The following is a 56,849-nucleotide window of genomic DNA, read 5'->3' on the forward strand; positions in this document are numbered from 1 at the left end:
ACTTGCTTGATCGGCGTATCAGCGCCGTAGTACGGCACCATCACGCCTTCGAGAATGCTTGGGTGCGCCTGGCCGGTACGAATGCGACCGAAGTTGTGTGCCAGCGATTCCACGGATTTCTGCATGCGCTCTTGAGCGTCTTTCTTGATTTCGTTGATCATTGTTGTACTTCCTCGATCAGTGTTCCTTCGGCGCCGCCATGCACGATATTCAGCAGGGCGCCGGGCTTGTTCATGTTAAAGACGCGCAGCGGCATCTTGTGGTCGCGGCACAGACAGATAGCCGTCAGGTCCATGACACCCAGCTTGCGATCCAGTACTTCATCGTAGGTCAGATGATCGAACTTCTCGGCATGCGGATCTTTGAACGGGTCAGCGGTATAGACGCCATCGACCTTGGTTGCCTTGAGCACGACATCGGCATCGATCTCGATCGCTCGCAAGCAGGCGGCCGAATCCGTGGTGAAGAACGGATTGCCGGTGCCGGCGGCAAAAATCACCACTTCCTTGGCATTGAGGTGGCGCATGGCTTTGCGGCGGTCGTAGTGATCGGTCACGCCGACCATGGAAATGGCCGACATTACGATGGCCGAGATATTGGCACGCTCCAGCGCATCGCGCATAGCCAGGGCGTTCATCACAGTGGCCAGCATGCCCATGTGGTCGCCCGTAACCCGATCCATGCCGGCCGCGCTCAGCGCTGCGCCGCGGAACAGGTTGCCGCCGCCGATGACCAGGCCGACCTGAACGCCAATTCCGACCAACTGGCCGACTTCCAGCGCCATGCGATCCAGCACTTTCGGATCGATCCCGAACTCTTCCGAGCCCATCAGGGCCTCGCCGCTAAGCTTGAGTAGAATGCGTTTATAGCGAGCCTGATAACCACTGCCCTGCTGAGCCATTGCGAATCTCTCCTGCGGCGTATTTTCGAAAATTCTTTCAGGCTGTTTGCAGCCTGCGTTCACTCTAGCTTGACGCTGACACAGCGCCATCGAAACACGGCTTTGTAAGCCAGTTCCGACAGGAAACCAATAAAAATCGGCATCCCATCCAAAAAGAGGCTGCGCGCGTAAGCGGGCAGCCTCTTCAGGGCGACAGTTAAAAAAACCGTCTTATTGCTTGGAAGCAGCCGCTACCTGAGCAGCAACTTCGTCAGCGAAGTTGTCGACTGGCTTCTCGATGCCTTCACCTACCGCAAAGCGAGTGAAGGAAACGATTTCAGCGCCGCCTTTCTTGGCCAGGGCACCCACGGTGATTTCCGGGTCCTTGACGAAAGCTTGCTCAACCAGGCTGGCTTCAGCCAGGAACTTGCTGATGCGGCCGCCGATCATTTTTTCAACGATTTCAGCTGGCTTGCCTTTCATCTTGTCTTCGTTGAGGCTCATGAACACGGCTTTTTCGCGTTCGATGGCTTCAGCGGAAACTTGCGATGGCAGCAGGAACTCAGGGTTGCTGGCCGCTACGTGCATGGCGATGTCCTTGGCCAGTTCGACAGAACCGCCCTTGAGGACAACTGCAACACCGATCTTGTTACCGTGCAGGTAAGTACCGACCACGTCACCTTCAACGCGAGCCAGACGACGGATGTTGACGTTCTCGCCGGTCTTGCCGACCAGAACCAGACGATCAGCTTCACGAGCTTCGATCAGCGGAGCGACATCAGTCAGTTTGTCAGCAAAGGCTTTTTCGACGCTGGCAGCGACGAATGCCTTGAAGTCATCCTGCAGAGCCAGGAAGTCGGTCTGGGAGTTGACTTCCAGCAGAACGGCGACCTTGCCGTCGTCCTTGATGGCGATGGCGCCTTCAGCGGCGACGTTGCCGGCTTTCTTGGCAGCCTTGATGGCGCCCGAAGCACGCATGTCATCAATGGCTTTCTCGATGTCGCCGCCAGCCTTGGTCAAGGCCTTCTTGCAGTCCATCATGCCTTCGCCGGTACGCTCGCGCAGTTCTTTGACCAACGCTGCAGTAATCTCTGCCATTTCAAAATCCTCTTGGATAGGTTTTCAACCATTCCACCCGATTGAACGGGCGTGCAATTCTTCCCGAACCACCTTTGTTAGCCGCTGCACGTTACAGATGCTGTAGCTGCGCTGCTGACAAATGGTTTTCGAGGTGGCAAAAAGGGGGCCAAGCCCCCTTTTTGCTTACTGAGTCAACGCCAGGGCGTCAATTACTCAGCGGCTGCTGCCGGAGCTTCTTCAGCGAAGACTTCGGTGCCGCCATTAACATTGTTGCGACCACGGATAACAGCGTCAGCCATCGAACCCATGTACAGCTGGATGGCGCGAATGGCGTCATCGTTGCCTGGGATGATGTAGTCAACGCCTTCCGGGCTGCTGTTGGTATCGACAACGCCGATGACCGGGATACCCAGCTTGTTGGCTTCGGTGATCGCGATGCGCTCGTGGTCAACGTCGATCACGAACAGTGCGTCAGGCAGACCGCCCATGTCCTTGATACCGCCCAGGGAGCGGTCCAGCTTCTCAAGATCACGAGTGCGCATCAGCGCTTCTTTCTTGGTCAGCTTGGCGAAAGTACCGTCTTCGGACTGCACTTCAAGGTCACGCAGACGCTTGATGGAAGCGCGAATGGTCTTGAAGTTGGTCAGCATGCCGCCCAACCAGCGGTGATCGACGTACGGCGAACCGCAACGTGCTGCTTCTTCAGCAACGATCTTGCCAGCGGAACGCTTGGTGCCGACGAACAGAATCTTGTTTTTGCCCTGGGCCAGGCGCTCTACGAAGGTCAGTGCTTCGTTGAACATCGGCAGGGTTTTTTCAAGGTTGATGATGTGGATCTTGTTACGCGCGCCGAAAATGTACTTACCCATTTTCGGGTTCCAGTAACGGGTCTGGTGACCGAAGTGCACACCGGCCTTCAGCATATCGCGCATGTTGACTTGGGACATGATAGTTCCTTGATAAGTCGGGTTTGGCCTCCACGTATCCCAATGACCAACCAGCGGCCTATATAAGCCGAAGGCACCCAGGTCATCGTGTCGACACGTGTGTGGATTTAAGCTTGCGGGGTCATCCCCGGAAAGCGGCGCATTTTATACCACAGCAAGGGCGAAAACGGAACACGGATTCTGAAAACCCCTGTGGAAGGGGTTTTATCCCCTCGCCACAGAGTTCCATCCAGGCGATAGGGTTCATTGCGCTGATCGTCTGTTAGAATCGCCTCTTTCAGGGCCGCGCTGCTCATCATCCGCCGCCTATTTCGTTTTGAACAGCGCCGCCGGGCGCAGAGAGAGCCTGTATGACCGTCACCCTCAAGACCCCCGAGGACATCGCAAAAATGCGTGTCGCCGGCAAACTCGCCGCCGACGTGCTGGAAATGATTGCCGAACACGTCAAGCCGGGCGTTACCACCGAAGAACTGGACCGGATCTGCCACGACTACATCGTCAACGAGCAGAAAGCCATCCCTGCCCCGCTCAACTATAAAGGCTTCCCCAAGTCGATCTGCACCTCGATCAACCACGTGGTCTGCCACGGCATCCCCAACGAAAAGCCGTTGAAGGATGGCGACACCCTGAACATCGACGTTACCGTCATCAAGGATGGCTACCACGGTGACACCAGCCGCATGTTCCATGTCGGCAACGTGCCGGAATGGGCCCAGCGCCTGTCGAAAGTCACCCAGGAATGCATGTACATGGCCATCGAACTGGTGAAACCGGGCTGCCGCCTGGGAGACATCGGTGAAGTGATCCAGAAACACGCGCAGAAGAACGGCTTTTCGGTGGTGCGCGAATTCTGCGGCCACGGTATCGGCAAAGTGTTCCATGAAGAACCGCAGATCCTGCACTACGGCCGTGCCGGCACCGGCATGGAGCTGCAAGCGGGCATGACCTTCACCATCGAGCCAATGATCAACCAGGGTCGCGCCGACACCAAGGTACTGGGCGACGGCTGGACCGCCATCACCAAGGACCGCAAGCTGTCGGCCCAGTGGGAACATACCTTGCTGGTTACCGAGACTGGGTACGAGATCTTCACCCTGCGCAGCGATGACACCATCGCTCGCGTTTCCGCCTGATCCACAACCCAGCTATAGATAGAAAGAAAGGAAAGCCATTCGATGCCGCAGGTGGATCCCGAACTCTTCGACCGCGGCCAGTTCCAGGCTGAACTGGCCCTGAAGGCAAGCCCCATATCGGCCTTCAAGAAGGCGATCCGCCAGGCTCATGAAGTGCTCGACCAGCGCTTTCGCAGTGGCCGGGATATTCGCCGGCTGATCGAAGACCGTGCCTGGTTCGTCGATAACATCCTGCAAAAGGCCTGGGAGCAGTTCAACTGGAGCGAAGATGCCGACATTGCCCTGGTGGCGGTGGGCGGCTATGGGCGCGGTGAGCTGCACCCTTACTCCGACATCGATCTGCTGATCCTGCTGGACAGCGCCGACCATGAAGTTTTCCGCGACTCCATCGAGCGTTTCCTGACGCTGCTGTGGGACATCGGCCTGGAAGTCGGTCAGAGCGTGCGTTCGGTGCAGGAATGCGCCGAAGAGGCCCGCGCCGACCTGACGGTGATCACCAACCTGATGGAAAGCCGCACCATCGCCGGTCCCGAGCGCCTTCGCCAGCGTATGCTCGAGGTCACCAGCACCGCGCACATGTGGCCCAGCAAGGACTTTTTCCTGGCCAAGCACGCCGAACAAAAGGCCCGCCATCACAAGTACAACGACACCGAATACAACCTGGAACCCAACGTCAAAGGCTCCCCTGGCGGATTGCGGGACATCCAGACCATCCTGTGGGTTGCCCGTCGCCAGTACGGCACTCTGAACCTGCGCGCCCTGGCTGGCGAAGGCTTCCTGGTGGAAAGCGAAAATGCCCTGCTGGCCTCGTCCCAGGAATTCCTGTGGAAAGTGCGATACGCCTTGCACATGCTTGCCGGGCGCTCCGAAGACCGCTTGCTGTTCGATCACCAGCGCTCCATCGCGGGCTTGCTGGGTTTCGAGGGCCAGGATGCCAAGCAGTCCATCGAAAACTTCATGCAGCAGTACTACCGGGTGGTGATGAGCATCGCCCAGCTCAGCGAACTGATCATCCAGCACTTCGAAGAGGTCATCCTCGCCCCCGAAGACGAAGAACCGCCGCAGCCGATCAACTCACGCTTCCAGCTCCACGATGGTTACATCGAAGCGCGCAACGCCAATGTATTCCGCCGTACGCCGTTCGCCATGCTGGAGATTTTCGTGCTCATGGCCCAGCAGCCGGAAATCAAGGGGGTGCGCGCCGACACCATTCGCCTGCTGCGGGAAAACCGTCACCTGATCGATGACGACTTCCGCCACGATATCCGCAACACCAGCCTGTTCATCGAGCTGTTCAAGTGCAGGATCGGGGTGCATCGCAACCTGCGGCGGATGAACCGCTACGGCATTCTGGGGCGCTACCTGCCGGAGTTCGGTTTCATCGTCGGTCAAATGCAGCACGACCTGTTCCACATCTATACGGTCGATGCCCACACGCTGAACCTGATCAAGCACCTGCGGAAGTTGCAATACACCCAGGTATCGGAAAAATTCCCGCTGGCCAGCAAGCTCATGGGCAAGCTGCCCAAGCCCGAACTGATCTACATGGCGGGGCTTTACCACGACATCGGCAAGGGTCGCCAGGGCGACCACTCCGAGATCGGCGCGGTGGATGCCGAGGCGTTCTGCCAGCGCCATCAACTGCCGGTATGGGACAGCCGGCTGATCGTCTGGCTGGTGCAGAATCACCTGGTGATGTCGACCACCGCCCAGCGCAAGGACCTGTCCGACCCGCAGGTGATCCACGACTTCGCCCAGATCGTCGGTGATGAAACACGTCTGGATTACCTCTACGTGCTGACCGTGGCCGATATCAATGCCACCAACCCGAGCCTGTGGAATTCCTGGCGCGCCAGCCTGTTGCGCCAGCTCTACACCGAGACCAAGCGTGCCCTGCGCCGCGGCCTGGAAAACCCGGTGGACCGCGAAGAGCAGATCCGTCGCACCCAGACTGCCGCCCTGGACATCCTGGTGCGCGGCGGCACCGATCCGGACGACGTCGAACAGCTCTGGTCGCAGTTGGGCGATGACTATTTCCTGCGCCACACTGCCGGCGACGTCGCCTGGCACAGCGACGCGATTCTGCAGCAACCGGCCGATGGCGGGCCGTTGGTGCTGATCAAGGAAACCACCCAGCGCGAGTTCGAGGGCGGCACGCAGATTTTCATCTACGCCCCGGACCAGCACGACTTCTTCGCCGTGACTGTGGCGGCGATGGACCAGCTCAACCTCAACATTCACGACGCCCGGGTCATTACCTCCAGCAGCCAGTTCACCCTCGACACCTACATTGTGCTCGACACCGATGGCGATTCGATTGGCGACAACCCGACGCGGGTCAAACAGATCCGCGACGGTCTCACCGAGGCCCTGCGCAACCCGGCGGATTACCCGACCATCATCCAGCGCCGGGTCCCGCGCCAGCTCAAGCACTTCGCCTTCGCTCCCCAGGTAACGATCCACAACGACGCCCAGCGTCAGGTCACGGTGCTGGAGCTCAGCGCCCCGGACCGCCCTGGCCTGCTGGCGCGGGTCGGGCATATATTCCTGGAGTTCGACCTGTCGTTGCAGAACGCCAAGATCGCCACCTTGGGCGAACGGGTGGAAGACGTGTTCTTCATCACTGACGCGCATAACCAGCCGCTGTCCGATCCGCAGCTGTGCAGCCGCTTGCAGGACGCGATTGTCCGGCAGTTGAGCGTCAACCAGGAACCTGATGCTCACCTGACACGGATCAGCATCTGAACGAACAAATTTCCCCCTGTGGGAGCGAGCCTGCTCGCGATGACGGCAGAACATCCAGCACAGATGTTTCCTGACATACCGCTATCGCGAGCAGGCTCGCTCCCACATTGAAAGAGGCCCCCGATGAACAACGCTCTGAACCAGTTGCAGCCCTACCCGTTCGAAAAGCTCCGCGCCCTGCTGGGCAGCGTCACGCCCAACCCGGACAAACGCCCCATCGCGCTGTCCATCGGCGAGCCCAAGCACCGCTCGCCAAGCTTTGTGGCTGAAGCCCTGGCCAGCAATCTGGAAAAAATGGCCGTGTACCCGACCACCCTCGGCATCCCGGAATTGCGTGAAGCCATCACCGGCTGGTGCGAGCGCCGCTTCAACGTGCCGAACGGCTGGCTGGACCCGGCGCGCCACGTGCTGCCGGTCAATGGCACCCGTGAAGCGCTGTTTGCCTTCACCCAGACCGTGGTCAACCGTGGCGACGACGCGCTGGTGGTCAGCCCGAATCCGTTTTATCAGATCTATGAAGGTGCCGCGTTCCTGGCCGGAGCCAAGCCACACTACCTGCCGTGCCTGGACGAAAACGGCTTCAATCCGGATTTCGATGCGGTCTCGCCGGACATCTGGAAACGCTGCCAGATTCTGTTCCTGTGCTCACCGGGCAACCCGACCGGTGCGCTGATCCCGGTGGATGTGCTGAAGAGGCTCATTGCCCTGGCCGACGAGCACGACTTCGTGATTGCCGCGGACGAGTGCTACAGCGAGCTGTACTTCGACGAACAGACCCCGCCACCAGGGCTGCTCAGCGCCTGCGTCGAGCTCGGTCGCCAGGATTTCAAGCGCTGCGTGGTGTTCCACAGCCTGTCCAAACGCTCCAACCTGCCAGGCCTGCGCTCCGGTTTCGTGGCCGGCGATGCGGACATCCTCAAGGGCTTCTTGCTGTATCGCACCTACCACGGCTGCGCGATGCCGGTTCAGACCCAACTGGCGAGCATCGCCGCATGGAACGACGAAGTGCACGTACGGGCCAACCGCGCGCTGTACCGGGAAAAGTTCGACGCGGTACTGGAAATCCTCAGCCCGGTACTGGACGTGCAACGCCCCGACGGTAGCTTCTACCTGTGGCCGAACGTAGCGGGCGATGATGCGGCGTTCTGCCGTGACCTGTTCGAACAGGAACACGTGACCGTGGTACCGGGCTCGTACCTGTCCCGCGAAGTGGATGGCGTCAACCCAGGCGCCGGACGCGTGCGCATGGCCCTGGTCGCGCCATTGGCTGAATGTGTGGAAGCGGCGGAGCGGATTCGCGCGTTCATTCAGCGTCGGGGTTGATGGCTATATCCCGCCGAAGCGGACGCTGTTGTGGCGAGGGAGCTTGCTCCCGCTGGGCTGCGTAGCGGCCCCAAAGCAGTCAACTCAATCTGCCTGACATACCGATTTGTGCGGTTTCAGGGCCGCTTCGCGCCCCAGCGGGAGCAAGCTCCCTCGCCACAGGTTCAGTGCTTTACTGGGATTTTTGTGTTTGCCTTTCGATTTATCGCGAGCAAGCTTTGCTCCCACAGTGGTTTGGTGTTGTTCACAAAGTTTGTGATCGATACCGGATCCTGTGGGAGCAAAGCTTGCTCGCGATGAGGACGGCACTATTACAATCAAGCCCGAAGCTCTACCCGATCCAGGCACTTGTTCGCCAACAACATCCCCAACTCAATCATCTGGGCCACTCCCAATGCTACATGTCGTCGCGAGCCGTCCTGATCGAAGGCAAGGTCATTGAGCATTGCATTGGCCGAAGCCAGGGTTTCGCTGAGATTGGCCAGCAACACTTCGGTGTCGATACCGTCAGCCACAGTGAATAGCTGTACTGAGGGCTTGGGTTCTGACTCGCTGTCGTCAGGTTTGAGATAGTGATCCAGCACACGATCAGCGGCTTCTTGCAGTTTTTCGGGTGCGTAATCGCCGTAGGGGAAAGTGGATGCGGGCTTTGGTGCGTTTTGAGTCTCTTTGTTGTCCATCAAAATTGCTCCCTAGAGCTGAAGTATGTAAAGCCCCGCGCTTGGATAGCGCAGAAGCCCGTGCTCCTAGAGGTTTTGTTCGGATTCTCACGTCCGGTCGCTGAATTGGCAGCGACACCCAGAGGCTAGAGCCCTCGCTTCCGACGGACAACCTTAAAAACTTGTCGGAAACTTCGGTGCGTCTGACAGACCGCCATCCCTGTGGCGAGGGAGCTTGCTCCCGCTGGGCTGCGCAGCAGCCCCAAAGCAGTGAACTCAATTTACCTGATACACCGGATTGTCTGGTACCAGGGCCGCTTCGCGCCCCAGCGGGAGCAAGCTCCCTCGCCACAATTAGCTTTGCGCCATGGCTGCTATTTACCCAACCCCAAATTCGCCTCTGCCAGATCCAACTCCCCCAGCACCTCTCGCAGCACATCATCCCCAATCTGGTGATGACGGCTGAGGCGATACAACTCCAGCCGCTGCGCCCGATAGGCCTTCAAGCGCAGCCGGCGTTCCAGCAGGTCCATCTCAAACGCCAGCGCCTGGGCTTCGGCGGAGTCGTTGAACACCTCCAACTGATGGCGATATTCAGACATCAACCGCGCCTTGACCTCGGTCGCCAGCGCCGCTTGGGTCGCGTCGGGCGCGCTGGCAGCCTCGCTCGTTTCGTCCACTTCCAATGCATGGATCGCCGCTTCAGCAGTTTTGCGCCAGGCATCGCGCACTTCGTGGCGGCGCTTGTCATCGGGGCTTTTCTCGATACCTCGCAGCAGCAATGGCAGGGCGATGCAGGCGGCGATCAATGACAGCAGAATCACCCCGGCGGCAATGAAGATCAGCAAGTCTCGCTCGGGAAACGGCTCACCCGCCGCCAACAGCATCGGCACCGACAGCACGCCCGCCAGTGTCACCGCTCCGCGCACCCCGCCGAAGGTCAGCAACCAGCAGGAGCGCGCAGTCGGCACGAGCGTCAGCTCGCCCTTGCCACGCCAGCGGCGCAATAGCCCGGACAGGCGCCAGGTGCTTTGCACCCAGACAAACCGCAGCACCAGCAACACCAGGAAAATCGCCACCACGTCCAGGCAGCGGTAGAACAGCGTCGGCCACAATGTGGTTTCGTGGCTGGTCACCGCCTTGGCGATGTCCGGCAATTGCAGGCCCAGCAGCAGGAAGATCAAGCCGTTGAAGGCGAACTCCAGCAGTGACCAGACGCTGCGGTTGAGCAACCGCGTGCCGGTCTGGCGCGGCAGCAGGTCGAGCCAGCTCTGCATCATGCCCGCCGCCACCGCCGAGAGAATCCCCGAAGCGCCCAAGCGCTCAGCCAGCACATAGGCCGCGAACGGCAACAGCAACATGAATACTACGTGGGTGGCCGGGTCGTCCCAGCCGCGCCCGATCATCCAGGCCCGCATACGGCCCACCAGCCAACTCAAGCCCACGCCGACCAGCAGTCCGCCGATCGCCACCAGCACGAAGGTCAGGCTCGCGTTGGCCAGGGAAAACACCCCAGTGATGGCCGCCGCCAGGGCGAACTTGAAGGTGACTAGGCCCGAGGCGTCGTTCATCAGCGCTTCGCCCTGGAGCATGTGCATCAGGGGGGCGGGCAAGCGGTCGCGAGCAATCGCCGACACCGCCACCGCGTCGGTCGGCGACAGGACCGCCGCCAGGGCAAACGCCACCGGTAGCGGGATGCTCGGCAGCAGCCAGTGAATGAAATAACCGGCGCCCACCACCGTAAACAGCACCAGCCCCACCGCCAGCGTCAGGATCGGCCCGCGCAGGCGCCAGAATTCGCGCTTGGGCATACGCCAGCCGTCGGAGAACAGCAGCGGTGGCAGGAATAAAAACAGGAACAACTCCGGATTGAGCGTTACATGCAAACCCAGGGATGGCCAGGCCAGCAACGCCCCTGCGCCGATCTGCACCAAGGGCAACGGCAGCGGGATCAACCGTCCGATCAGCCGTGAAACACCCACCAGCGTCAACAGGATCAGCACGGTATAAGCGCTTTGCATAACGAGTTTCCATTTACAGCGACACACATCCGGCAACAGCTTGCCGTTGAAGTGCCATATTAACCGCCTAGCATTAACTTGGCCGTTACACCTATGTCGCAGTCAGCCCTGTGGAATGAGCCTGTGGGAGCAAAGCTTGCTCGCGATGAACGATGGCGCAGTCTTGCAGTTGAACCGTGTCGCCTGTATCGCGAGCAAGCTTTGCTCCCACAGACTCGCCCACAGGTTTGGGTGCATGCCGATCTGGCGTCGCGAAACCGTCCGGTCATGGCATAATCCTTGACCTTTTATTTCCAGCACCTGCAAAGGGGGCAATTCCTTGACCGATTCAAGTAAAACGTTGCACCTTTTCGGTATCAAAGCCTGTGACACGATGAAAAAGGCGCGCACCTGGCTCGATGAACACGCTGTGCACTACGACTTTCACGATTACAAGACCGCCGGCATCGACCGTGAGCACCTGACCCAATGGTGCAACGAGCATGGCTGGCAAGTGGTGTTGAACCGTGCCGGTACGACCTTTCGCAAACTCGACGACGAACGCAAAGCCGATCTCGACCAGACGAAAGCCATCGAACTGATGCTCGGCCAACCCTCGATGATCAAGCGCCCGGTGCTTGATCTCGGTGACCGAACCCTGATTGGCTTCAAGCCAGATATATATGCGGCAGAAATCAAGTAAGCCTGCCCAGTCCATTTTGTAGAGGTAATTTCATGTCCAATACTCTGTTCAGCCTGGCCTTCGGTGTCGGCACGCAAAACCGTCAAGGTAGCTGGCTGGAAGTGTTCTACGCCCAACCGTTGCTCAACCCTTCGGCCGAGATCGTCAAGGCCATCGCGCCGATTCTGGGCTATAGCGAAGGCAACCAGGCCATCACCTTCACCACCGCACAGGCTTCGCAACTGGCTGACGCGCTCAAGGGCGTCGATGCCGCGCAAGCCGCGCTGCTGACCCGTCTGGCCGAGAGCCACAAGCCGCTGGTCGCCACTCTGCTGGCTGAAGACGCCCCACTGAGCTCCACGCCCGAGGCCTACCTCAAGCTGCATCTGTTGTCGCACCGTCTGGTCAAGCCTCACGGCCTGAACCTGACCAGTATTTTCCCGCTGCTGCCGAACGTGGCCTGGACCAGCCAGGGCGCAATCGACCTGGGCGAACTGGCCGAGCACCAGCTCGAAGCCCGTCTGCGCGGCGAGCTGCTGGAAGTGTTCTCGGTGGACAAGTTCCCGAAAATGACTGACTACGTGGTCCCGGCCGGCGTGCGTATCGCCGATGCCGCACGGATCCGCCTGGGCGCCTACGTGGGCGAAGGCACCACAGTGATGCACGAAGGTTTCGTCAACTTCAACGCCGGCACCGAAGGGCCGGGCATGATCGAAGGCCGTGTATCGGCTGGCGTATTCGTTGGCAAGGGGTCTGACCTGGGCGGCGGTTGCTCGACCATGGGCACCCTGTCGGGCGGCGGCAACATCGTGATCAAGGTCGGTGAAGGCTGCCTGATCGGTGCCAACGCCGGCATCGGCATTCCGCTGGGCGACCGCAACACCGTGGAGTCGGGCCTGTACGTGACCGCCGGCACCAAGGTGGCGCTGCTGGACGAGAACAACCAACTGGTCAAGGTGGTCAAGGCCCGCGAGCTGGCCGGCCAGCCCGATCTGCTGTTCCGCCGCAACTCCGAGACCGGCGCGGTGGAATGCAAAACCCATAAATCGGCCATCGAGCTGAACGAAGCACTGCACGCCCACAACTAAGCCGCTTCACACCATCACCTGTGGGAGCAACCTTGCTCCCACAGGGTCCGGCGTAACTCCAGCAGGGCCCGAAAGCATGTTGATTCCCTCTCCCTGGCGCGCCGATTTCCCGGCCATCGCCGCCTTGCAACGGCAAGGCCAGACCTACCTGGACAACGCCGCCACCACGCAAAAACCCCAAGCCCTGCTGGACGCCCTGGCGCATTACTACGCCAATGGCGCGGCCAACGTGCACCGCGCACAGCATCTGCCGGGCGCCCATGCGACCCAGGCATTCGAAGACAGCCGACTCAAAGTGTCGCAATGGCTCAATGCCGGGGATTGCGGGCAAATCGTCTTCACCCATGGCGCCACTTCGGCGCTGAATCTTCTGGCCTATGGGCTGGAACATCTTTTCAATCCGGGCGATGAAATCGTCATCAGTGCCCTGGAACACCACGCCAACCTGCTGCCGTGGCAACAACTGGCCGAGCGTCGTGCGCTGACGCTGGTGGTGTTGCCGCTGGGTGCCGACGGGGTGATCGATATCAGCGCCGCCGCCGAACTGATCGGCCCACGTACGCGCCTGCTGGCGGTGAGCCAGCTGTCCAACGTGCTGGGCACCTGGCAGCCCTTGCCAGCGCTATTGGCCCTGGCCAAGGCCCAAGGCGCGCTGACGGTGATCGATGGCGCCCAGGGCGTGGTTCATGGCCGTCACGATGTGGAGGCACTGGGCTGCGACTTTTATGTATTTTCCAGCCACAAGCTCTATGGCCCCGAAGGACTGGGCGTGTTGTTCGGCCGCACCGAAGCGCTTCATCAACTGCGTCATTGGCAGTTCGGCGGCGAGATGGTGCAACAGGCCGACTACCACAGTGCCACGTTCCGTCCGGCGCCACTGGGCTTCGAAGCCGGCACGCCGCCGATTGCCAGTGTGATCGGCCTGGGCGCGACCCTCGACTACCTGTCCGGCCTCGACCCGCAGGCAGTCAGCGACCATGAAACTGCACTGCATGACTACCTGCTCCACGGGCTGCTGGCGCGCAATGGCGTCCGCCTGGTGGGCAATCCGAGCCTGGCCCTGGTCAGCTTCGTGGTCGAAGGCGTGCACAACGCCGACCTGGCCCACTTGCTGACCGAACAAGGCATCGCTGTACGCGCCGGGCATCACTGCGCCATGCCGCTGTTCAAACATCTGAAGCTGTCGGGGGCGATTCGCGTGTCGCTGGCGCTGTACAACGACTCCGCCGATATCGAACGCTTCTTCGAGGCTCTGGACCAGGCCCTGGAGATGCTCCGATGAGCCTGCCGGCCGACGCGGCCACAGCGCTGCAAGTGTTTCAGGACGCATCGGGTTGGGAACAACGCGCCCGGCTACTGATGCAATGGGGCGAGCGCCTGCCGCCCTTGAGCGATGCGGATAAGTGCGACGCCAATCTCGTCCATGGTTGTGAAAGTCAGGTGTGGTTGGTGGGACGGCTGCAGGACGGACATTGGCAGTTTGCCGCCAGCAGCGATGCGCGGTTGATTCGTGGGCTGGTGGCGTTGCTGCTGGCGCGGGTCAACGGCTTGTCGGCTGACGAGTTGCAGCAGGTGGATTTGCCGGGGTGGTTCAATCAGTTGGGATTGTCACGGCAGTTGTCGCCTTCGCGCAGCAATGGTTTGAATGCGGTGTTGAAGCGGATGCTTGAGTTGACTGAATGATCGCCATCGCGAGCAGGCTCGCTCCCACAGGGGATCCGTGTCGTACACAAAACTTGTGTTCCATGAGATCCAATGTGGGAGCGAGCCTGCTCGCGATGAGGCCATCAGCCCCAGTGCTCAAACCTGAGGCTTAACCCGGTCCGCCGGCCGCCGCACACCCGCCACAATCTTATCCACAGCCTTGGTCGCCGCGACCATGCCGAACGTCGCCGTGACCATCATCACCGCACCAAACCCGCCAGCACAGTCGAGCTTGACGCCATCGCCGACAAAGCTCTTCTGCAAGCAAATGCTGCCGTCCGGTTTCGGGTAGCGCAGTTGCTCGGTGGAGAACACGCAGGGCACGCTGTAATGGCGGGTCACGGTACGGGAAAAACCGTAATCGCGGCGCAGGGTGGAACGCACTTTCGAGGCCAGCGGGTCGTTGAACGTGCGGTTCAAGTCGCACACCTGGATCAACGTCGGGTCGATCTGCCCACCCGCGCCGCCGGTGGTGATGATCTGGATCTTGCGGCGTTTGCACCAGGCGATCAGCGCCGCCTTGGCGTTGACGCTGTCGATGCAGTCGATCACGCAGTCAATGTTCGGCGTGATGTATTCGGCCATGGTGTCGCGGGTGACGAAATCCGCCACGGCATGCACCGTGCAGTCGGGGTTGATGCCGCGCAGGCGCTCGGCCATCACCTCGACCTTGGGTTTGCCGACGGTGCTGTCCAGGGCGTGCAGTTGGCGGTTGGCATTGCTGACGCAGACATCATCCAGGTCGAACAGCGAAATCTCGCCCACGCCGCAACGGGCGATGGCTTCCGCCGCCCAGGAACCGACGCCGCCCACCCCGACAATCGCCACATGGGCCGCCCGCAAGCGCTCCAGGCCTTCGATGCCATACAAACGGGCGATACCGGCAAACCGTGGATCTTCTGTACTCATGACCATTACCCCAAAAACCGGCGCGCATTATAGGGCTTTGCTGCGGCAATTCGAGCCGGTCGCGAAATGAATCCGACCAATTTCCCTTGTGGGAGCGAGCTTGCTCGCGATAGCGGTGTGTCAGTCAATATTGATGCGGCTGATCCGACGCCATCGCGAGCAATCTCGCTCCCACAGGTTTCGTGGTCCAACTGACCAGCACCAGGGGCCCACCGGGGTCGTTTTGCTATAAGATAACCGCCATTTTGTAAGCCTCGACCGAATACAATCCAACGGTCGAACTCAGGACCTGTGGGAGCGGGCTTGCTCGCGAAGGCGTCATCACTGACGCTAAAAGCTTCGCGAGCAAGCCGGCTCCCACATGGACTGTGATCTCCTTTCCAGCTTTCGGAGTTTTCCATGACGGCCCACGCCGACCTCTCGCCGACCCTGCAACTCGCCTGCGACCTGATCCGCCGTCCGTCCGTGACGCCGGTGGATGCCGATTGCCAGAAACTGATGATGCAGCGCCTGGGCAGCGCGGGCTTTACGCTCGAACCGATGCGCATCGAGGATGTGGATAACTTCTGGGCCAGCCATGGCAAGCATGACGGCCCGGTGCTGTGTTTCGCCGGGCACACCGACGTGGTGCCGACCGGTCCGGTGCAAGCCTGGCAGCTCGACCCGTTCGATGCGGTCATCGATGAACACGGCATGCTCTGTGGCCGTGGCGCGGCAGACATGAAAGGCAGCCTGGCGGCTATGGTGGTGGCAGCGGAACGGTTTGTCGCCGACTACCCGGACCACAAAGGCTCGATCACCTTTTTGATCACCAGCGACGAAGAAGGCCCGGCCCACCACGGCACCAAGGCCGTGGTCGAGCGCCTCAAGGCCCGCCAGGAACGCCTGGACTGGTGCATCGTTGGCGAGCCGTCGAGCACCACCCTGGTGGGTGACGTGGTCAAGAACGGTCGTCGCGGCTCCCTCGGCGCCAAGCTGACGGTGCGCGGCAAGCAAGGCCACGTGGCCTATCCGCACCTGGCGAAGAACCCCATCCACCTGGCCGCGCCGGCCCTGGCAGAGTTGGCCGCCGAGCATTGGGACCACGGCAACGACTTCTTCCCGCCCACCAGTTTCCAGATTTCCAACCTCAACGCCGGCACTGGCGCGACCAACGTGATCCCTGGCGACCTGGTGGCGGTGTTCAACTTCCGCTTCTCTACCGAGTCCACCGTCGAAGGCTTGCAAAAACGCGTCGCCGATATCCTCGACAAGCATCAACTGGACTGGCACATCGATTGGGCGTTGTCGGGCCTGCCATTCCTCACCGAACCAGGCGCGTTGCTGGATGCCGTGTCTTCGAGCATCAAGGATGTCACCGGTCGCGAGACAAAAGCCTCCACCAGCGGTGGCACCTCCGATGGCCGCTTCATCGCCACCATGGGCACCCAAGTGGTGGAACTGGGGCCGGTCAACGCGACCATCCACCAGGTCAACGAGCGCGTGCTGGCGGCCGATCTCGACGTACTGACCGAGATCTACTACAAGACGCTGATCAAGTTGCTCGCCTGATGCTCGCCTGCCCGATCTGCAGTGAACCGCTGAACGCGGTGGACAACGGCGTGGTGTGCCCGGCCGGCCATCGCTTCGACCGCGCGCGGCAGGGTTACCTGAACCTGCTGCCGGTGCAGCACAAGAACAGCCGCGATCCCGGCGACAACCAGGCGATGGTCGAAGCCCGCCGCGACTTCCTCAACGCCGGGCATTACGCCCCTGTCGCCCGGCGCCTGGCCGAACTGGCCGCCGAGCGCGCGCCCGGTCGCTGGCTGGACATCGGCTGTGGCGAGGGCTACTACACCGCGCAGATCGCGCAAGCCTTGCCGGATGCCGATGGCTACGCCCTGGACATCTCCCGCGAGGCGGTCAAACGCGCCTGCAAACGCGATCCACGGCTGACCTGGTTGATCGCCAGCATGGCCCGCGTACCGCTGGCGGACGGCTGCTGCCAGTTTCTGGCCAGCGTGTTCAGCCCGCTGGACTGGCAGGAGGCCAAACGCCTGCTCAGCCCCGGTGGCGGCCTGATGAAGGTCGGCCCGACCAGCGGCCACCTGATGGAATTGCGCGAGCGACTGTACGACGAAGTGCGCCAGTACACGGATGACAAACACCTGGCCCTGGTGCCGTCGGGCATGGTGCTCGATCACAGCGAAACCCTCGAGTTCAAGCTCACACTCATAAGTGGCCAGGACCGCGCCAACCTGTTGGCGATGACGCCCCACGGCTGGCGCGCCAGTGCCGAACGCCGCGCCAGCGTGATCGAGCAGGCCGAGCCGTTCGAGGTCACGGTGTCGATGCGCTACGATTATTTCGTTCTTCAATAACTTTTAATTCCCGGCCTCGGGCAACCGCCAGAGGCCAGTTAAATCCGCGAATGGATTTTTCAAGACCGCAGTGAGGACATCCATGCGCCAACCCGATATCGAGATTTACCTCAAAGACGCCGACGTCGATCACAAGGCCATTGCCGCGTGGCTCGGCCAGGCCCTGGGCCCGTGCAGCGACTGGGTCCAGAAAGGCCAGACTTACAAGTGCAAGGCCGGCGATATCCCGGTGACCTGGCTACCCAAGGCTGTGGGTAAATGGAACAGCCTGTACCTGGAAAGCGACCAGACCCCGTGGGAAGACGACATCGCCTGCGCCCGTGCAGCCTTTGCCGCGCTGAACGTCGAAGTGCGCTGCGCACCTGGGTCGTGGGTGGAGGAAGAAGGTGAAGAGTCGGCGGATCGCTGGATTCGCATCAGCGCCGATGGGGAAGAAGAGATTACCTGGAAGACGGCGTGACTATCTGAGGGCCACCCTCGCGATGCCCGCCGCAGATACAAAGGTAAAAGCACAACCCATGTGGGAGCGAGCCTGCTCGCGATAGCGGTAGATCAGCCAGATTAGAAGTGACTGACACACCGCTATCGCGAGCAGGCTCGCTCCCACAAGGGGTTTTGTGTCGCCAGTGAATGCGGGTTACAACCCCACCACATCCTCAGCCTGCAAGCCCTTCTGCCCTTCCACCACCGCGTACTCGACCTGCTGGCCTTCAGTCAGAGAACGATGGCCTTCGCCACGGATCGCGCGGTAATGCACGAATACATCCGCCCCGCCTTCACGCTGGATGAAGCCGTAGCCTTTGGCGTCGTTGAACCACTTCACATTGCCGGTTTCGCGTGCTGCCATGATTGCTCACTCCCATTTTTATTTTTAAGTCGGCCTTTCGATAGAAAGCCGTACGATCTTCGCCGCCGTCCGGCCGTCCACGAGGAAGGCAGAGGCAGTCAGCCGCCCGAGTATATGACAGACGTAAAAACTCTCAACTGACTTTACTTCGGCGCTTTTTTGCCGATTTTCGACGAATCCGGCACACTAGCCGCCGCTTTATCTTATCCACTCATGCAGAAGCCGTATGACCCGTTCCCCGTTCCGCCGTCTTGTGTTTGGCACCCTGCGCCGACTGTTGTACCTCTGGGTTCGCTCCGAGACGATCAATCAGTCGTCCTTCACCCTCAACCTCGACCGCAGTCGTCCGGTGTTCTACGTCCTGCAAAACCCTTCGCTCACCGACCTGGCGGTGCTCGACACCGAGTGCACCAAGGCTGGCCTGCCCCGCCCGGTACTGCCGGTGTCCGTGGGCAACCTGTTGGAACCGGCGGCGTTTTTCTACCTGACCCCGGCACCGGACTGGCTCGGCCGGCAGGACAAACGTGGCGCACCGCCGACCCTGACGCGACTGGTCAATGCCCTGACCCACAACGCCGCCGAAGACGCACAGATCATCCCGGTCAGCGTGTTCTGGGGGCAGTCGCCCGACAGCGAATCCAGCCCGTGGAAACTGTTGTTCGCCGACAGCTGGGCCGTCACTGGCCGGCTACGGCGCTTGCTGAGCATCATGATCCTGGGGCGCAAGACCCGCGTGCAGTTTTCCGCACCGATCCATTTGCGCGAACTGATCGAGCACGACAAGGGCCACGAACGCACCGTGCGCATGGCCCAGCGGATCCTGCGGATACATTTTCGCAACTTGAAAGCGGCGGTCATTGGCCCGGACATTTCCCACCGACGCAACCTGGTCAAGGGGCTGCTGAACCAGCCGCTGGTCAAACAGGCGATTGCCGACGAGGCCGAGCGGGAAAAAATCACCCCGGAAAAAGCCAAGGCCCAGGCGCTGCGTTACGGCAACGAAATCGCCTCGGACTACACCTACACCGCGATCCGTTTCCTGGAAGTGGTGCTGAGCTGGTTCTGGAACAAGATCTACGACGGCATCAAGGTCAACCACATCGAAGGCGTGCAGAAAGTCGCCCAGGGTCACGAAGTCATCTACGTGCCGTGCCACCGCAGCCATATCGACTACCTGCTGCTGTCGTACCTGCTGTTTCGCAACGGCCTGACCCCGCCGCACATCGCCGCCGGCATCAACCTCAACATGCCGGTGATCGGCGGTCTGCTGCGTCGGGGCGGGGCGTTTTTCATGCGTCGCACCTTCAAGGGCAACCCGCTCTATACCGCGGTGTTCAACGAGTACCTGCACACACTGTTCACCAAAGGCTTTCCGGTGGAGTATTTCGTCGAGGGCGGTCGCTCGCGCACCGGACGCATGCTGCAACCCAAAACCGGCATGCTCGCCATCACCTTGCGCAGCTTCCTGCGCTCATCGCGCATGCCCATCGTGTTCGTGCCGGTCTACATCGGCTATGAGCGCGTGCTGGAAGGCCGCACCTACCTGGGTGAACTGCGTGGGGCGAGCAAGAAGAAAGAATCGATCTTCGACATTTTCAAGGTCATCGGTGCCCTCAAGCAGCGCTTCGGCCAAGTAGCGGTGAACTTCGGTGAGCCGATCAAACTGGCGGAGTTTCTCGACGGCGAACAGCCGGGTTGGCGCCAACAGGAGCTGGGCCCGCAATTCAAACCGGCCTGGCTCAACGCAACCACCCACCGCCTCGGCGAGCGGGTGGCCCGGCACCTGAACGAAGCGGCGGCCATCAACCCGGTCAACCTGGTCGCCCTGGCGCTGCTGTCCACCAGCCGCCTGGCCCTGGACGACCGTGCCATGGCCCGGGTGCTGGACCTGTACCTGGCGTTGTTGCGCAAAGTGCCGTACTCGCCTCACACCACCTTGCCCGAGGGCGATGGTCGAGCGCTGATCGAGCACGTCAAAGGCATGCACCTGCTGTCGGAACAGAGCGATGCCCTGGGCAAGATTCTGTATCTGGACGAGCAGAATGCCGTCCTGATGACCTACTACCGCAACAACGTGCTGCACATCTTTGCCCTGCCGGCGTTGCTGGCGAGTTTCTTCCAAAGCACTTCGCGCATGAGCCGCGAACAGATCCTGCGCTACACCCGCGCCTTGTACCCCTACCTGCAATCGGAGCTGTTCATTCGCTGGTCACTGGAAGAACTGGACGCCGTGGTCGACCAATGGCTCGAAGCGTTCGTCGAACAAGGGCTGCTGCGTTTCGAAAAAGACCTGTACCTGCGCCCGGCCCCAAGTTCGCGGCATTTCGTGCTGCTGACCCTGTTGTCCAAGAGCATCGCGCAGACCTTGCAGCGCTTCTACATGACCGTCTCCCTGCTGCTCAACAGCGGCCAGAACAGCATCAGCGCCGAAGAACTGGAAGACCTCTGCACGGTCATGGCCCAACGCCTGTCGATCCTGCACGGCTTGAACGCACCGGAGTTCTTCGACAAGAGCCTGTTCCGGCATTTCATCCAGACAATGCTGGACCTGGACGTACTGCGCCGGGACGAAGCGGGCAAGCTAAGCTATCACGAGCTGCTGGGTGAACTGGCCGAAGGTGCGGCCAAGCGGGTCCTGCCGGCGGAGATCCGTTTGTCGATCCGTCAGGTGGCGTTGCATCGCAGTGAAGATGCGGCAGATCAGGTCATCCCGCTGGTTGCGGACTGACCCCACAGGCGCCAGGTTCTCTCTGGCGCCCTCAATATGGAAATGCCCCCAATGAAAAAGCTTCTTCTCGTCGCCGTTGCCACGTTACTCAGTGCCTGCTCCAGCGCACCGCTGGCGAGCAAAAACAGTCTCGACGGTGAAGTGTTCTACCTGCAGCGCATCGCCCTGCCGCCTACCGCTGTCTTAAGCGTGAGCCTGCAGGATGTGTCCCTGGCCGACGCCCCCGCGGTGGTGCTTGATGAACAGAGCGGTCCGGTCAAGGGCCAGGTCCCGCTGCCGTTTCACCTCAGCTATGATCCGGCCCAGGTCAAACCCGGCCATCGCTATGCCGTGAGCGCGCGCATTGAAGTGGACGGCCAGTTGATGTTCATCACCACCGAACAACACACCGTGCAGCTCAATGGCAAAGATCCACAGCCGCTGAAGATCCGCGTCAACGCCGCCCGCTGATTTCTCTTTCTAATTTTTTCAAGGAAGCTGCCATGCTCCGCTCTACGCTCCGTTTCACCAGCCTGTGCGCCGGCCTGTTGTTCTGCGCCAACACCATGGCCCTGTCCCTGGCCGACCTCTCGCAGAAGGACGCCACCGGCGGCCTCAAGGACGCACTGACCCAGGGCGCCCAAGTAGCCGTCAAGCAGTTGGGCACACCCGGTGGCTTCAGCAACAATCCCGAGGTAAAGATCGAACTGCCGGGCAAGCTCGGTAAAGTCGCCAGCAAGATGAAAGCCTTTGGCATGGGCGATCAGGTCGAACAACTGGAAGCCAGCATGAACCAGGCCGCTGAAGCCGCTGTGGTCCAGGCCCAGCCGATCCTGGTCAATGCCGTGAAGAACATGAGTGTGAGCGATGCCAAGGGGATCCTGAGCGGCGGCAACGATTCCGCCACGCAGTACCTGAACAAGAGCAGCCGCGAGCAGATCCGCGCCAAGTTCCTGCCCATCGTCAAGCAAGCCACCGACAAGGTCGGCCTGGCGCAGAAATACAACACGTTCGCAGGCCAAGCGGCGACCTTCGGCGTGCTGGACGCCAAAAGCGCCAACATCGAAAACTACGTGACCGAACAAGCGCTGGACGGTTTGTTCGAGATGATCGGCAAACAGGAAGCCACCATCCGCCAGAACCCTGCGGCGGCGGCGAGCAGTTTGGCCAAGAAGGTGTTTGGTACGCTCTGAGATTCAGCGCAAAAACACTGTGGGAGCGAGCCTGCTCGCGATAGCGGTATCAGCCATAACATCTGTGTTGACTGATATTCCGCCATCGCGAGCAGGCTCGCTCCCACATTTGATCTTCAGTGCTATCAGGATCGTGTCAGGTCTTCTTGACCCTGAACCACGCCGCATACAACGCCGGCAGGAACAACAGCGTCAACGCCGTCGCCACGATCAGCCCGCCCATGATCGCCACCGCCATCGGGCCAAAGAACAGGCTACGTGACAGCGGAATCATCGCCAGCACCGCCGCCAGCGCGGTGAGCACAATCGGGCGGAACCGTCGCACAGTGGCTTCGATGATCGCCTGCCACGGGGCGAGCCCCGCCTTGATGTCCTGTTCGATCTGGTCCACCAGAATCACCGAGTTGCGCATGATCATCCCCGACAAGGCGATGGTGCCCAACATGGCAACGAAACCGAACGGCTGGCGGAACACCAGCAGGAACAGTGTGACACCGATCAGTCCCAGGGGCGCGGTGAGAAACACCATGGCCGTGCGGGAAAAACTGCGCAATTGCAGCATCAGCAACGTCAGCACCACGACGATGAACAGCGGCACGCCGGCGTTCACCGATTGCTGGCCACGGGCGGCATCCTCTACCGTACCGCCCACTTCCAGCAGATAACCGTCCGGCAGCTCGGCACGAATCGGGGCCAGGGTCGGGAAGATCTGCTGCACCAGGGTCGCCGGTTGTTCCTTGCCATAGATATCAGCCCGCACGGTCACACTTGGCAGGCGATTGCGGTGCCAGATAACGCCTTCTTCGAAGCCGTATTCCAGCGTCGCGATCTGTGACAGCGCAACGCTTGTGCCATTGTCGGTCGGCACCGCCAGGCTCGGCAGCAGGGACAATTCGGTGCGCTCATGCACCGTGCCGCGCAGCAGAATCTCGATCAGTTCGTTGTCTTCCCGGTATTGGCTGACGCTGGAGCCGGTGAGGGAACTGCGCAAAAAGCTCGACAGGTTAGCCGTACTCACGCCCAACGCTCGGGCGCGGTCCTGATCGACGTTCAGGTACACCACCTTGCTCGGCTCTTCCCAATCCAGATGCACATTGGCCACGTAGGGATTTTCACGAACCTTGGTCGCCACTTTCCGGGCCAGGGCCCGGACTTGTTCGATGTGCTCACCGGTCACGCGAAACTGCACCGGATAACCCACTGGCGGGCCATTTTCCAGGCGCGTGACCCGCGAGCGCAGGGCCGGGAACTGCTCGTTCAACGTGGTGATCAACCAGCTGCGCAGGGGCTCGCGGTCTTCGATGGTCTTGGCCAGCACCACGAACTGGGCGAAGCTGGGTGCCGGCAGTTGTTGATCCAGCGGCAGGTAGAAACGCGGTGAACCGGTGCCGACATAAGCCACGTAGTTGTCGATGCCCGCGTGGTCCTTGAGCAGCGCTTCAAGGCGCTTGACCTGCTCGGCGGTGTTGCTCAGGGACGCGCCTTCGGCCAGCTTCAGGTCGACCATCAGCTCAAGTCGCCCCGAGGCCGGGAAGAACTGTTGTGGCACGAAACGGAACAGTGCCACCGAGCCCACAAATAACAGCACAGTCAGCACGATGACGGTTTTGCGCCGCCGCACGCACCACTCCACCAAGCGCCGGACACGCTGGTAGAACGGCGTGCCGTAGGGGTTGAACTGGCCATCAGCGGTGCCGTGTTTGGCGGCATGAATTTTCGCCAGGTCCGGCAACAGTTTCTCACCCAGGTACGGCACGAACACCACCGCGGCCACCCAGGAGGCCAGCAGCGCCAGGGTAACGACCTGGAAAATCGAACGGGTGTACTCACCGGTGCCTGACTGCGCCGTGGCGATCGGCAGGAAACCCGCAGCGGTGATCAGCGTACCGGTGAGCATCGGGAATGCGGTGCTGGTCCAGGCATAGCTGGCGGCCTTGATCCGGTCGAAGCCCTGCTCCATTTTGATCGCCATCATCTCGACCGCGATGATCGCGTCATCCACCAGCAGACCCAACGCCAACACCAGCGCGCCAAGGGAAATCTTGTGCAGGCCGATGCCCAGGTAATACATCGCGGCGAAGGTCATCGCCAGCACCAGCGGAATCGCCAGGGCGACCACCATCCCGGTTCGCAGCCCGAGGGAGAAGAAGCTCACCAGCAACACGATCGTCAGGGCCTCCACCAGCACCTGGACGAACTCGCCAACACCGGTTTTCACCGCCGCCGGCTGGTCCGAGACCTTACGCAATTGCATGCCGGCCGGCAGGTTGTTCTGGATACGGGCAAACTCCGCCTCCAGGGCCTTGCCCAGAATCAGAATGTCGCCGCCGTCCTTCATCGCCACGGCCAGACCAATGGCATCTTCGGCCATGAAGCGCATGCGCGGGGCTGGCGGATCGTTGAAACCGCGATGCACATCCGCGACATCGCCGATACGGAACGTGCGATCAGCGACACGAATGGGAAAGTCGCGGATCTCTTCTACTGTCTGAAAATTTCCCGATACCCGTAGTTGGACTCGCTCGCTGCCGGTTTCGAAAAAGCCTGCGGTCGATATTGCGTTCTGCTCTTCCAACGCCTGCTGGACTGCCGCCAGCGGCACGCCGAGGGTCGCCAGCTTAACGTTCGACAGTTCGATCCAGATTTTCTCGTCCTGCAAACCCAGCAGTTCGACCTTGCCCACATCCTTGACTCGTTGCAGTTGGATCTGGATGCGATCGGCGTAATCCTTGAGCACGCCGTAGTCAAAACCATCGCCAGTCAGCGCATAGATATTGCCGAAGGTGGTGCCGAACTCATCGTTGAAAAACGGCCCCTGGATGCCCGGCGGCAAGGTGTGACGGATGTCACTGACCTTCTTGCGGATCTGGTACCACAACTCGGGAATCTGCGCCGAATGCAGGGAATCGCGAGCCATGAAAGTCACCTGGGATTCGCCCGGGCGGGAGAACGAGACGATTCTTTCGTAATCGCCGGTTTCCATCAGTTTCTTTTCGATGCGTTCGGTGACCTGGCGAGAAACCTCCTCGGCCGTAGCCCCCGGCCAGTTGGTGCGAATGACCATGGCCTTGAAGGTAAACGGCGGGTCTTCGCTCTGGCCGAGCTTGGTGTAGGAAAGCGCGCCGACGATTGCCAGTAGCAACATCAGGAACAGGACGATCTGGCGGTTACGCAGCGCCCATTCGGAAAGATTGAAGCCCATCGGGGATTACTCCTTGGCCGCCAGATTGACCACGCGGTTGGAGCGATCCACCGGCCGCACCTGCTGGCCGTCGAGGAGCACGTGCACACCGGCTGCGACGACCCAGTCATTGGGGCTCAGCCCTTCAAGCACCGGAACGGTTTTTTCGCCAAACGGGCCGACGCGCACCGGGACTTTTTTCAGGGTGTTATTGCCGTTGACTACCCACACGTAAGTGGCGCCGTTCTCGGCGGTGAGTGCAGACAGCGGCACCGACAGCGACACCTGGTCGCCGGTCTGGATAAACACTCGGGCACTCTGGCCCAACTCAGCCGGAACACTGCCGGCGGTGAAGGCAACGCGAGCGGCGAAGGTGCGGGATCTGGGATCGGCGGCTGGCGACAGTTCGCGGATGCGCCCGCTGAAACGCTGATCGGGCTGGCTCCATAACTCCACCGAGACCGGCTGACCAATCTTGAACCGGCCAAAGCCCTGCTCCGGCAGGCTGATCAGCACTTCACGCTCGCCGTCAGTGGCGAGGGTGAAGACCGTTTGACCGGCCGACACCACCTGCCCGACCTCCACGGAACGCCGGGCAACCACGCCATCCTGAGGCGCACGCAGCACCGAGTAACTGGCCTGGTTGCTGGCGACATCGAATTCAGCCTTGATCTGCTTGAGCCGCGCGGCACCGGAGCGGTAGAGGTTTTCTGCGTTGTCGTACTGGGAGCGGCTGACCATCTGCCGCTCCATCAAGGTTTTGTAGCGATCACGTTCAGCGCGCACCAGGTTCAGGTTGGCTTCGGCGGCGGCGACTTGGGCACGGGTAGCTTCCAGCTGCAGGCGCACGTCCTGGGGATCGAGCTCGGCCAGGGGCTGGTTGGCCTTGACTCGCTGGCCCTCTTCGACCAGTCGTCGGCTTACTTTGCCGCCGATGCGAAAGGCCAGGTCTGGCTCGAATCGCGCCCTGACTTCACCCGGATAACTTTCCATCGCCTGGCCCGAAGGCTCTGGCTGCACCACCATGGCGGGGCGCACGGCAAGGGACACGGGTTCGTCCTGACCACACGCAGACAATAAAAAAACCAGGCTCACTGGCAGGGCGAGGGGCAAGGCATAGCGGAACATGGCGAGTGACCTTTCGCTAATGGTGCTTGGAATAATTATACTGACGAGTATGTTATTAATAGCAAACTCACCAGTCCAGTATTAAAAGCGAATAATGTCGAACAATCTTTCACCTCCCAACGGCCCAGGCCGTCCGAAGGATCTGGCCAAGCGCCAGGCCATTCTCGACGCGGCAAAAAAACTCTTCGTCAGCCTGGGGTATGCCAACACCAGCATGGACGCGGTCGCCACCGAGGCCGGTGTGTCGAAGCTGACGGTCTACAGCCACTTCAACGACAAGGAAACGCTGTTTTCCGCTGCCGTGGTGGCTAAGTGTGAAGAGCAAGTGCCGCCGCTTTTCTTCGAATGGCCTGACGGCGTGCCGATCGAACATGTGTTGCTGAACATTGCCCGTGGTTTTCACCAACTGATCAACAGCGACGAATCGGTGAACCTGCATCGGTTGATCATGGCCTTGGGCAGCCAGGACCCGCAGCTGTCGACGATCTTCTTTGAAGCAGGCCCGCAACGGATGCTCTCAGGCATGGAAAGGCTGCTGAACAAGGTCAACCAGAGCGGCGCCCTGAGCATCGACAAACCGCGCAATGCGGCGGAACACTTCTTCTGCCTGATCAAGGGTGCGGCGAATTTCCGCTTGCTGTATGGCTGCGGCGCACCGTTGGAAGCCGCAGCGGCCGAGGCTCATGTCGAGGAAGTGGTGGGGTTGTTTATGCGCGCTTATCGAGCTTAGGCCAGCCACCGTTTTCCTGACTGAACTGGGCCTGTGGGAGCAAAGCTTGCTCGCGATGGCGGCGGCGCGATCTCTCAGCAGACCGTGTCATCGTTCGTCGCGAGCAAGCTTTGCTCCCACGGACATTCTCTTCCCCATAACACCTTCTCCCACAGATCAGGCCTTGAGCGCCTTCTTGGGATAGATGTCGTAGCGGCTGGATTTACCCTCGAGCCCGTGGCTGGGTTTTGGCCCTTCGATGCACGGTGCCTTGCGCGGACGCTTGACCACGACGCGGTGAGTCGCCAGGGCCAGGGCCGCGGCCAACAACGCCGGAGCGTCCAGGTCGTCGCCCACCAGCGGCCGGAACAGGCGCATTTCCTTCTTCACCAGGGCCGTTTTCTCACGATGAGGGAACATCGGGTCCAGGTAGATCACCTGGGGCGGCTCGCCTTGCCAGTTGCGCATCACCTCGATGGAATTGCCCTTGAGCAACCGCATGCGGGCGACGATCGGCGCCACGTCGAAGTCCTCCGCGCCTCGGGCCAGGCCATCCTCAAGCAATGCGCCGATCAGCGGCTGGCGCTCGATCAGGCTCATTTCACAGCCCAGGCTGGCCAGCACAAACGCATCCTTGCCCAACCCGGCCGTAGCATCCAGCACACGCGGACGTACGCCCTGGGCCACACCGACGGCTTTGGCGATCATCTGGCCGCTACCGCCGCCGTACAAGCGGCGATGGGCCGCGCCGCCTTCGACGAAGTCCACCCGCACCGGTCCCGGCGCATCCGGCCCCAGTTGCTGCAATTGCAACCCCTGCTCACCGACCTGCAAGGCAAACTCGCCATCGTCCACCTGCAACGGCAGGTCAAGGCGCTGTGCCCAGTGCTCGGCCTGCGGCTGGAAGGCCGGGGCCAGGGCCTCAACATGGATGCGGCAGGCCGCGGGTTGATCACTCATGGAAGTTGTTCATTCTTGGAAACATGCTCAAAAAATTAAGGATCGGCAAAAACGGCCGATAACAACGGTGAACGGCATTTTGCCAGAGCTGAGCGTCGACCGAGAAAAATGTCAGACATTCAATCCACATCGATAGGCGTCATCTCCCCTTACGGCGATTACAGCCTGCGCAACACCCAAGCCCTGAGCGGCGTCAGTCACCTGTGGCAGGATTTTTTTGCCCGGGCCCTGGCCGATCAACTGGGTGATAACGCACCGGCGCCTGGCAGCTACCAGCCAGTTGCCCTCGATGCGGCTGTTGAACCGACCCTCGGCGCCGAATTGCTCGAGCACATTGTCAGCCAGCGCAACTGCCAAGTGACAGAAACCCAAGTCAAACCGCCTGAGCCGCTGTTCCTGCCAATCGCTGAATTTGAACTCGACCTGCTGGACAAACCCTTCCCGCCGTTCCCGCCGGAAGAAATCGCCACCCAGCAAAAACAGCAGACCTTCGAAAGCAACTGGGTTCGCCCTCTGGTGCTTGCCGCCGGCCAACCGCTGCCAGAACCGGGACCTGCGCCTCAGCCACGTCCACTGCACCTGCCGATTGCCGAATTCGAACTGGACCTGCTGGACAAGCCGTTCCCGCCGTTCCCGGAAGAGGAACTGGTGGCACAGCAGAAGCAACTGGACTTCGATACCCGCTGGGCACGCCCGATCGTGTTGCAGAACCTGCGCATCGCCGCCTGAATCAACGGCAAATCCACCACGGCCCGACATCCAGATGAAAATGGTTGCGGTGCGCCGCGTTGTAATCCGGACTCAAGACCACATTGAACACGTCACAGGCACCGTCGCGCACCTGGCGCAGGAATTGGGCGTGGGTGTTGTCCTTCGGCCAGTCCTTGAGCACGTTCACGCGACGGCCGTCCGCCAGGCGAAACCCGGCGATATCCAGCGCACTGGCCGTGGCATGCTGGCTGCGCGCCCCGCTCTCCCGACCGTACATATTGCGACAGGCGAAACTGCCCAGATGATCGACCTGCACCACTTCCTGCCCATAGGTCGCCAGCGCCGCCGGCTGCAGCGCGTGACGTTCAAACAAGGCGAACGCCACCGCCAGCGGGCAACTGGCCAGGAAGCTGCTGCTCAACGCCACCTCGCCGCCCTGCACCCTCAGCACATTGCTCAGCGGGCAACTGGCCTGGGGACTGCTGTCGGCCTGGCGAGTGGCCCGCAGCCCCGAGGTCGCGAGCGCCTGGTCGCATAACTGCGGATCGTTGCGCAGGGCCATGAGTTTGTAACGGGTCAGCAGGTTCGGCGGCGCATTGACGTCCAGGGGCGCCCAGGGATTCCATTGTGGCGGCACCGACAGCCAACCGCGCCATACCCCCAGCACTGCGACGCCAACAACCAGCACCAATAGCGTAAAACCTTTCAAAACCCGCACGACAATGCCTCGGGCCTCAACCCTTGAATAATTGGTTGGCCTGGTTGAAGGGCATCGAACGACGGGTGAAGGTGAACGAGCCCTGTTCGCGGATTTCCTCGGCGGCGCGGAAAAACTCGCCATACGCCGCCAGGGCCAGCGCGGACCCGACACTGATGCGCTTGACGCCCATCTCGCTCAGCTGCGCAACCGTCAGGTCCAGCGCCCCGGACATCAACACATTCACCGGTTTCGGCGCCACCGCCCGGACCACCGCCAGCACCTGCTCGGCCGAGCTCAAGCCTGGGGCATACAGCACGTCGGCACCGGCATCGGCGAACGCCTTCAGGCGGGCAAGGGTGTCATCCAGGTCGGGCTTGCCGTGCAGAAAATTCTCCGCCCGGGCGGTCAGCACAAAGGGATACGGCAGACTGCGCACCGCGTCAGCCGCAGCTTTAACCCGCGCCACGGCATGCTCGAAGCCATAGATCGGGCTGTCTTCGCGCCCTGTGGCATCTTCGATCGAGCCACCCACCGCGCCGGCCTGCGCCGCGCGGATCAGGCTGCTGGCGCACGCCTCGGGGGCATCGGCGAAGCCGTTCTCCAGATCGACCGCCACTGGCAAGTCAGTGGCCGCCACAATCGCCCGGACATTGGCCAGGGTGTCATCCAGCCCCGCGGCACCATCGGGCCGTCCCAAGGAAAAAGCGTAACCGGCACTGGTGGTGGCCAGGGCCTCGAAGCCGAGACTGGCAAGCATCTTTGCCGAACCGGCGTCCCACGGGTTGGGAATGACGAACGCGCCTTCGCGTTCATGCAAGGCTTTGAAGGCCTGGGCTCGACGGGTTTGCGCATCCATGGAAATCACTCCTGGGCAGAGAAATTTTGCCTCAGAGCAAACCCAGTTGCTCGGCGGCGGGCTCTCTGTATAGCTCAGGCAGGGCCGGCAAGCCAGGCAAACGGCTCATCAATCGGCGATGAAAGTGTTGCGCGAGTTTGGCCGCCAGCACGTTGTCGGCGGTGTGCAGAAAGATATAAGGCGTGCGCCCCTCTTCGATCCACCCGGCGATTTTTTCCACCCAGGGGGTCAGGAACGGTTCGTTGGCCTCCAGCACTGGATGGCCGATGAAACGCACCTGCGGGCAGTCGGTGAACGCGGTCGGCCGGGGCGGTACGCGCGGTTTCTTCGATTGAGCATGGAGCACGGCAGGATCGGTCGAGGTGCAACTGAACAATGCCCGGGGATCCAGACAGATGCGTTCTACCCCGCGATCAAGGAGCAGGCGGTTGAGCTGTCGTTCGGCATCGCCCTTGGCAAAGAAGTCACCGTGACGGACCTCCACGGCCAAGGGTCGCTCAAAGGCATCGATGAAGCCCGCCAGCTCCGGCAAGCGATTCGGGGTAAAGGCCTTGGATAGCTGCAACCAGAACGGTGAAACCCGTTCGCCCAGGGGGCTGAGCAATTGCACGAAGGTTTCGATGGCCGTCAGGTGCTCACGCAAATCGCCATTGTGGCTGATGTCACCGGGCAACTTGGCGGTGAAGCGAAACTGCTCGGGCATGGTCTGCGCCCAGCGCTGAACGATGGCCGCAGAGGGGCTGGCGTAGAAGGTCGTATTGCCTTCCACGGCATTGAACACTTGAGAATAGAGGTTCAGGAAATCGGAGCTTTTGGCGTCTTGCGGATAAAGATAATCGCGCCAGGCGTTTTCGCTCCAGGACGGGCAGCCCAGGTAGTAAGGCAACCCCATCAGATGTAGAGATCGAGTCCCAGCACTTCCATATCCCAGTCAACGAAACCGGCAGTGCTCAGGTAGCTGGCCAGGGCCGCGGATACACTGCGGCTCATCGCGCGGTGATACAGCATGTCTTGCTGACGGGCCGGAAGATTGCTCAGGCGTTGCGCCGAGGCTTTGGCAGCGCGAGCGGCCAACTGCTCTTCGGACGGAAATTCCAGTTCGCCATCGATGTCATCGAAGGACTCATCCGCAGCAACTTTGCCTGCACGAGGCCTGCGTTTGATGGGGTAGGACTGGGATGAAACGCCGTCTATACGCATAACAGAATGCTCGGTATCAATGATGGCAATTTAGCGGCACTTTCACAGCCGCGCAAATGCGCAAGTGATAACTAGAGCACATAAAGTCAAAAAGGTTTAAAACCGGCTCGAAAAAATGACGACTGGTAATATTGGGCGTGACTTTTGGGGGAGCAAATGACTTTGTAGGAGCAAGGCTTGCCCGCGATGAAGATGACGCGGTCCGCCGAAGAACCGGGGCCCCCGTATCGCGAGCAAGCTTTGCTCTCACAACGCCTGGGTCTACCGTTCGGATTTGGGTGTTGCAACCTTGTCCCGTAAGTACACCGGTTGTGCATCGTCGGCCGGGATGGCTTCGCCGCGCTCCCAGGCGAAGCGGGCCAGGGTCAGCAGGTCTTCGGCATGGGGCAGCATCGAGGCGTCCTGGCCGCTGAGGGGGACGGCAATCCGCTCGCCGTAGCCCCAACCGGTCCCGGCGCCGAACCAGTCGCCGCTGGCGTTGGCAGGCAACGCCGCCGCTTCGGGGGGGAGCACCGCTTCGGCGCCCACCAGGCGCATCTCACCCTCGGACTCGCGGTAGCAGCCCCAATACACCTCATCCATGCGCGCATCGATGGCCGCCGCGACCTGGCTGACGCCCTGTTCACGCAAGGCGCGCTGGGCGAGTACCGCCAGGTTGGACACCGGCAACACCGGCCGCTCCAGGGCAAACGCCAGGCCCTGCACCACGCCGACGGCAATGCGCACGCCAGTGAACGCTCCCGGCCCACGACCAAAGGCAATCGCATCCACCGCCTGCAAGGTGGTCCCTGCATCGCTGAGCAATTGCTGGATCATCGGCAGCAGCTTCTGGGCGTGCAAGCGCGGGATCACCTCGTAATGGCTCGTGACCTTGCCGTCGTGCAGCAAGGCAACGGAGCAAGCTTCAGTCGCGGTATCCAGGGCCAGCAAGGTGCTCATCGGTGTGTCCGTAAATCAGATGGGGAAAAGTGCGCCAGTATAAACAACTACGGCCCGCAAGCGGGCCGTTGTTATTTGCTGCACAGCAGACTTGTCAGCTCAGTGCTTCAAGCACCTTGCCGGTGATCGCTTCAACCGAACCAACGCCCGCGATGTAGCTGTACTTGGGCTTGCCCTGGGTCTTGGCGGACAGCTTCTGGTAGAACTCCACCAGCGGCTTGGTCTGGGAATGGTAGACCGACAGGCGATGGCGCACGGTTTCTTCGGTGTCGTCCTTGCGCTGCACCAGTGCTTCACCGGTGATGTCGTCCTTGCCGGCGAGTTTCGGCGGGTTATAGACGGTGTGGTAGACACGGCCGGACGGCTCGTGGACACGACGACCGGCAATGCGTTGAACGATCTCTTCGTCGTCGACGGCGATTTCGACAACGTGATCCAACTCCACGCCAGCCGTAACCAAGGCTTCGGCCTGCGGAATGGTGCGCGGGAAACCGTCGAACAGGAAGCCGTTGGCGCAATCGGCTTGAGCGATGCGATCCTGGACCAGCGCGATGATCAGGTCATCCGACACCAGGCCGCCGGCATCCATGATGCTCTTGGCCTTGACGCCCAGCTCGGTGCCGGCCTTGACCGCGGCACGCAGCATGTCGCCAGTGGAGATTTGCGGGATACCGAATTTTTCGGTGATGAACTTTGCCTGAGTACCTTTACCGGCCCCGGGAGCTCCCAGCAGAATGACGCGCATCGATGTGCTCCTCAATTTTTTTATGTAAACGCTCGGATTCGCCTCGTGGGGCCAATCTCGGAAAACAGGATCGTGACCGCCCAAACGGCCAAAGGCTGATCAAGATACACAGCAGGCCCGACCCACACAAGCCGCCGAAAGTCGAAGGAACCCGCGCCTGACGCGACCTTGGGAGGAGGTGGCGATCGTCGCAACCGGACAACAAACTGTCGCCCGACCGACCTCCTCCCTGCCCACCCGGCCTCCGCCCGGGGGATACCGGGCGGGCCGTTTCGGTACGCCGCTTAACCTTAGCCGGTGTTGCGCAAACCGGCGGCAATCCCCGCCACAGACACCAGAAGCGCCTGTTCCACGGGGCTGCCCTGGGCAACGTCCTGCTGCCGGGAACGGGCAAGCAGTTCAGCCTGCAACAGGTGCAACGGGTCGAGGTAGGTGTTGCGCAGGCGAATGAATTCCAGGGTGTCAGGGCTATGTGCCAGTAGCTGCGACTGACCGGTCAACCCCAGGACCACCGCGCACGCCTGCGACAATAGGTCGCGTAAATGCTCGCCCAACGGTAGCAACCCAGGTTCGACCAAACGCTCATCGTAGGAGCGCGCGATGTCCGCGTCGGCCTTGGCCAGCACCATCTCCAGCATGTCGATGCGGGTGCGAAAAAACGGCCATTGCTCGCGCATCTGCCCCAGCAACTCGCCCTCGCCGCGCTCCAGCGCCTTGCCCAGGGCGGTCTCCCAACCGAGCCAGGCCGGCAGCATCAGGCGCGTCTGGGTCCAGCCGAAGATCCACGGGATCGCCCGCAGGCTTTCGATGCCTCCGGCCCGGCGCTTGGCCGGCCGGCTGCCCAGCGGCAGACGGCCCAGCTCCTGCTCCGGTGTGGACTGGCGGAAATACTCGACGAATTGCGGATTTTCCCGCACCACGGCGCGGTAAGCCTTGACCCCGTCGGCCGCCAGTTCATCCATCAGATGACGCCACTGAGGAGTGGGCGGCGGCGGAGGCAGCAGTGTCGCTTCCAGCACGGCGGCGAGGTACAGATTGAGATTCTGTTCGGCGATGTCCGGCAGGCCAAATTTGAAACGAATCATTTCACCCTGCTCAGTGGTACGGAACCGCCCGGCCACCGAACCCGGCGGTTGCGACAGAATCGCCGCGTGAGCCGGACCGCCGCCACGCCCCACGGTGCCTCCGCGGCCATGGAACAACAGCAGTTCGACTTGCTGTTCGCGACAAATGTCCACCAGCCGTTCCTGGGCTCGATACTGTGCCCAGGCCGCCGCTGTCGTGCCGGCATCCTTGGCCGAATCGGAATAGCCGATCATCACCTCCTGAGGCCCTTGCAGCCGCGATCGATAGCCCGGCAGCAGCAACAATTGCTCGATCACCGGCCCGGCGTTGTCCAGGTCGGCCAGGGTCTCGAACAGCGGCACCACCCGCATGGGTCGCAACACGCCGGCCTCTTTCAACAAGAGCTGCACCGCGAGCACATCGGAAGCGGCGCCCGCCATCGAGATCACGTACGAGCCCAGGGACGCCGCCGGCGCCGCCGCCACTTCCCGGCACGTGGCCAGGACTTCCGCCGTATCGGCCGACGGTTTGAAATGTGCGGGCAGCAGCGGACGCCGGTTGTTCAGCTCCTCCAGCAGAAAGCTGATGCGCTGCTCCTCGCTCCAGTCCTCATAGCGGCCCAGGCCCAGGTAGTCAGTGATTTCAGTCATGGCTGCGCTGTGGCGCGTGGAGTCCTGGCGCACATCGAGGCGCACCAGGAACAACCCGAACGTCACCGCCCGGCGCAAGCAGTCGAGCAGCGGCCCGTCGGCGATCACGCCCATGCCGCACTCGTGCAGGGACTGGTAGCAAAGCTCCAGCGGGTCCAGCAGTTCGCGGTTGTTCTGCAACACATCGGCAGAGGCTGGGGTGGTGACTTTCAGGGACGCGTGCGCCCAATTGCGCGTGGCACGCAGGCGTTCACGCAATTGCTTGAGCACGGCACGGTAGGGTTCAGCGCTGTCACCGGCCTGGGCGCGCAAAGCCTCGCTGGCTTTTTGCATGGACAGCTCAGCCGCCAGGTGATCAACGTCGCGCAGGTACAGATCCGCCGCCATCCACCGCGCCAGCAACAGCACTTCGCGGGTTACCGCAGCGGTGACATTGGGGTTGCCATCCCGGTCGCCACCCATCCACGAGGCAAAGCGGATCGGTGCAGCCTCCAGCGGCAGGCGCAAGCCGGTGGCGGCATGCAGGGCCTGATCGGCCTTGCGCAGGTAGTTGGGAATGGCTTGCCACAGCGAATGTTCGATCACCGCAAAGCCCCACTTGGCCTCGTCCACCGGGGTCGGGCGGGTGCGGCGTATTTCTTCGGTGTGCCAGGCTTCGGCGATCAGCCGTTGCAGACGCTCGTGGATCTGCGCGCGCTCGGCGCTGGTGAGATCGCGGTGGTCCTGGGCCGCCAGTTGCGCGGCGATGGCATCGTATTTCTGGATCAGCGTGCGCCGGGCCACTTCCGTGGGGTGGGCGGTGAGCACCAGCTCGATTTCCAGCCGTCCCAATTGCCGCGCCAGGGACTCGGCGCCATGGCCCTCGGCCCGCAATCGAGCAAGCAGTTCGGGCAGCACCCGCGCCTCGAACGGTGCCGGTTTGGACTCTTCGCGTCGGTGGATAAGTTGATACTGCTCGGCGATGTTGGCCAGGTTGAGGAACTGATTGAACGCCCGCGCCACCGGCAGCAGTTCGTCCTCGCCCAACTGATTGAGGCTGGCGCTCAGTTCGGCGTCCATGGAGCCGCGTCGATCGGCCTTGGCACCCTTGCGGATCTGCTCGATCTTGTCGAGAAACCTGTCCCCGTACTGTTCGCGGATGGTGTTGCCCAGCAGCTCGCCGAGCAGGTGAACATCCTCGCGCAAGCGTGCATCGATATCGGTCATCAGCAGTTCTCCAGCAAAAGGTCCGGACAGCTCTTGGGTTAGACGTTTTACAGAGAGTGCCGACGCAAGACGTTTATGACAAGCGACGAGGGGACATTAAACCTTGTCGGACAAAGCTAGTCTTAACAGTAAGCCACACAACGGCTTGTCACTCTGCGCGCCTGCCATCCGCGGGCTATTGAGGCCATCATGAAAATCCGTGAGCTCGCCCAACACTGGGAAGAAAACGCCAAGGGTTGCCTGACCCAGACCGGCTACACCATTCACCTGGACGTGGAGGCCGCCGCACGACTGGCGGCGATCTGCGAGATGTACCCCAAGCGCCAACCCGAGGAACTGCTCGGCGAATTGATCGGGGCGGCGCTGGAAGAACTGGAAGCCAGCTTCCCTTACATCAAGGGCTCGCAAGTGGTGGCCACCGATGAAGAGGGTGACCCGCTCTACGAAGACGTCGGCCCGACCCCGCGTTTTCTCGCTCTGTCGCGGCGTCATCTGCATCAACTCTCCTCGCAGAATGACAAGTCCAAGCACTAATTTTCTTTAGGAGCGGGGCTGCGATCTTTCCCAGACGACAGATCAAAAGATCGTCCGAACGCAGCCCCAGCCTTCGCCAGTTCCTACATGCGCTCCCCACAAAAACGCACGCCTCCTACGCCGGGAATACCGCTGCGCGCCTTGAAAGTTCAGCTTTTCTGCTGTTGACCAATCAGTCAGTAAAACTTTTGGCGATTGGCCATCCTCGCTGAACTTTTGAAAAACGCCTCAGGTCACACCGAGTAACCATACTGGAACGGTCGTTTAAATAAACGCGCCCCGGCGCCAGCGCCGAAACAGACGTCCCGGCTTCGGTCCCAGCATGGATCTGTAGTTTTTTCAGGAGTTTTCCAATGGAGTTGAAGCCTATGAATACCTGCACTGCCAAACCCTCATCCACTGGCCTGCGCGGCCTGAAGTTGGCTGCCCTGGCGATCGGTAGCAGCTTCATCCTCGCCGGTTGCGCCGGCAACCCGCCCTCGGAGCAGTACGCGGTGACCCAATCGGCGGTCAACAGCGCCGTCAGCGCCGGCGGTACCGAATTCGCCGCCGTGGAAATGAAGTCGGCCCAGGACAAGCTCAAGCAGGCCGAAATCGCGATGCACGACAAGAACTACGAAGAAGCCAAGCGTCTGGCCGAGCAGGCCGAGTGGGACGCCCGCGTCGCTGAGCGCAAGGCCCAGGCCGCCAAGGCCGAACAGGCTCTCAAGGACTCCCAGAAAGGGGTTCAGGAACTGCGTCAGGAAGGCATGAACAAGCTTCAGTAAGCCGTTCACGCCGCGACGTACTTCTCATTGATAAAAGGACGACAGACTATGATGCACAAACACTTGATGATCCCCGCCCTGCTGGCCGCCTGCGTCTCGCTGGCCGCGTGTTCCACAGATCCGAACGCTAATCTGGAACAGGCCCGTACCAACTACAACGGTCTGCAGGCTGACCCGGCGGCGACCAAGGTTGCGGCTCTGGAAACCAAGGACGCCGCCGACTTCCTGGCCAAAGCAGAAAAGGCTTACATGGACAAGGAAGATGAAGCCAAGGTCGACCAGTTGGCCTATCTGACCAACCAGCGCGTGGAGGTGGCCAAGCAGACCATCGCCCTGCGCACCGCTGAAGCCGAGCTGAAAAACGCCGGTGATGAACGCGCCCGCGCACTGCTCGAGGCCCGTAACGCGCAGATCAAGCAACTGCAAGACAGCCTCAACGCCAAGCAAACCGAACGCGGCACGCTGGTGACCTTCGGTGACGTGCTGTTCGCCACCAACAAGTCCGAGCTGCGCTCCAGCGGCCTGGTCAACGTGAACAAACTGGCCCAGTTCCTCCAGGAAAATCCCGACCGCAAGGTGATTGTCGAAGGCTACACCGACAGCACCGGTTCGGACTCCTACAACCAGTCGCTGTCCGAGCGCCGCGCCAGCTCCGTGCGTATGGCACTGGTGAAAATGGGCGTCGACCCGGCGCGCATCGTGACCCAGGGTTACGGCAAGGAATTCCCGGTAGCGGACAACACCAGCGTCTCCGGCCGTGCGATGAACCGTCGGGTCGAGGTGACCATCTCCAACGACAACCAGCCAGTCGCCCCGCGCTCGACCATGAGCGCCAACTGATCGGCTGACTGCAACTGGAAAGCCCCGCCTGACGTGATCAGGCGGGGCTTTTTTATCGGCCAACACATTTCCCTGTGGGAGCGAGCCTGCTCGCGATAGCGGTGGGTCAGTCAATGCAGTTGCGACTGGTCCACCGCTATCGCGAGCAGGCTCGCTCCCACAGGGGAATTATGGCTGGGTTATGGCTCGAGCTTCTGCGGCGTCTCCTGCCCCATGCAGCGCACCGCACGCTTCTTCTCATTGATCAGCACGCCGGTCAGGCCTTTCTGTTCGGTGTCGAACAGCACCAGCACACCATCGATGCACTGGGCGACCTGGGGGGCAGGCTCCAGGGCGACTTTGTAGTCTTCGCCCGGCACGGTCTTGAGCATGGTGAACTCGTTGAGCAGCAACGCATCCTCGGGTTTGGCGAAGTGCAGGTAGCCGTAGTACCAGAGCACCGCGACGGTGCCGAGGATGCTGCAGATACCGGTGATGATCAGGGGGATGGCGTTACGTTCTTCGCTCATTGCGGGCTCTCTGAAGATTCAACGGATGATTTCGGATAATTCGGGATCTCGCCCAGGCGGCGCAGGCCGTCGAAGTGCCAGGGGTCGTCGAGATAGCGCAGCATCACCGTTCGCCAGACCGGGTCGGCGAATGTCTGCACATGCCCACCGCGAGTCAGTTGCAGGACCCGGGGCGGCGGCGCAGCTTGATACAGACGGATGCCGTTGGAAAGAGGCACGATCGGGTCATCGAGGCTGTGGTAGATCAATTTCGGTACGCCCTTCAATTGCGCCACCGAACCGATTGCACTGTCACCGTCGGGCACCAGCCAGGACAGCGGCACCTGCAATGCCCAGGTCAGCCATGAAGTACTCAGGGCAAAACGCCCTACGTCGCGATAACTGGCGGGCACGCCATCGAGCACCAGGGCCTTGAGTTGCGGCTGACGCTCGGGATGATCGGCCAGGTAATGCACCGCCAGCGCGCCGCCCAGGCTCTGGCCGAGCAGCACCAGAGGCTTGCCTTGAACCTGTGGCGCCTGGTCGAGCCATTTGAACGCCGCGTCGATGTCCTGATAGATCGCCGGCAGGCTCGGCTCGCCTTCGGACCGGCCGTAACCGCGGTAATCCACCATCAATACCTGGTAACCCTGCTCGGGCAACCACCAGCTCCCCCCCAGATGCCAGGCCAGGTTGCCGCCGTTGCCGTGCAAGTGCAGTACGGTGCCCTTGACCTCCACCCCTGGCTTGACCGGCAGCCACCAGCCGTGGAGCCTGACACCGTCGGCGGTGGTCAGGGTGACGTCGCGGTAGTCGAGCTTGGCCCGTTCCGGGGTAAAGGGCAGGCCGCGTTCGGGGTAGAACAGCAGGGAACTGCAACCGCTCAGGGTCAGCAGCAGGCATAAGATGCCGAGGGTTCGCATCCGGTGAAACCTCGCAAAAAATAAATGAAACACCGTCCCCTGTGGGAGCGAGCCTGCTCGCGATTGCGGTAGAACGGTCAACATCAATGTTGACTGGAACATCGCAATCGCGAGCAGGCTCGCTCCCACATTTTCAACCACATTGTATTCAGAGGATATTGGAATAATCCGCTTCGATCCGGTCCAGGCTCAGGTGGTTGAGGAAGTTGGAGAAACACATCCAGGCCGACAGCGCGTTCATGTCGCGGAACTGTTCCGGCAGGTATTTGGGCGGCACGACCAGGCCTTCGTCCACGAGTTGGCGCATCGTGCGCATGTCTTCAAGGGTGGTTTTACCGCAGAACAACAGCGGCACCTGCTCCAGCTTGCCTTTGCGTACGGCCAGCTGAATGTAGTTGTAAACCATGATGAAGCCCTTGAGGTAGGACAAGTCTTTGGTGAATGGCAGACCCGTCGGCACCGAACCACGGAAAACCCGGCTGGCGTTGCCGTAGCTTTCGCCCATCTCAAAGCCCTGCTCACGGAAGAACTCGTATATCTGCAGAAAGTCCGCCCCCTCCTCCACCATGTGAATGGCCCGGGTGCGATTGGTCAGCTTGCGCAGGCGACTTGGGTAAGAGGCGAAGGTGATGATCTCCATCAGAATCGCCAGGCCTTCCTGGGTCACCGTGGACGAGGGTGGCCCCTTGGACAGGAAGGTGCAGATCGGCTGATTCAGGCCATTGAGGGTGGTGCCGACGTGCACCAGACCTTCATGGACTTCCAGGGCCCGAACGTCACGGTCGTTGAACATCGCATCGGTGCGAATCTTGATGTAATCGGCGCCAGCCGCCGCATCGGCCACGATCCCGTCGGACTCGAACACCCGGATGGTTTCCTCGGCCTCACCAAAAACCCGGTTGAGCCGATGCTGCAGCAGGCTGACAGCGTCCTGGGCGGTCAGAATCTTCGGCTCGTCCTTCAGGTCGCCACGGCCATCAATGTTGTTCAGGTAATCGGACAGCATCAAGCCCAGGTCAGCCAGGGTCGGGTCGCCGGCGTGGAACGCATCGGAGGCGGCGCCATACAACTCCTGGGAGATCAGCCCGAAATCCTCGGTGCCGCGTGCTTCGAGCATGCGCACCACCATGCGGTATTCCTTGCACATGCGACGCATGATCTGGCCGACCGGGTTGAACTGCCCGAGTTGACGGGTGATGTCGCGTTCGATGTTCTGGAATTCCAGCTTCACTTTGCTGGAATCGAACGACAGGGGCCGGTTGAGGTAATAGTCGCGGTCCACGGCGGGCATTTCCTTGCCCTTGGCCTTGAGGAAACCCTTGCGGATGCTTTCGTCCCACTTTACTGCGTCGAGAATGCGAATCGGCGTTTGCGCCAGCACAATGCGATCGGACAAGGTGCGTATCGTCTGCTGGTAATCGTCCACCCGGAACTCCTGTGAAAAAACGTCCGCTTGTTGCAATTATTGGGATTTGACCAGCCGCTGGTAGCGCACGGCCTCCGAGAACACATCGGAGTTGGCCGGGTCGTCGAGGTAACGGAAAACCGTCCCCATGTCGCTGTCCACCAGCACGCCGTCACCTTCTTCGCTCTGGTTCGGCTGGCCACTGAGGATCTTCTGGCTGATGGCCTGGTTGATCTGATCCATATCCAGGTTGTAGATCACCAGTTCCTGCTTGTCGGTCAGTTCAAAACCGGCGATCACGAAATGCCCTCCAAAGCGGGCCGGCACCTTGGCCGACAGATACCAGCGGCTGCCGTGACGGGAGACGGTCACCGGGATGGCTTCGCGCTCCAGAGGCCTGGCCCTGAAGTAGGTGACGGCTTGATAACGGCGCGGGCCCACTTCGACCAACTCCAGATTGAGCGGCTCGCCCCAGGCGTTGGTACTGGTCCAGTGGCCGACCAGCCCTTGGGGCGCGGCTTCGCTGTCGGGCAACGGCGCCTTGAAGGACACCAGGCAGCCACTGAGCAGCAGCAACGACACGGCCATTACAACGGCACGCCAGGCTTTCATTTGAACTCCCTATGGCATACGGCGCCTAGTCTTTGTGAGGAGCCTTTGTGGCGAGGGAGCTTGCTCCCGCTTGAGTGCGCAGCGCTCACAAAAGGGGCCGCTACGCAGCCCAGCGGGAGCAAGCTCCCTCGCCACATGTGGTGCTCCTGAAAAACTAAACCGACGCCAATACCAGATGCATGTAGCGGGTCAGGATGCCGAGCATTTCTTCTGCCGCTACCGGCTCGGCGCCATTGAGCAAGCCTTGATATTCCATCCGTCCGATAATCGCCGTCAACACTTTGGCATCCTGCTGGGGTTCACGCGAGCCCAAAACCTGGAAAAACTGACAAGTGCCGTGCAACAGGATCTGCTGGTGAGAGCGCACCAGCTCCGCCAGGCGCGGGTTGAGCAGCGCTTCCTGACGAAAAGCCTGTTCCGCCATCAGGTATTCGCGCCGGCTGTGCAATTGATGCTGCACGTAGTCGGCGGTCATCCGGGCGATGTCGTCCGCCAGCTGCGAGCGGGATTCGGCGCTGCCGTCTCCGTAGGCAACCATCTCCCGCAGCAGGCCTTCATTGTTGGTCCACAACTTGGCCATGAACGCCGCGCTGCGCTCCACGTACTGGGCGAAGGTATCGGTCAACAGGTCATCGATGTCCTTGAAATAATAAGTCGTGGCCGACAGCGGCACACCCGCTTCGGCGGCCACGGCGCGGTGGCGTACCGCCCGCACACCATCACGCACCACAATGCGCATGGCCGCATCGAGAATCTCCTGGCGACGCTGTTCACTGCCCTGCCGGCTGGCCTTGCGACCCTGGTACTGAACACTTTCAGCGACAGCAGTGGCGACGCCCGCCGCACCTTCTGGAGCCATTACACGATTCACGACAGGTCTTTCCTCGCTATTTCAAAATTAACCAATTGATACGTTTGTACCAGACAGGCAATAAAAAGCCGCCTGTTCGAGGCGGCTTTTTAATTGAAACACTTACGCTTGGGGCCGCATGTGCGGGAAAAGAATGACATCCCGGATCGACGGTGAGTTGGTCAGCAACATCACCAGGCGATCGATGCCGATGCCTTCGCCGGCCGTCGGCGGCATGCCGTACTCAAGGGCGCGAACGAAGTCGGCATCGTAGTGCATGGCCTCGTCGTCGCCGGCGTCCTTGTCGGCCACCTGGGCCATGAAACGCTCTGCCTGATCTTCTGCGTCGTTGAGCTCGGAGTAGGCGTTGGCGATTTCGCGACCACCGATGAACAGCTCGAAACGGTCGGTCACGCTTGGGTTCTCGTCATTGCGACGGGCCAGCGGCGACACTTCGAACGGGTACTGGGTGATGAAATGCGGCTGCTCCAGCTTGTGCTCGACCAACTCTTCGAAAATCATCACTTGCAGCTTGCCCAGACCCTCGAAGCCGAGCACCTTGGCGCCGGCCTTCTTGGCGATGGCGCGGGCCTTTTCGATGTCCTGCAGGTCGGCCGCGGTGATGTCCGGGTTGTACTTGAGGATCGAGTCGAACACCGACAGGCGCACGAACGGTTCGCCGAAATGGAACACCTTGTCGCCGTACGGCACGTCGGTGGTCCCGAGCACCAGCTGCGCCAGTTCGCGGAACAGCTCCTCGGTCAGGTCCATGTTGTCTTCGTAGTCGGCGTAGGCCTGGTAGAACTCGAGCATGGTGAACTCGGGGTTGTGCCGGGTCGAAACGCCTTCGTTACGGAAGTTGCGGTTGATCTCGAAGACTTTCTCGAAGCCACCCACCACCAGGCGCTTGAGGTACAGCTCTGGCGCGATACGCAGGAACATTTCCATGTCCAGGGCGTTGTGGTGGGTTTCGAACGGCTTGGCCGCCGCACCGCCGGGGATGGTCTGCAGCATCGGCGTTTCGACTTCAAGGAAGTCACGCTTCATCAGGAAGCTGCGGATGTGGGCGATGACCTGCGAGCGCACGCGGAAGGTCTGGCGCACGTCTTCGTTGACGATCAGGTCGACGTAACGCTGACGATAGCGTTGCTCGGTGTCGGTCAGGCCGTGGTGCTTGTCCGGCAGTGGGCGCAGGGACTTGGTCAGCAGGCGCACGCTGGTCATTTCGACGTACAGGTCGCCCTTGCCGGAACGGGCCAGGGTGCCTTCGGCGGCAATGATGTCGCCCAGGTCCCAGGTCTTGACGGCGGCCAGGGTTTCTTCCGGCAGGGTCTTGCGGTTGACGTAGACCTGGATGCGCCCGGTCATGTCCTGGATCACCATGAACGAACCACGGTTGAGCATGATACGACCGGCCACCTTGACTGGAATCGCCGCCTCGGCCAGCTCTTCCTTGGTCTTGTCCGCATACTGCTTCTGCAAGACGTCGCAGTAGGCGTCGCGGCGGAAGTCGTTGGGGAAGGCCTGGCCCTTGGCGCGCTCGGCAGCAAGCTTTTCCTTGCGCAGGGCGATCAGGGAGTTTTCTTCCTGTTGCAGGGCTTGCGGGTCGAGTTCTAGGTCGCTCATGTCTTTAAAGATTCCATCACAGGTTCGTTGCCCCCGGCCCCGGGCCGGAGTTTGCGGCCAGGCCTCGCTCCTGGGTGGAAGCGCGCCTGCCCGCCGCATGGGTGTCGCGTTACAGCCCTTGTTTGAGGCTGGCGATCAGGTATTCGTCGATGTCGCCATCGAGCACCTTGTCACAGTCGCTGCGTTCGATGCTGGTGCGCAGGTCCTTGATGCGCGAGGCGTCAAGTACATACGAACGGATCTGGTGACCCCAGCCGATGTCCGACTTGGTGTCTTCCAGGGCCTGGGACGCCGCGTTGCGCTTCTGCACTTCCTGCTCGTACAAACGGGCCCGCAGCATTTTCATCGCGGTGTCTTTGTTCGCGTGCTGGGAGCGTTCGTTCTGGCAACTGACCACGGTGTTGGTCGGTACGTGGGTAATCCGTACGGCCGAGTCGGTGGTGTTAACGTGCTGGCCACCGGCCCCGGAGGAACGGTAGGTGTCAATGCGCAGGTCCGACGGGTTGATGTCGATTTCGATGTTGTCATCGATTTCCGGCGAAACGAACACCGCCGAGAACGACGTGTGACGACGGTTACCGGAGTCAAACGGGCTTTTGCGCACCAGGCGATGCACGCCGATCTCGGTGCGCAGCCAGCCAAAGGCGTATTCGCCCTTGATGTGCACGGTGGCACCCTTGATTCCGGCGACCTCACCGGCCGACAGCTCCATGATGGTCGCGTCGAAGCCGCGTTTGTCGGCCCAGCGCAGGTACATGCGCAGCAGGATGTTGGCCCAGTCCTGGGCTTCGGTGCCGCCGGAACCGGCCTGGATGTCCAGGTAGGCGTTGTTGGCATCCATCTCGCCACTGAACATGCGCCGGAATTCCAGCTTGGCCAACGCCTCCTCGAGGCGTGTCAGCTCGGCGACGACATCGCCGACGGCACCTTCATCGTTTTCTTCGACAGCCATGTCCAACAGGTCGCGGCAGTCGGCCAGGCCGCTGGACATTTCATCCAGGGTCTCGACGATCTGCGCCAGCGCAGCGCGCTCGCGGCCCAGTTCCTGGGCGTACGACGGGTTGTTCCAGACATTCGGATCTTCAAGCTCGCGATTGACTTCGGTCAGACGCTCATGCTTTTGATCGTAGTCAAAGATACCCCCGAATAGTTTCGGAGCGCTCGGACAGGTCCTTGATGGTGTTCAGGATCGGGTTGATTTCCATGGCGGGCAGCACTCGTTGGCGAACTTTTGAAAGCCGGCGAGTATAACGTAATCAAGCGCCAGCGGCAGCCCGCCTGGCGGCTTTAGGGACACCAATTCTTGTGGCGAGGGAGCTTGCTCCCGCTGGGCTGCGCAGCAGCCCTAAAAAACACAGCTCAGTCAACCTGACTCACCGAGCTATCTGGTTTCGGGGCCGCTACGCGCCCCAGCGGGAGCAAGCTCCCTCGCCACAAGAACTCTCCAGCCGGCCGGACGCACTACTCGATACCCACCCGATTACGCCCATTGTGCTTGGCCGTGTACAGCCCTTTGTCCGCCGCCGAAATCAGCTGGCGGCAATCGCCACCTTGCTGTGGCGTGAAGGTCGAGACGCCAACGCTGACAGTCAGGTTCGCCCCCTCATGAGGCGTGATGTGGGGGATGTTCAGGGCAACGACGCTCTGGCGCAGCTTTTCGGCCATCAACCGCGCGCCGCCAGCCGAGGTGCCGGGCAGTACCAGGGCGAACTCCTCGCCGCCGTAACGGGCCGGCAGGTCGGACGGACGACTGCACGCATCACGGATCGCCGTGGCGACCTTGCGCAGGGCTTCGTCCCCCTCCAGGTGGCCGAAATTGTCGTTGAAGGACTTGAAGTAATCCACGTCGATCATCAACAGCGAGAGCTGGGACTGGTCCCGCAGCGCCCTTCTCCACTCCAGCTCCAGGTATTCATCGAAGTGCCGGCGGTTGGACAGCCCGGTCAGACCGTCGGAATTCATCAGCCGTTGCAGCACCAGATTGGTGTCGAGCAGTTGCTGCTGGCTGACCCGCAGGGCGCGATAGGCCGCATCGCGTTGCAGCAGCATCATGTAGGACCGCGAGTGGTAGCGAATGCGCGCCACCAGTTCGATGTTGTCCGGCAACTTGACCAGGTAATCGTTGGCCCCGGCGGCGAACGCCGCGCTTTTGACCAGCGGGTCCTCCTTGGTGGACAGGACAATGATCGGAATATCCCGGGTCGCCGGATGGTTACGGTATTCGCGCACCAGGCTCAAGCCATCAAGACCGGGCATCACCAGGTCCTGGAGGATCACCGTTGGCTTGATGCGGACCGCATGGGCGATGGCCTGGTGTGGGTCGGCGCAGAAGTGAACGTCGATGTTCTCTTCATTGGCCAGCCCGCGCCGCACCGCCTCGCCGATCATCGCCTGGTCGTCGACGAGCAAGACCATGGCCGCGTTCTCGTCACGCTTGAAATCGTCGAGCTGTAAATCACTCATGGGAACTCACCTGAATACGGCTGGTGGACAAGGCTGCCGGGGTTCTTCATTGGGTAAAAATCTCCACTAACCGTGGCGCTATATGGTCCAGCGCAAGAATCTGCGCAGCCGCGTCGATGGCCGCGGCCGCTTTGGGCATGCCGTACACCGCGCTGCTCTGCTGGTCCTGGGCGATGGTCAGATAGCCCTGCTGGCGCATGAGTTTAAGCCCTTGGGCACCGTCGCGGCCCATGCCAGTGAGCAAAACGCCCACCGCGTCACCGCTCCAGAAGTGGGCGACGCTCTCGAAAAAGACGTCGATGGACGGCCGGTAGATCTCGTTGACCGGCTCGGCGGTGTAGGCCAGGGTGCCATTTTTCAATAGGCGCAGATGGTGGTTGGTGCCGGCCAGCAGCACCGTACCGCTTTGCGGCGGCTCGCCGTGCCGGGCCAGGCGCACCTGGTGGCCTGACGCACTGCTCAGCCATTGGGCCATGCCCGCAGCAAACACCTCGTCCACATGCTGGACCAGCACAATGGCCGGGGCGAAATGTCGGGGCAGGCCCTTGAGCAGGATCTCCAGCGCGGCCGGCCCACCCGCCGACGACCCGATGGCAACCAGGCTATTGCGTGACACCGACATCCGCTGCGCAGCCGGTGCAGCGCGCTCACGGTGATTGCGCTCACCGATCAGCCAGCCGATGTTGGTGATCTTGCGCAGCAGCGGTGCCGCCGCATCCGCGGGGTTGCCCACCCCCAAGGTAGGGGTATCAACCACATCCAGCGCGCCATACCCCATGGCTTCGAACACCCGGTGAACGTTCTGCTGGCTGTCACCGGTGACAATCACAATGGCGCACGGGGTTTCGGCCATGATCCGCCGGGTCGCCTCCACGCCATCCATGATGGGCATGAGCAGGTCCATCAGAATCAGGTCCGGGGTGTATTCGGCGCAACGCTGAACCGCCTCGGCACCGTTGGCGGCCACCCAGACCAATTGGTGCGCCGGCTCGAAAGCCAGGGCACGGCGCAGGGCTTCGACCGCCAGGGGCATGTCATTGACGATGGCGATCTTCAAGCGCGTGCTCCTCCGATCAATTCGACGACGGCATCGAGCAAGGCGTCGTCATGGAAACTGGCCTTGGCTAGATAATAGTCAGCGCCGGCATCCAGGCCACGGCGACGATCTTCTTCACGATCCTTGTAAGACACCACCATCACCGGCAGCGACTGCAGACGGTTATCGCGCCGCAACAGCGACACCAACTCGATGCCGTCCATGCGCGGCATGTCGATGTCGGTGATCAGCAGGTCGAAATCCTCCGCTCGCAGCGCGTTCCAGCCGTCCATGCCGTCCACGGCCACCGCCACGTCATAACCACGATTGAGCAACAGCTTGCGTTGCAGCTCGCGCACGGTCAGGGAGTCGTCCACCACCAGGATCCGCTTGCGCGGTGTCTGCGTCTGGTTCTGGCGAGCGATGCGTTCCAGGCGCCCGGTGTCGAGCAACTTGTCCACCGAGCGCAGCAGGTCTTCGACATCGACGATCAGCACCACCGAACCATCGTCCAGCAAGGCCCCGGCGGAGATGTCCTGGATCTTGCCCAGGCGTTCGTCCAGGGGCAGGACCACCAGCGTGCGCTCGCCGATGAACCGTTCGACCGCCACGCCGTAGATGGCCTCGCGCTCACGGATCACCACGACCTTGAGCGCCTGGCCGCTGCTCTGCGATGCCGGACGATTGAGCAACTGACTGGCGGCGACCAGCCCGACATGCCGCCCTTCGTGCCAGAAGTGCTGGCGCCCTTCGACCTGCACAATGTCCTCAGGAGCGAGATCGCACATGCGCTCGATGTGAGCCAGGGGAAAGGCGTAGGCTTCACCGCCGACTTCCACCACCAGGCTGCGCACCACTGAGAGCGTCAGCGGCACCTCAAGATGGAAGCGGCTGCCCTCGCCCGCTGTCTGCTCCAGCACCACCGCGCCGCGCAACTGCCGGACCATATGCTGAACGGCGTCCAGGCCGACGCCGCGCCCGGACACTTCAGTGACGGTGTCGCGCAGGCTGAAGCCGGGCAGGAACAGGAACGTCAGCAGTTCCTCTTCGCTCAAATTGGCTGCGGTCTGCTCAGGGGAAAGCCCTCGTTCGACGACGCTGCGCCGCACCCGTTCCAGGTCCACACCGGCGCCGTCGTCCGCCAGTTCCAGCACCAGCAGGCCAGCCTGATGGGAGGCGCGCAAGCGGATCAGGCCTTCGGCGGGCTTGCCGACCAGCACCCGTTGCTCCGGAGATTCGATGCCATGGTCCACGGCGTTGCGCAGCAGATGGGTCAGCGGCGCTTCGAGTCTTTCCAGCACGTCGCGGTCGACCTGGGTTTTATCGCCCTCAATTTCCAGGCGCACCTGCTTGCCCAGGCTGCGCCCAAGGTCACGGACCATCCGGGCCTGGCCGGAGAGCACATCGGCAAACGGTCGCATGCGACAGGCCAGCGCCGTGTCGTACAACACCTGTGCTCGCTGACCGGCCTGCCAGGCGAACTCGTCCATCTCCGCGGTTTTCTGCGCCAGCAATTGCTGGGTTTCGGCCAGCAAGCGGCGGGCGTCGTTGAGCGCTTCCTCGGCCTGCAAGCTCAACGCGTGTTCCTTGAGGTGCACATTCAGCTCTTCCAAGGCCCGCAAGCCGTTGCTCTGCTGGCGCTTGAGCCGTTGCATCGTCGCCAGCCAGGGCTTGAGGCGCTGGGTTTCCACCAAGGATTTACTGGACAGGTCCAACAGGCTATTGAGGCGCTCGGCGGTGACCCGCAAGACCCGCTCGCCCCCTTCGGTGACCCGCTTACCCTTGGGCAGCGGTTCCGTTGCCGCGAGCGGTTCTGCCTCGGCCGGCTCAACGCGAAAAGCCTCCGCTTGCATCTCGATTCGCGGCGACCCGGCAGGCGTGTGCGCAGCGGCAGGATCGAGCAGTTGCCCCATCAACGCCACATACGCATCGACGTCCTGGGCTCCGATGCTGTTGCCTGGCGTGGCAATTCGCGTCAACAGGTCGGTGCCTTGCAGCAAGGCGTCGATGTGCTCGGCGCGCAGGACCAGACGGCGCTCCTGGGCGCTGACCAGGCAATCCTCCATGACATGGGCCACGCTGACCCCGGCGTTCACTCCAACGATCCGCGCCGCGCCCTTGAGGGAATGGGCCGCGCGCATGCACGATTCAAGATAATCGGCCTGGGTCGGGTCGCGTTCCAGGGCCAGCAGGCCGGCGCTGAGCACCTGAGTCTGGGCTTCGGCTTCCAGGCTGAACAACTCCAGCAACGAGGCGTCACGCATTTGATCAGGGGTCATGACAGGCTCCGGGTCATGGCGGACAACAACTGTTCTTCGTCCAGCCAGCGCAAGCTGCGGCCCTTGAACTTCAATACGCCACGGGTGTACTTGGCCGCCGATTGCGAGGCCGCGCCCAGGACGCGTTCATCGATGGCGTGAATGCCGTCCACCTCGTCCACCGGCACCACCACCGGGCCGCCCTGGGCCGCGACGATCAACATGCGCGGCATGACCCGCGCGCCGGCCACCACTGCCCCGCCGGGTTCCAGGTCCAACAGTTCCACCAGCGACAGGCAGGCCACCAAGGCCCCGCGCACATTCGCCACGCCCAACAAGGCCCGCGAGCGCTGGTGGGGCAGCGAGTGAATCGGCTGCAACGGCGCCACTTCCACCAGACTGCGGGTAGTCAGGCCCAGCCACTCTTCGCCCAGTCGGAACATCAACAGCGATCGTGTGACGATATCGGTGTCCAGCGGCGCGTGGGCCAGATCCCGGTCGTCGTGCTGCAAGGTGTAGCGATCGAGCAAACGGGTGGCAGCCGCCGAATACACCGCGCAGTTGCGGCAGTGAATATGCTCGGCCAGCAACGGACAGGATTTATCGCCATGCACCCCGATGCGATTCCAGCAATCGTCGATGGCCTGGGCATCGTCATGGGTCAGGTTGTCATTAGCCGAACCACTCATTGTTTACGCTCACTGTCAGCCATGCGCCCGCTGCGAGCGGCGCGGTCCTGCAATCGACGGGCACCGGCCGCGTCTCCCTGGGAAGCCAGCAACGCCGCGAGATGCACCAGGGCCTCGGCGTGTTGCGGTTCAAGATAGAGCGCCTTGCGATAAAAACCCTGGGCCTCAAGCGCGCTACCGGCCATGTCACTGAGCAGCCCCAGCCAGTAGAACACTTGGGCCGCCGGCGCATGATTGCGCAGGTACTGCTGGCAGGTCGCACGGGCTTCGGCGCTTTTGCCAGCATTGGCCAGCGCCGCGATATTGGCCAGTAAGGTAGTGGCGTCGCTGTTTTTCGGCTCAGTGATCGGGGTCACGCTGGCTGCGAACGGCCGGGGCCGGACCACCGGTGGAATGACTCGAGGCGCGACCTGGCCAAGCGGCAGCGGGGCCGGCAATGGCGTCGACATCAAGGCGGGCAGCGGCTGTGGCTGCGGGGCACCTTGGCGACTGAAAGCAAACGACTGGGCAATCCCGATTGAACGCATGCCCAACCGCCCCAGCAAACTGCCCTCGGCGGGGCCGATAAACAGCACGCCGTCCTGGCGGGTCAGGCGCTTGAGCACCTCGAACACCTGCTGCTGGGTCGGCTGGTCGAAATAGATCAGCAGATTGCGGCAGAACACAAAATCGTAAGGGGCCTCGTTCACCAGCAAGGTCGGATCCAGCAGGTTGCCCACTTGCAGACGCACCTGTTCACTCACCCGCTCGCTGAGGCGATACCCCTCTGCCTCGGCGCTGAAATATCGCTCGCGAAAGCCGAGGTCGGCGCCACGGAACGAGTTCCTGCCGTAAAGCGCTTGCCTGGCACGTTCTATCGACAGCGGACTGACGTCCAGCGCGTCCACCTTGAACTGATGCGGTCCCAGGCCCGCGTCGAGCAACGCCATGGCAATGGAGTAAGGCTCTTCGCCAGTGGAGCAGGGCAAGCTGAGGATGCGCAGCGCACGCAGGTGCTTGATCTCGGCCAGACGCTTGATGGCCAGCCTGGCGAGGGTGGCGAAGGACTCGGGATAACGGAAGAACCAGGTCTCCGGGACAATCACCGCTTCGATCAGCGCCTGTTGCTCCTGGGCAGAATGTTGCAGGCATTGCCAGTACTCATCTGCCGTACGCCCAGGCACGGCAATGATGCGCTGGCGCACGGCCCGCTCGATGATGGCGGTGCCGACGGAGGTGACATCCAGGCCGATGCGCACCTTGAGAAAATCGAAAAACCGCTGGTCGCTGTTCATGCCCGTCCCTCGAGGTCATCGAAGTTCAAGGGCGGCGTGGGAAACAGCACGGCACGGACCGACTCGTCGAGCAGGTCATTGACCCGCACCCATTGCAACAGGCCTTGCGCGTCTTCGCGCACCGGGCCCAGGTACGGCGCCTGTGGGTTATCCAAGCCATAAGGTCGGAAATCCGCCGGATCGCAACGCAAGGTGTCGGTGGCCTGTTCCAGAATCAGCCCCAGAACCTGCCCCGCCTGCTGCGCGTCGGGTCGGTAATGCACCAGCACCAGTCTCGTACTGGTACGCGTCTGGGCGCTCTGACCGAAGGTCAGCGTGCACAGATCGATCACGGGCACCACCGCGCCGCGCCAGGCAAACACCCCCGCCACCCAGGACGGTGCCTGGGCAATCGGTTTGAGGGGCAAGCGCGGCAGCACTTCCACCACATCGATGGCTTGCAGGGCGTAGCGTTCGTTGCCGATGCAAAACACCAGGAACAACGACTGACGGGCCGCCGACACGGCGCCACGTCTGGCCTCGAACTCGCTCATCAGACTTTGAAACGCGAGACGCCACTGCGCAGCCCCACGGCCACCTGGCTCAGTTCATCGATGGCAGAACTGGCCTGGCGCAGGGACTCCACCGTCTGACTGCTGGCATCGCCCAATTGCACCAGGGCATGGTTGATCTGCTCGGCGCCGGTGGCCTGGGCCTGCATACCTTCATTGACCATCAACACCCGCGGCGCCAGCGCCTGTACCTGATGGATGATCTGCGACAGTTGCTCGCCGACCTGCTGCACCTCGGCCATGCCACGGCGCACTTCTTCGGAAAACTTGTCCATGCCCATCACTCCAGCGGATACGGCGGACTGGATCTCGCGCACCATCTGCTCGATGTCGTAGGTCGCCACGGCTGTCTGATCCGCCAGGCGCCGAACCTCAGTGGCGACCACGGCAAAACCGCGGCCATACTCTCCCGCCTTCTCGGCCTCGATGGCGGCATTGAGGGACAACAGGTTGGTCTGGTCGGCCACCTTGACGATGGTCACCACCACCTGGTTGATGTTGCCGGCCTTCTCGTTGAGGATCGCCAGCTTCGCGTTCACCAGATCCGCCGCGCCCATCACCGAGTGCATGGTTTCTTCCATGCGTGCCAGGCCTTGCTGGCCGGAACCGGCCGCCACCGAGGCCTGGTCGGCGGCGCTGGAAACTTCGGTCATGGTGCGCACCAGATCCCGGGACGTGGCGGCAATTTCCCGAGAGGTCGCGCCGATCTCCGTAGTGGTAGCGGCGGTTTCGGTGGCCGTGGCCTGTTGCTCGCGGGAGGTGGCGGCGATCTCGGTGACCGAGGTGGTGACCTGCACCGAAGAGCGCTGGGCCTGGGACACCAGCGATGTCAGCTCGGCCATCATGTCGTTGAAGCCGGTTTCCACCGCACCGAACTCGTCTTTACGCGCAAGGTTCAGGCGCCCGCTCAGGTCGCCGCTGCGCATGATGCCGAGGATTTCCACAATGCGGTTCATCGGCGCCATGATCGCGCGCATCAACAACAGGCCACAAAGCATGGCAATGAGCACCGCCACGAGAAACGACAGCCCCATGGCAACTTCAGCGGCGGTTACCGACTGACTGATGGTCAGGGCGGCTTTTTCCGCCAGCTCCCGGTTGCGTTCGATGATCTGGTTCAAATGCCCGCGACCGTCGAGCCATGCCGGCGTCAGCTCTTTCTCCAGCGCCAGCTGTGCCCCTTCGAAATCCTTGCGTTCATACAGGTCCAGAACCTTCGCCAGGGCCTTGTTGAAGTCCTGATGATTGACCTCGAATTCGTCGAAGGAGACTTGGTCGGCAGGGTCCTGGATCAGCTTTTGATAGTGCTGGATTTCCTCGCGCAGATGCTGCTCGTAGCCCTGGTAGAGGGCCTTGTCCTCGGCAGTGATTTCCCGCTGGCCCGAGAGGCCGACGATCTGCTGGGTCTTGACGTAGCTGTCGACCCAGCCACCGCGAATCATGGAACTGTAATACACCCCCGGCACCGCGTAGACGCGTACTTTTTCTTCGCTGGCCTCGATCCTCAATAACCGCGAATACGTGACGACCACCATCAGCAGCATGATGGCGATGATCACCGCAAAACTCGCCAGGATGCGTTGGCGCAACGTCCAGTTCTTCACAGTACAACCTCGGGCATTTTGAAATGCTGGGGAGTATAGCCGAGGGCGACGTTGCGGCTGTATGGCGGTGAGGAAGGAGTTTGGTGATTCGCTCAGCTGTTCAAACAGCTCAAGCCAGGCATCAATGTGGCAGTCGATGCAAAAGTTCTATGGGAGCGAACCTGCTCGCGATTGCGGTGCATCGGTCAATAATAGTGTCGACTGACATACCGCTATCGCGAGCAGGCTCGCTCCCACAGGGGGTGATATTTACCTTGGGGTCAGGCCTGACTCAAAGAGACGCCTGACGTACCTGCTTCTCCAGCTCAGTCTTCAACCCCGGCTCCAGTTTGAGCTGGCGCGCCAGTTCATCGAGGTAGGATTTCTCCATGAAGTTTTCCTCATCCACCAGCATCACACTGGCGATGTACATCTCGGCGGCCATTTCCGGCGTGCTGGCGGCCCGGGCGACGTCGGCGGGGTCCAGGGGTTTATTGAGCTCGGCGTGCAGCCAGTGTTGCAGCTCCTGATCGTTGTCGAGCTTGGTGAACTCGCCTTCGATCAACTGCTTTTCACGCTCGTCGACATGGCCATCGGCCTTGGCCGCCGCCACCAGGGCCGTGAGGATCGCCTGGCTGTGCTGCTCGACCTGGGCCGGGGGAAGACGATCCAGCGTCTGCGGTTCAGTTTGCGGCGCACTGCCCTGCTGGGCTTGCCAATTGCCATAGGCCTTGTAGGCGATCACGCCCAATGCCGCCAGACCACCATAGGTCAGGGCCTTGCCGCCAAACTGGCGAGCCTTCTTGTTGCCCAGCAACAGGCCCATGGCTCCGGCGGCCAGCGCCCCGCCACCCGCGCCGGAGAGCATCCCGCCCAAATTGCCAGCACCACCGCCGAGCAAACCGCCCAGGCCGCCGGATGACTTGCCTTGGGAGCCGCCAGCCTTGTTCTGCAACATTTCCTGACCGGACTTGAGAAGCTGATCGAGCAATCCACGGGTGTTCATTTGCTGCCTCCACGCATTCGGGTAACCGGATCATTAAGGCAATCAGCCTAGTTCGAAAGTGCCCGAGTCTGTCGGTGAGAGTGCTTCGAGATGTTGCTTGCCGATTTTCATGTGGCTGCGGCGAACCCGATAAAACGATATAGACTCGAATCAACTGAAAAACCGCAGCAAAAACAGCTTTGACGAGGGCTTGGACATGCAAACCAAACTGCTGATCAATGGTCACCTGGTGAACGGCGACGGGCCCGGCCAGGCCGTGTTCAACCCCGCGCTGGGCCGGGTGCTGGTGGAAATCAACGAGGCCAGCGAAGCTCAGGTCGATGCCGCCGTGCGCGCGGCCGACAGTGCCTTCCAAAGCTGGTCCCAGGTATCGCCCAAGGACCGCTCCCTGCTCCTGCTCAAGCTGGCCGACACCATCGAAGCCCACGGCGAAGAACTGGCCAGGCTCGAATCGGACAATTGCGGCAAACCTTTGAACGCCGTGCTGAACGACGAGATCCCGGCAATTGCCGACGTGTTCCGTTTCTTTGCCGGCGCCAGCCGTTGCATGAGCGGCTCGGCGGGTGGCGAATACCTGCCGGGGCACACGTCGATGATCCGCCGCGATCCGGTGGGCGTGATCGCCTCCATCGCGCCGTGGAATTACCCGTTGATGATGGTCGCCTGGAAAATCGCCCCAGCCCTGGCCGCCGGTAACACCGTAGTGCTCAAACCCTCGGAGCAGACTCCACTGACGGCGTTGCGGCTGGCGGAACTGGCGTCGGAAATTTTCCCCGCGGGTGTACTCAACGTGCTGTTCGGTCGTGGTCAGACGGTCGGGCAACCGTTGGTCACTCACGCAAAGGTGCGCATGGTTTCGCTGACCGGCTCCATCGCCACAGGCGCGAACATCATTTCCAGCACCGCCGACAGCGTCAAACGCACCCACATGGAACTGGGCGGCAAGGCCCCGGTGATCATTTTCGACGATGCCGACATTGACGCAGCCGTGGAAGGCATCCGCACCTTCGGTTTCTACAATGCCGGCCAGGACTGCACCGCTGCCTGCCGCATTTACGCCCAACAAGGCATCTACGACAGGTTCGTCGAGAAACTCGGTGCGGCGGTGGCCAGCATCAAATACGGTCTGCAAACCGCCCCGGACACCGAGATGGGTCCGCTGATCACAGCCCAGCACCGCGACCGCGTTGCCGGCTTTGTCGAACGGGCCATCGCCCAGTCGCATATTCGCCTGATTACCGGTGGCAAGGCCGTGGACGGCAACGGATTCTTCTTTGAACCAACGGTATTGGCCGACGCCCAGCAGGACGACGAAATCGTGCGCCGCGAGGTTTTTGGGCCGGTGGTGTCCGTCACGCCGTTCATCGACGAAGCGCAGGTGCTGGCCTGGGCCAACGACTCGGACTACGGCCTGGCGTCTTCAGTCTGGACCGCCGACATCGGCCGCGCCCATCGCTTGGCGGCACGCCTGCAATATGGCTGCACCTGGGTGAACACCCACTTCATGCTCGTCAGCGAAATGCCCCATGGCGGTCAGAAACGTTCCGGTTATGGCAAGGACATGTCGATGTATGGACTGGAGGACTACACAGTAGTGCGGCATGTGATGTTCAAGCATTGAACCAAAGAACGACTAC

Annotated in this window: 52 protein-coding genes (1 of these 52 only partly in view); 19 read left to right on the forward strand and 33 right to left on the reverse strand. The window is 61.6% G+C overall.

Annotation, left to right across the window (positions count from 1 at the left end):
• The 4 genes from frr to rpsB form a co-directional block, all read right to left on the reverse strand.
• Positions 1–161, reverse strand: partial view of a ribosome recycling factor gene (gene frr, locus BW979_RS25025; protein ID WP_047227562.1) — the beginning only. It extends 397 nt beyond the left edge of the window; 161 of the gene's 558 nt are visible here — the first part of the coding sequence; its start codon is at positions 159–161; the stop codon falls past the left edge of the window.
• Positions 158–901 carry a UMP kinase gene (gene pyrH, locus BW979_RS25030; RefSeq protein WP_024779012.1) on the reverse strand — a complete coding sequence of 248 codons (744 nt, stop codon included), beginning with the start codon at positions 899–901 and terminating at the stop codon, positions 158–160. The genes frr and pyrH overlap by 4 nt, the downstream gene beginning before the upstream one ends.
• Before the next feature lie 210 nt (positions 902–1,111).
• Positions 1,112–1,978, reverse strand: a complete 867-nt coding sequence (gene tsf / locus BW979_RS25035) for a translation elongation factor Ts (RefSeq protein WP_047227561.1) — start codon at positions 1,976–1,978, stop codon at positions 1,112–1,114.
• A gap of 191 nt (positions 1,979–2,169) precedes the next feature.
• Positions 2,170–2,907: a 30S ribosomal protein S2 gene (gene rpsB / locus BW979_RS25040; RefSeq protein ID WP_003198231.1), complete on the reverse strand. Its 738-nt coding sequence runs from the start codon at positions 2,905–2,907 to the stop codon at positions 2,170–2,172.
• A 350-nt stretch (positions 2,908–3,257) separates the two neighbouring features.
• Between rpsB and map the strand changes: the two genes are divergently transcribed.
• The 3 genes from map (at position 3,258) to dapC (ending at position 8,108) form a co-directional block, all read left to right on the forward strand.
• Positions 3,258–4,040, forward strand: coding sequence for a type I methionyl aminopeptidase (gene map / locus BW979_RS25045; RefSeq protein WP_047227560.1), 783 nt, complete (start codon positions 3,258–3,260; stop codon positions 4,038–4,040).
• A 42-nt stretch (positions 4,041–4,082) separates the two neighbouring features.
• Complete coding sequence (locus BW979_RS25050) at positions 4,083–6,785, forward strand: [protein-PII] uridylyltransferase (RefSeq protein ID WP_076386187.1); 2,703 nt, start codon at positions 4,083–4,085, stop codon at positions 6,783–6,785.
• 123 nt (positions 6,786–6,908) lie between these two features.
• Positions 6,909–8,108: a succinyldiaminopimelate transaminase gene (gene dapC / locus BW979_RS25055; protein ID WP_047227558.1), complete on the forward strand. Its 1,200-nt coding sequence runs from the start codon at positions 6,909–6,911 to the stop codon at positions 8,106–8,108.
• 317 nt (positions 8,109–8,425) lie between these two features.
• Here dapC and BW979_RS25060 read toward each other — a convergent pair whose 3' ends face one another.
• The gene (locus tag BW979_RS25060; protein ID WP_047227557.1) at positions 8,426–8,788 is read right to left on the reverse strand and encodes a DUF6124 family protein; all 363 of its coding nucleotides are present in this window, start codon (positions 8,786–8,788) and stop codon (positions 8,426–8,428) included.
• Positions 8,789–9,141: 353 nt separating this feature from the next.
• Complete coding sequence (locus BW979_RS25065) at positions 9,142–10,788, reverse strand: Na+/H+ antiporter (protein WP_076386189.1); 1,647 nt, start codon at positions 10,786–10,788, stop codon at positions 9,142–9,144.
• A gap of 319 nt (positions 10,789–11,107) precedes the next feature.
• Between BW979_RS25065 and BW979_RS25070 the strand changes: the two genes are divergently transcribed.
• From BW979_RS25070 to BW979_RS25085, 4 genes are all read left to right on the forward strand, one after another.
• Positions 11,108–11,470, forward strand: coding sequence for an ArsC family reductase (locus BW979_RS25070; RefSeq protein WP_076386191.1), 363 nt, complete (start codon positions 11,108–11,110; stop codon positions 11,468–11,470).
• A gap of 32 nt (positions 11,471–11,502) precedes the next feature.
• Positions 11,503–12,537: a 2,3,4,5-tetrahydropyridine-2,6-dicarboxylate N-succinyltransferase gene (gene dapD, locus BW979_RS25075; RefSeq protein ID WP_076386193.1), complete on the forward strand. Its 1,035-nt coding sequence runs from the start codon at positions 11,503–11,505 to the stop codon at positions 12,535–12,537.
• 76 nt (positions 12,538–12,613) lie between these two features.
• Positions 12,614–13,819, forward strand: a complete 1,206-nt coding sequence (locus BW979_RS25080; protein ID WP_076386194.1) for an aminotransferase class V-fold PLP-dependent enzyme — start codon at positions 12,614–12,616, stop codon at positions 13,817–13,819.
• Positions 13,816–14,220 (forward strand): SufE family protein, encoded by a 405-nt coding sequence (locus BW979_RS25085; RefSeq protein ID WP_047227552.1) that lies wholly within the window; start codon positions 13,816–13,818, stop codon positions 14,218–14,220. Before BW979_RS25080 ends, BW979_RS25085 begins: the two co-directional genes overlap by 4 nt.
• Before the next feature lie 117 nt (positions 14,221–14,337).
• Here the strand turns inward: BW979_RS25085 and tcdA are convergent, their stop codons facing one another.
• Positions 14,338–15,150 (reverse strand): tRNA cyclic N6-threonylcarbamoyladenosine(37) synthase TcdA, encoded by an 813-nt coding sequence (gene tcdA / locus BW979_RS25090; RefSeq protein WP_003198205.1) that lies wholly within the window; start codon positions 15,148–15,150, stop codon positions 14,338–14,340.
• Positions 15,151–15,549: 399 nt separating this feature from the next.
• Here tcdA and dapE point away from each other — a divergent pair, with 399 nt between their 5' ends.
• The 3 genes from dapE to BW979_RS25105 all read left to right on the forward strand — a co-directional run bounded on the left by dapE (position 15,550) and on the right by BW979_RS25105 (position 17,970).
• Positions 15,550–16,701 carry a succinyl-diaminopimelate desuccinylase gene (gene dapE, locus BW979_RS25095; protein WP_047227551.1) on the forward strand — a complete coding sequence of 384 codons (1,152 nt, stop codon included), beginning with the start codon at positions 15,550–15,552 and terminating at the stop codon, positions 16,699–16,701.
• Complete coding sequence (locus BW979_RS25100; protein WP_076386196.1) at positions 16,701–17,510, forward strand: putative RNA methyltransferase; 810 nt, start codon at positions 16,701–16,703, stop codon at positions 17,508–17,510. Before dapE ends, BW979_RS25100 begins: the two co-directional genes overlap by 1 nt.
• 82 nt (positions 17,511–17,592) lie before the next feature.
• Positions 17,593–17,970 (forward strand): hypothetical protein, encoded by a 378-nt coding sequence (locus tag BW979_RS25105; RefSeq protein ID WP_047227549.1) that lies wholly within the window; start codon positions 17,593–17,595, stop codon positions 17,968–17,970.
• Between the two features lie 177 nt (positions 17,971–18,147).
• On the opposite strand, the gene BW979_RS25110 is transcribed toward BW979_RS25105, so the two are convergent.
• Positions 18,148–18,357, reverse strand: a complete 210-nt coding sequence (locus BW979_RS25110; RefSeq protein ID WP_003184959.1) for a cold-shock protein — start codon at positions 18,355–18,357, stop codon at positions 18,148–18,150.
• Between the two features lie 226 nt (positions 18,358–18,583).
• Here BW979_RS25110 and plsB point away from each other — a divergent pair, with 226 nt between their 5' ends.
• The 3 genes from plsB to BW979_RS25125 are packed head-to-tail and all read left to right on the forward strand — an operon-like array spanning position 18,584 to position 22,257.
• Complete coding sequence (gene plsB / locus BW979_RS25115) at positions 18,584–21,085, forward strand: glycerol-3-phosphate 1-O-acyltransferase PlsB (protein ID WP_076386197.1); 2,502 nt, start codon at positions 18,584–18,586, stop codon at positions 21,083–21,085.
• A gap of 51 nt (positions 21,086–21,136) precedes the next feature.
• Positions 21,137–21,535: a YbaY family lipoprotein gene (locus BW979_RS25120; RefSeq protein WP_076386198.1), complete on the forward strand. Its 399-nt coding sequence runs from the start codon at positions 21,137–21,139 to the stop codon at positions 21,533–21,535.
• A 32-nt stretch (positions 21,536–21,567) separates the two neighbouring features.
• Positions 21,568–22,257, forward strand: a complete 690-nt coding sequence (locus BW979_RS25125; protein ID WP_076386199.1) for a DUF4197 domain-containing protein — start codon at positions 21,568–21,570, stop codon at positions 22,255–22,257.
• Between the two features lie 136 nt (positions 22,258–22,393).
• Here the strand turns inward: BW979_RS25125 and BW979_RS25130 are convergent, their stop codons facing one another.
• Positions 22,394–25,459 (reverse strand): efflux RND transporter permease subunit, encoded by a 3,066-nt coding sequence (locus BW979_RS25130; RefSeq protein ID WP_076386200.1) that lies wholly within the window; start codon positions 25,457–25,459, stop codon positions 22,394–22,396.
• Between the two features lie 6 nt (positions 25,460–25,465).
• The gene (locus BW979_RS25135; protein ID WP_047227544.1) at positions 25,466–26,566 is read right to left on the reverse strand and encodes an efflux RND transporter periplasmic adaptor subunit; all 1,101 of its coding nucleotides are present in this window, start codon (positions 26,564–26,566) and stop codon (positions 25,466–25,468) included.
• Between the two features lie 94 nt (positions 26,567–26,660).
• Here BW979_RS25135 and BW979_RS25140 point away from each other — a divergent pair, with 94 nt between their 5' ends.
• Positions 26,661–27,296, forward strand: a complete 636-nt coding sequence (locus BW979_RS25140) for a TetR/AcrR family transcriptional regulator (RefSeq protein WP_076386201.1) — start codon at positions 26,661–26,663, stop codon at positions 27,294–27,296.
• 156 nt (positions 27,297–27,452) lie between these two features.
• Here BW979_RS25140 and BW979_RS25145 read toward each other — a convergent pair whose 3' ends face one another.
• Positions 27,453–28,235: a class I SAM-dependent methyltransferase gene (locus BW979_RS25145; protein ID WP_047227542.1), complete on the reverse strand. Its 783-nt coding sequence runs from the start codon at positions 28,233–28,235 to the stop codon at positions 27,453–27,455.
• 108 nt (positions 28,236–28,343) lie between these two features.
• On the opposite strand from BW979_RS25145, the gene BW979_RS25150 reads away from it, so the two are divergent.
• Positions 28,344–28,964 carry a hypothetical protein gene (locus BW979_RS25150; protein ID WP_047227541.1) on the forward strand — a complete coding sequence of 207 codons (621 nt, stop codon included), beginning with the start codon at positions 28,344–28,346 and terminating at the stop codon, positions 28,962–28,964.
• A 1-nt stretch (position 28,965) separates the two neighbouring features.
• On the opposite strand, the gene BW979_RS25155 is transcribed toward BW979_RS25150, so the two are convergent.
• The 7 genes from BW979_RS25155 to ppc form a co-directional block, all read right to left on the reverse strand.
• Positions 28,966–29,664, reverse strand: a complete 699-nt coding sequence (locus BW979_RS25155) for an extensin-like domain-containing protein (protein WP_047227540.1) — start codon at positions 29,662–29,664, stop codon at positions 28,966–28,968.
• Positions 29,665–29,680: 16 nt separating this feature from the next.
• Positions 29,681–30,502, reverse strand: coding sequence for an isocitrate lyase/PEP mutase family protein (locus tag BW979_RS25160; RefSeq protein WP_076386202.1), 822 nt, complete (start codon positions 30,500–30,502; stop codon positions 29,681–29,683).
• Between the two features lie 31 nt (positions 30,503–30,533).
• On the reverse strand, positions 30,534–31,394 hold the full coding sequence (locus BW979_RS25165; RefSeq protein WP_076386203.1) for a DUF72 domain-containing protein: 861 nt from the start codon (positions 31,392–31,394) through the stop codon (positions 30,534–30,536).
• Positions 31,394–31,702, reverse strand: coding sequence for a hypothetical protein (locus BW979_RS25170; protein WP_047227537.1), 309 nt, complete (start codon positions 31,700–31,702; stop codon positions 31,394–31,396). The genes BW979_RS25165 and BW979_RS25170 overlap by 1 nt, the downstream gene beginning before the upstream one ends.
• Positions 31,703–31,963: 261 nt before the next feature.
• A complete protein-coding gene (gene tsaB, locus BW979_RS25175; protein WP_047227536.1) occupies positions 31,964–32,641 on the reverse strand; it encodes a tRNA (adenosine(37)-N6)-threonylcarbamoyltransferase complex dimerization subunit type 1 TsaB in 678 nt (225 codons plus the stop codon).
• A 94-nt stretch (positions 32,642–32,735) separates the two neighbouring features.
• Positions 32,736–33,386, reverse strand: coding sequence for an adenylate kinase (gene adk, locus BW979_RS25180; RefSeq protein WP_047227535.1), 651 nt, complete (start codon positions 33,384–33,386; stop codon positions 32,736–32,738).
• A gap of 290 nt (positions 33,387–33,676) precedes the next feature.
• Entirely contained in the window at positions 33,677–36,307 is a 2,631-nt protein-coding gene (gene ppc, locus BW979_RS25185) for a phosphoenolpyruvate carboxylase (RefSeq protein WP_047227534.1), read from the reverse strand.
• Positions 36,308–36,496: 189 nt separating this feature from the next.
• Here ppc and BW979_RS25190 point away from each other — a divergent pair, with 189 nt between their 5' ends.
• The 3 genes from BW979_RS25190 (at position 36,497) to BW979_RS25200 (ending at position 38,448) form a co-directional block, all read left to right on the forward strand.
• The gene (locus tag BW979_RS25190) at positions 36,497–36,841 is read left to right on the forward strand and encodes a hypothetical protein (RefSeq protein ID WP_047227533.1); all 345 of its coding nucleotides are present in this window, start codon (positions 36,497–36,499) and stop codon (positions 36,839–36,841) included.
• A 353-nt stretch (positions 36,842–37,194) separates the two neighbouring features.
• Positions 37,195–37,608 (forward strand): DUF4398 domain-containing protein, encoded by a 414-nt coding sequence (locus BW979_RS25195; RefSeq protein ID WP_047227532.1) that lies wholly within the window; start codon positions 37,195–37,197, stop codon positions 37,606–37,608.
• A 51-nt stretch (positions 37,609–37,659) separates the two neighbouring features.
• Entirely contained in the window at positions 37,660–38,448 is a 789-nt protein-coding gene (locus BW979_RS25200) for an OmpA family protein (protein WP_047227595.1), read from the forward strand.
• A gap of 179 nt (positions 38,449–38,627) precedes the next feature.
• Here the strand turns inward: BW979_RS25200 and BW979_RS25205 are convergent, their stop codons facing one another.
• The 15 genes from BW979_RS25205 to BW979_RS25270 form a co-directional block, all read right to left on the reverse strand.
• On the reverse strand, positions 38,628–38,957 hold the full coding sequence (locus BW979_RS25205; protein WP_047227531.1) for a hypothetical protein: 330 nt from the start codon (positions 38,955–38,957) through the stop codon (positions 38,628–38,630).
• On the reverse strand, positions 38,954–39,859 hold the full coding sequence (locus BW979_RS25210; protein WP_076386204.1) for an alpha/beta hydrolase: 906 nt from the start codon (positions 39,857–39,859) through the stop codon (positions 38,954–38,956). The genes BW979_RS25205 and BW979_RS25210 overlap by 4 nt, the downstream gene beginning before the upstream one ends.
• Before the next feature lie 148 nt (positions 39,860–40,007).
• On the reverse strand, positions 40,008–41,285 hold the full coding sequence (locus tag BW979_RS25215) for a flavohemoglobin expression-modulating QEGLA motif protein (protein ID WP_047227529.1): 1,278 nt from the start codon (positions 41,283–41,285) through the stop codon (positions 40,008–40,010).
• A 36-nt stretch (positions 41,286–41,321) separates the two neighbouring features.
• Positions 41,322–41,876, reverse strand: a complete 555-nt coding sequence (locus BW979_RS25220; protein ID WP_076386205.1) for a hypothetical protein — start codon at positions 41,874–41,876, stop codon at positions 41,322–41,324.
• Between the two features lie 154 nt (positions 41,877–42,030).
• Complete coding sequence (locus BW979_RS25225) at positions 42,031–42,747, reverse strand: TetR/AcrR family transcriptional regulator (RefSeq protein WP_047227527.1); 717 nt, start codon at positions 42,745–42,747, stop codon at positions 42,031–42,033.
• Positions 42,748–42,849: 102 nt separating this feature from the next.
• Positions 42,850–44,352, reverse strand: coding sequence for a lysine--tRNA ligase (gene lysS / locus BW979_RS25230; protein ID WP_047227526.1), 1,503 nt, complete (start codon positions 44,350–44,352; stop codon positions 42,850–42,852).
• Between the two features lie 109 nt (positions 44,353–44,461).
• Positions 44,462–45,557, reverse strand: a protein-coding gene (gene prfB, locus BW979_RS27520; protein ID WP_107321555.1) for a peptide chain release factor 2 whose coding sequence is annotated in 2 segments (ribosomal slippage) — positions 44,462–45,484 and positions 45,486–45,557 — 1,095 coding nt in all. Because the reading frame shifts where the segments join, the coding sequence is not laid out codon by codon here.
• Between the two features lie 256 nt (positions 45,558–45,813).
• Positions 45,814–46,815, reverse strand: coding sequence for a diguanylate cyclase (locus BW979_RS25235; protein WP_076386206.1), 1,002 nt, complete (start codon positions 46,813–46,815; stop codon positions 45,814–45,816).
• A gap of 46 nt (positions 46,816–46,861) precedes the next feature.
• A complete protein-coding gene (locus tag BW979_RS25240) occupies positions 46,862–47,872 on the reverse strand; it encodes a chemotaxis response regulator protein-glutamate methylesterase (protein ID WP_076386207.1) in 1,011 nt (336 codons plus the stop codon).
• Positions 47,869–50,130: a hybrid sensor histidine kinase/response regulator gene (locus tag BW979_RS25245; RefSeq protein WP_076386208.1), complete on the reverse strand. Its 2,262-nt coding sequence runs from the start codon at positions 50,128–50,130 to the stop codon at positions 47,869–47,871. Before BW979_RS25245 ends, BW979_RS25240 begins: the two co-directional genes overlap by 4 nt.
• The gene (locus BW979_RS25250) at positions 50,127–50,798 is read right to left on the reverse strand and encodes a chemotaxis protein CheW (protein ID WP_047227521.1); all 672 of its coding nucleotides are present in this window, start codon (positions 50,796–50,798) and stop codon (positions 50,127–50,129) included. Before BW979_RS25250 ends, BW979_RS25245 begins: the two co-directional genes overlap by 4 nt.
• On the reverse strand, positions 50,795–52,072 hold the full coding sequence (locus BW979_RS25255; RefSeq protein ID WP_076386209.1) for a CheR family methyltransferase: 1,278 nt from the start codon (positions 52,070–52,072) through the stop codon (positions 50,795–50,797). Before BW979_RS25255 ends, BW979_RS25250 begins: the two co-directional genes overlap by 4 nt.
• On the reverse strand, positions 52,069–52,605 hold the full coding sequence (locus BW979_RS25260) for a chemotaxis protein CheW (protein WP_076386210.1): 537 nt from the start codon (positions 52,603–52,605) through the stop codon (positions 52,069–52,071). The genes BW979_RS25255 and BW979_RS25260 overlap by 4 nt, the downstream gene beginning before the upstream one ends.
• The gene (locus BW979_RS25265; RefSeq protein ID WP_076386211.1) at positions 52,605–54,227 is read right to left on the reverse strand and encodes a methyl-accepting chemotaxis protein; all 1,623 of its coding nucleotides are present in this window, start codon (positions 54,225–54,227) and stop codon (positions 52,605–52,607) included. Before BW979_RS25265 ends, BW979_RS25260 begins: the two co-directional genes overlap by 1 nt.
• Positions 54,228–54,498: 271 nt before the next feature.
• Positions 54,499–55,212, reverse strand: a complete 714-nt coding sequence (locus tag BW979_RS25270) for a tellurite resistance TerB family protein (RefSeq protein WP_076386212.1) — start codon at positions 55,210–55,212, stop codon at positions 54,499–54,501.
• Positions 55,213–55,408: 196 nt separating this feature from the next.
• Here BW979_RS25270 and BW979_RS25275 point away from each other — a divergent pair, with 196 nt between their 5' ends.
• Positions 55,409–56,833, forward strand: coding sequence for a gamma-aminobutyraldehyde dehydrogenase (locus tag BW979_RS25275; protein ID WP_047227516.1), 1,425 nt, complete (start codon positions 55,409–55,411; stop codon positions 56,831–56,833).
• Positions 56,834–56,849: the final 16 nt, after the last annotated feature.

This window comes from Pseudomonas sp. A214, from assembly GCF_900156295.1.
GTDB classification, from domain to species: Bacteria; Pseudomonadota; Gammaproteobacteria; order Pseudomonadales; family Pseudomonadaceae; genus Aquipseudomonas; species Aquipseudomonas rhizophila.

What these genes read in the sequence shown, in the direction of transcription:
- pyrH (WP_024779012.1), bottom strand. Translation starts at nt 901, where the DNA reads ATGGCTCAGCAGGGCAGTGGTTATCAGGCTCGCTATAAACGCATTCTA.
- tsf (WP_047227561.1), bottom strand. Translation starts at nt 1,978, where the DNA reads ATGGCAGAGATTACTGCAGCGTTGGTCAAAGAACTGCGCGAGCGTACC.
- rpsB (WP_003198231.1), bottom strand. Translation starts at nt 2,907, where the DNA reads ATGTCCCAAGTCAACATGCGCGATATGCTGAAGGCCGGTGTGCACTTC.
- map (WP_047227560.1), top strand. Translation starts at nt 3,258, where the DNA reads ATGACCGTCACCCTCAAGACCCCCGAGGACATCGCAAAAATGCGTGTC.
- BW979_RS25050 (WP_076386187.1), top strand. Translation starts at nt 4,083, where the DNA reads ATGCCGCAGGTGGATCCCGAACTCTTCGACCGCGGCCAGTTCCAGGCT.
- dapC (WP_047227558.1), top strand. Translation starts at nt 6,909, where the DNA reads ATGAACAACGCTCTGAACCAGTTGCAGCCCTACCCGTTCGAAAAGCTC.
- BW979_RS25060 (WP_047227557.1), bottom strand. Translation starts at nt 8,788, where the DNA reads ATGGACAACAAAGAGACTCAAAACGCACCAAAGCCCGCATCCACTTTC.
- BW979_RS25065 (WP_076386189.1), bottom strand. Translation starts at nt 10,788, where the DNA reads ATGCAAAGCGCTTATACCGTGCTGATCCTGTTGACGCTGGTGGGTGTT.
- dapD (WP_076386193.1), top strand. Translation starts at nt 11,503, where the DNA reads ATGTCCAATACTCTGTTCAGCCTGGCCTTCGGTGTCGGCACGCAAAAC.
- BW979_RS25080 (WP_076386194.1), top strand. Translation starts at nt 12,614, where the DNA reads ATGTTGATTCCCTCTCCCTGGCGCGCCGATTTCCCGGCCATCGCCGCC.
- BW979_RS25085 (WP_047227552.1), top strand. Translation starts at nt 13,816, where the DNA reads ATGAGCCTGCCGGCCGACGCGGCCACAGCGCTGCAAGTGTTTCAGGAC.
- tcdA (WP_003198205.1), bottom strand. Translation starts at nt 15,150, where the DNA reads ATGAGTACAGAAGATCCACGGTTTGCCGGTATCGCCCGTTTGTATGGC.
- dapE (WP_047227551.1), top strand. Translation starts at nt 15,550, where the DNA reads ATGACGGCCCACGCCGACCTCTCGCCGACCCTGCAACTCGCCTGCGAC.
- BW979_RS25100 (WP_076386196.1), top strand. Translation starts at nt 16,701, where the DNA reads ATGCTCGCCTGCCCGATCTGCAGTGAACCGCTGAACGCGGTGGACAAC.
- BW979_RS25105 (WP_047227549.1), top strand. Translation starts at nt 17,593, where the DNA reads ATGCGCCAACCCGATATCGAGATTTACCTCAAAGACGCCGACGTCGAT.
- BW979_RS25110 (WP_003184959.1), bottom strand. Translation starts at nt 18,357, where the DNA reads ATGGCAGCACGCGAAACCGGCAATGTGAAGTGGTTCAACGACGCCAAA.
- plsB (WP_076386197.1), top strand. Translation starts at nt 18,584, where the DNA reads ATGACCCGTTCCCCGTTCCGCCGTCTTGTGTTTGGCACCCTGCGCCGA.
- BW979_RS25120 (WP_076386198.1), top strand. Translation starts at nt 21,137, where the DNA reads ATGAAAAAGCTTCTTCTCGTCGCCGTTGCCACGTTACTCAGTGCCTGC.
- BW979_RS25125 (WP_076386199.1), top strand. Translation starts at nt 21,568, where the DNA reads ATGCTCCGCTCTACGCTCCGTTTCACCAGCCTGTGCGCCGGCCTGTTG.
- BW979_RS25130 (WP_076386200.1), bottom strand. Translation starts at nt 25,459, where the DNA reads ATGGGCTTCAATCTTTCCGAATGGGCGCTGCGTAACCGCCAGATCGTC.
- BW979_RS25135 (WP_047227544.1), bottom strand. Translation starts at nt 26,566, where the DNA reads ATGTTCCGCTATGCCTTGCCCCTCGCCCTGCCAGTGAGCCTGGTTTTT.
- BW979_RS25140 (WP_076386201.1), top strand. Translation starts at nt 26,661, where the DNA reads ATGTCGAACAATCTTTCACCTCCCAACGGCCCAGGCCGTCCGAAGGAT.
- BW979_RS25145 (WP_047227542.1), bottom strand. Translation starts at nt 28,235, where the DNA reads ATGAGTGATCAACCCGCGGCCTGCCGCATCCATGTTGAGGCCCTGGCC.
- BW979_RS25150 (WP_047227541.1), top strand. Translation starts at nt 28,344, where the DNA reads ATGTCAGACATTCAATCCACATCGATAGGCGTCATCTCCCCTTACGGC.
- BW979_RS25160 (WP_076386202.1), bottom strand. Translation starts at nt 30,502, where the DNA reads ATGGATGCGCAAACCCGTCGAGCCCAGGCCTTCAAAGCCTTGCATGAA.
- BW979_RS25165 (WP_076386203.1), bottom strand. Translation starts at nt 31,394, where the DNA reads ATGGGGTTGCCTTACTACCTGGGCTGCCCGTCCTGGAGCGAAAACGCC.
- BW979_RS25170 (WP_047227537.1), bottom strand. Translation starts at nt 31,702, where the DNA reads ATGCGTATAGACGGCGTTTCATCCCAGTCCTACCCCATCAAACGCAGG.
- tsaB (WP_047227536.1), bottom strand. Translation starts at nt 32,641, where the DNA reads ATGAGCACCTTGCTGGCCCTGGATACCGCGACTGAAGCTTGCTCCGTT.
- adk (WP_047227535.1), bottom strand. Translation starts at nt 33,386, where the DNA reads ATGCGCGTCATTCTGCTGGGAGCTCCCGGGGCCGGTAAAGGTACTCAG.
- ppc (WP_047227534.1), bottom strand. Translation starts at nt 36,307, where the DNA reads ATGACCGATATCGATGCACGCTTGCGCGAGGATGTTCACCTGCTCGGC.
- BW979_RS25190 (WP_047227533.1), top strand. Translation starts at nt 36,497, where the DNA reads ATGAAAATCCGTGAGCTCGCCCAACACTGGGAAGAAAACGCCAAGGGT.
- BW979_RS25195 (WP_047227532.1), top strand. Translation starts at nt 37,195, where the DNA reads ATGGAGTTGAAGCCTATGAATACCTGCACTGCCAAACCCTCATCCACT.
- BW979_RS25200 (WP_047227595.1), top strand. Translation starts at nt 37,660, where the DNA reads ATGCACAAACACTTGATGATCCCCGCCCTGCTGGCCGCCTGCGTCTCG.
- BW979_RS25205 (WP_047227531.1), bottom strand. Translation starts at nt 38,957, where the DNA reads ATGAGCGAAGAACGTAACGCCATCCCCCTGATCATCACCGGTATCTGC.
- BW979_RS25210 (WP_076386204.1), bottom strand. Translation starts at nt 39,859, where the DNA reads ATGCGAACCCTCGGCATCTTATGCCTGCTGCTGACCCTGAGCGGTTGC.
- BW979_RS25220 (WP_076386205.1), bottom strand. Translation starts at nt 41,876, where the DNA reads ATGAAAGCCTGGCGTGCCGTTGTAATGGCCGTGTCGTTGCTGCTGCTC.
- lysS (WP_047227526.1), bottom strand. Translation starts at nt 44,352, where the DNA reads ATGAGCGACCTAGAACTCGACCCGCAAGCCCTGCAACAGGAAGAAAAC.
- BW979_RS25235 (WP_076386206.1), bottom strand. Translation starts at nt 46,815, where the DNA reads ATGAGTGATTTACAGCTCGACGATTTCAAGCGTGACGAGAACGCGGCC.
- BW979_RS25245 (WP_076386208.1), bottom strand. Translation starts at nt 50,130, where the DNA reads ATGACCCCTGATCAAATGCGTGACGCCTCGTTGCTGGAGTTGTTCAGC.
- BW979_RS25250 (WP_047227521.1), bottom strand. Translation starts at nt 50,798, where the DNA reads ATGAGTGGTTCGGCTAATGACAACCTGACCCATGACGATGCCCAGGCC.
- BW979_RS25255 (WP_076386209.1), bottom strand. Translation starts at nt 52,072, where the DNA reads ATGAACAGCGACCAGCGGTTTTTCGATTTTCTCAAGGTGCGCATCGGC.
- BW979_RS25260 (WP_076386210.1), bottom strand. Translation starts at nt 52,605, where the DNA reads ATGAGCGAGTTCGAGGCCAGACGTGGCGCCGTGTCGGCGGCCCGTCAG.
- BW979_RS25270 (WP_076386212.1), bottom strand. Translation starts at nt 55,212, where the DNA reads ATGAACACCCGTGGATTGCTCGATCAGCTTCTCAAGTCCGGTCAGGAA.
- BW979_RS25275 (WP_047227516.1), top strand. Translation starts at nt 55,409, where the DNA reads ATGCAAACCAAACTGCTGATCAATGGTCACCTGGTGAACGGCGACGGG.